Below are 56,792 nucleotides of genomic sequence, written 5' to 3' on the forward strand. Positions count from 1 at the left end.
CCCGGCGACATCTGCAACAGCTCGTAGATACCGGCACGCCCCAGAAAGCCGGTGTTGCGACATTCCAGACACCCATTCGGCACGTGCATATGCGCAGGTGTCTGCGCTTTCCAGGGCGCCATCAGCGATTGCCACTGCTGCTCGTCCATGGGCTGCTGGCTGACACAATGCGGACAGAAGGTACGGATCAGGCGCTGCGCAACCACCCCGATCAGGGTCGAGCGGATCAGATAGTAGGGAATGCCGAGTTCCAGCAGTCGCGTCACCGCCGATGCCGCATCATTGGTATGCAGTGTCGAGAGCACCAGATGACCGGTCAAGGCGGCCTGCACCGCCATCTGCGCCGTTTCCAGATCGCGGATTTCACCCACCATGATGATGTCCGGATCCTGTCTGAGCAGGGTTCGCACACCGGCGGCAAAGTCCAGCTCGATATTGTGCTGCACCTGCATCTGATTGAAGGCCGGCACGACCAGTTCGATGGGGTCTTCGATGGTGCAGACGTTGACATCGGGTGTGGCCAGCAGTTGCAGCGAGCTGTACAGAGTGGTCGTCTTGCCCGAACCGGTCGGCCCGGTCACCAGCAGAATGCCGTTGGGTTGGCGAATCATGCCATTCCAGATATCCGCCTCGCGCGAATCGAATCCCAGCTGGCTCTGATCCTTGACCAGCACTTCCGGGTCGAAGATTCGCATGACCATCTTTTCCCCGAACGCGGTCGGCATGGTGGATATCCTCAGCTCCACCTCCTTGCCTTCGCCATTGCGGGTCTTCAGACGACCATCCTGGGGTCGCCGCTTCTCCGCCACATCGAGTCTGCCCAGAATTTTCAGGCGACTGGTCACCGCCGCCATGACCGCTCCGGGCATGTCGTACACCTGCTGCATCACGCCATCGATACGAAAACGCACCGCACCGGTCTCCCGCCGCGGCTCCAGATGGATGTCACTGGCGCGCTGTTCGTAGGCGTATTGCAGCAACCAGTCGACGATGCTCACCACATGACTGTCATTGGCTTCCAGCTTGCCGCCGCGCCCCAGTTCCATGAGCTGTTCCAGGTTCTGCACGGCACTGGACTGATAGCCCTGGTCCTTCTTGGCGCCGAGCACCGAACGGGACACCGAATACAGCTCCTGCAGGTAGCGCCGGATATCCGCCGGGTTGCAGATGACCAGCCGGATTTCCTTCTGCAGGACGCGTTGCAGCTCGTGCTGCCACTCGTTGTAGAACGGTTCTGCCGTGCCGAACACCACATGATCGGGCGCAACCTCGACGCAGATCACATTGAAGCGACTGGCATAGGCATGGGACATGACGGCGGTCACGGCGGGTACATCGATCTGCAGGGGGTCGATTCGCTTCCACGGCAGATTCGTCTTGCGTGCCAGCCAGCGCGTCAGGAATTCCAGGTCGATCTTCTGCGCCGGATCATGGGCATTGCTCCAGCCACCGGCAGCAATGCGTTCCAGGGGGCCGACTTGCGGCTTGCCTGCGGCGGGCCGGGCGATGGAGCGCAGTAGCGAGCTGTTGGACTCCTCGATCAGGCCATCGATCAGCAGGCCGTCGAGCACCGCTTCCAGCTCCAGCTTGCCGGTGACGGGGTCAGCAAATCGTTTTGCATCTTCAGTTAGCACAGGGCGGTTCTGCGGGTGAGAGTTACTGCTCTTTATCGACTGAAGGGCTCGGACCGTGAAGGATCGAGGTGCAAGGTATCGTCCAGGTCACGAAGTCCGGCGCGGATGTGACACACTCGTTGAACCAGAGGCAGCAAGAATGAGTACCAGTACGCATGACGCGCGACAACAAGATCCGCATTCTGATCGTGTATGACAGCAATGGCGGCAACACTTACCGGATGGCACAGCAGATTGGCCGTGGTGTGGAATCGCAAGCGGGCTGTACTGCGGTACTTCGCGCCGCGCCCAAGGTGGGCGATCGCAGTGCGGAGCGCCTGCCGCCCGTGCCCGACAGCGGTGCTCCACATGTCGAGCTCGCCGACCTGCCCGGCTGCGATGGTCTGATCATCGGCAGTCCCACACATTTCGGCAACATGTCTGCCTCGCTCAAGCACTTTCTGGATCAGACCACCGAACACTGGTTTGCCGGCACTCTGAGCGGCAAGCCTGCCGCCGCCTTCACCTCCACCGGCAGCATGCACGGTGGTCAGGAGGCCACTCTGCTGAGCATGATGGTGCCCCTGCTGCACCATGGCATGCTGATCTGCGGTCTGCCCTATTCCAACCCCGAACTGATGCAGACCACGCGCGGCGGTACACCCTATGGTGCCAGTCATGTATCGGGAGAAGACGGCAAGGCCGCGCTGAACGAGGCGGAAACCCGACTGTGCCGGGCACTGGGCTCCCGGGTCGCCACCCTGGCCGGGCAACTGGCTGTCGAACGGCGCAGGGAGGCCTCATGAGCCACCCGAAGAAAGCTCGCAAGCCACGTTACGAATCACCACGACACGCAGCTGTCGGCAGGGTGCTGACCCTGACCGGCTACTTCGGCCTGCTCCTGCTGATCATCAACTGGTTCACCTGGCTGGCTCCGACCGAGCAGGTGCCGCGTTCGCTGGTACTCGTGGCCCTGGCCGTTCCATTGCTGTTCCCCCTGCGCGGCATCCTCCACGCGCGGCGCTACACCCATCAGTGGGTAGGTTTTCTGAGCCTGCTCTACTTTGTCATCGGTGTCGATGTCTGGTACAACCAGCAGGCTCTGGAGCGGTGGCTGGGCATGAGCATGGTGGTGTTCAGCCTGCTGCTGCTGCTCGGCAGCAGCCTGTATGCCCGTTACACGCCAACGCCGCCGGAACAGCGCAAGCCCGTCGACTAGCGGCCGCGTCGCTCGACAGGCATGGCGAGCGCCTCACTGCCGGGTATTGTGCCCACCGGGCCGCTCGGCAAGGGACGCGCTAGCGCAATCGCCCCTGCAAGGCCGCGCGTTCGGCTTCACCGAAGATGCTCTTCACGAAGGGCACGGTGATGCGCCGCTGTTCGCTCAGCGACACCTCATCAAGCGTCTTGACGATGCTCTTCAGCGCAGCCATGCGTCGCGGAAACCGGCGCATGACATAACCGAGCACTTCGTCACTGGCTTCCAGCGATCGCGCCTGGATCTCCTTGCGAAACGCTTCACGCAAACCGTCTTCGTCCATGAACTGGGTGTGGCAGACCAGTCCCCAACCGAGCCGGGTCTGCAGATCCGCCAATTTCAGGCCCAATTGGTCCGGTGCCCGATCAGCTGCCAGAATCAGGCGTGTCTCCGCCTCGCGGCAGCGGTTGATGCAATGAAAGAGGTCCACTTCGGAGGCATGATCGAGACGCTGCAGATCGTCGAAGCACAGCAGTTCGACCTGCTCCATGCCATCCAGGGCACCGGGTTCGTTGACCATCTCTCCGGGAATGTAGGCCACACGATAGCCACGTTGTGCCAGCGCCTGACAGGCAGCACTGAGCAGGTGCGTCTTGCCGGTACCCGACTCGCCCCACAGGAAAATCTGCTGCTCTTTCAGTTGACCATTGACGAAGGCGCGCAGGCTGTCCCGGACCAGTGCCGTGGAGCTGTCCACATGAAAGCTGTCGAAGGAGACAGCCGGTGCCGTATCCAGTGCCAGCGTCAATTGAGGATGAGAATGCATGGTTGGTTCTGCTACGTCCGCGACAGGTACTAGCGCCCGAATTCCAGGGCCAGGTCGGCATTCTGACTCAGCGAGTCAGGGCGATCGCTCACTGGAGGCGCTGTACGTCGCAGCCAGTTCTGTGTCACCAGAGCGGACTCGACATCGGTCAGCGCACTGCGTGGCAGCACGGCGAAGACCATCGACGTATCACTGATCTCTTTCGGATACACGGTGCTGACCGAAGGGAGTTCTTCCAGGAATCTCATCATGGTGGCGTAGTCGCTGGTGGAATTCAAGGACCCGACCCAAACCAGTGCCTCGGTATCGGAAACGGCTTGCCCGCCATAGCGGTAGCTCTCATCGATTCGCCCGGTGTCGGACAACAGGGACAGACCCCGCTTGAGCGCCTCATCCAGACTGGCCGTGTCGAAGTTCTGTTCCTGCTGATTTTCACCAAGCATCCTGACCCAGGTACTGCGCCATCCCTGCGCACCGTTGCGCGCCAGGGTACCGAACAGCACCGTGTCCTGCGCATAGCGCTCGGAGGCGGCTGCGATTCGTGTGACATCCTTGACCAGCAGGTCCTCCAGACCCAATGCCAGCTGATCCTCTTCGTCGCCCGCCGGAAAGACCAGGGAGACCCCGGCTGCGCCGGCAATCTCGCGTGCCCTTGCCTGCACATTGGCGGCTGCCGGATCGCTGATCATGATGTCCCTGCCATCATCCTGCACCAGCAGCCAGACCAGGGCACTATCGGTACGCAGCGGTGCGGCAACCGGCTCCTCGTCACGACCGGCCGCCGGCTGTCCTTCGATCAGCTGCAATACCGACTGACGGTCGAAGGTGACCAGCATCAGTTGCGTCGCCTGGCCCGATTCCCGTACAGCCTCGGTGATCGGGGTGTCCGAGCTGATGACCGTACCCGGTGGCGGCGTTCGGTACGAGAAACCTGACACATATTGCTCTGCCTGCTTGAGCCCTTCGCGCACATCGTCCCGATTCAGCAGCGTCTTGTCACCACTGTTGTTCAGCAGCACTCGACGAAAGGCGGAGACGTAGGCGTCCTGCTGCTCGGCAACCCCTCGATCAGCCACAGCCACCTCTACCGAAAAAGCGTCTGCCTGCGCGCTGGCGATGCCGCTCTGTGTCAGCAGGCAAACAGCGAGCAGCATCAGCAGCATCGCCGTGCCCGGCAGGCCGAGGCGCGAGCGCAAGGAACAGAGACCGGTGCCGGATCCGGCGATACGCATCGCCACGACAGGCGGCGTCCCCTTGATCATGTGTGTCAACCTGCCTGGATTCATGCTGCTGCCTGGGATCGCCATGTCTGCCTGACTGCCATCTGTGTATACATCGTGAAAAGGTAGTGCGCGTATACCACGAACACCGCCAGGGCATTAAGCGTATCATTGAACCTACCCCGCATTGCCCTAGATGGCCGTTTCGCTGTACCCGAACATGACTCAAAAAACTCAAGCCAAATCCGGAATGACCTACGCTGACGCTGGCGTGGACATCGCAGCAGGTAACGACCTGGTTCAGCAGATCAAGCCGCTGGTCGCACGCACGCAGCGCGCCGGCGTCCTCGGAGGTATCGGCGGATTCGGTGGTCTGTTCGAGCTGCCGGTCGACCGCTACCGACAACCCGTCATGGTTTCCGGTGCTGACGGTGTCGGTACCAAGCTGCGTCTGGCCATCGAACTGGGCATTCATGACACCATCGGTATCGACCTGGTCGCCATGTGCGTCAATGACATCATCGTCTGTGGTGCCGAACCGCTGTGGTTTCTCGATTACTACGCCACCGGCAAGCTCGATGTCTCTCAGGCCAGGGATGTCATCAGCGGCATTGCCGAGGGTTGTGTGCAATCGGGGGCTGCCCTGCTGGGGGGTGAAACCGCCGAAATGCCCGGCATCTATGCCGGCGGTGACTACGACCTGGCAGGTTTTGCCGTGGGTGTGGTCGAGAAGAGCGAGATCATCGACGGTTCCGCCGTTGCCGCGGGCGATCTGATCGTCGGCGTGGCTTCGTCGGGCCCGCACTCCAATGGTTACTCGCTGATACGCAAGCTCATCGAAGGTCATGACCTCGGCAGTCCCATGGGAGAATCCACCCTGGGCAAGACACTGCTGGCTCCCACCCGCATCTACGCCAGGTCTCTGGCACAGGTGCTTTCCAGGCACGAAGTCCATGCGGTCGCACACATCACTGGCGGTGGCCTGACGGAAAACATCCCGCGAGTTCTGCCGGAGAACACGACCGCTCTGATCGATCGTCGCAGCTGGAGCCTGCCTCCGGTTTTCGGCTGGCTGCAAACCGCCGGCAGCATCAGCGACGCAGAGATGCTGAAGACCTTCAATTGCGGCATCGGCATGGCCGTTGTGGTGGCAGCCGATGACGCCGATGCGGTGGTGAACAGCCTGCGCGATGCCGGTGAGCAGGCCTGGGTCATCGGCCGAATCGAGGATGAAGCCGGCGAACCCTGCGTCAGCTACGTTCAAGACTGATAGCGGCGCTCAGCGCGTTCCGTTTGCACAACTGTCCGACATCGCAATGACGAATTCCGACTCGCGCCCGACTCTGGCCATTCTGATTTCCGGTCGTGGATCCAATATGGTGGCCATTGCCCGGACCTGCCTGAGCGGCGCACTGAATGCCAGGGTGACCCTGGTCATCAGCAACCGGCCCGATGCGCCGGGTATCGAGGCTGCCCGCGAGATGGGCATCGACACCGCCGTCATCGATCACAAGGCGTTTGCCAGTCGTCAGGCGTTTGACGATGCCTTGCATGAGCGGCTGATGAGCGTGAAACCGGACTGGATCGTGCTGGCGGGGTTCATGCGCATCCTGACGGAAGACTTCGTCAATCGCTGGCAGGGGCGCATGCTCAACATCCACCCATCACTGCTGCCGAAGTACCCGGGTCTGGATACCCACGCACGCGCCATCGCCGCCGGTGATCGGCATGCCGGGGCCAGTGTGCATATCGTATCTCCCGAACTCGATGCAGGTCCGGTAGTGGCGCAAGTCCGGGTTCCGATCGAATCCGACGACACGGCGGACACTCTGGCACAAAGAGTGTTGCAGGAAGAGCACGGGCTGTACATCAAAGCCTTGCAACTTTGCGTTGGCAAGATGGACCAATGAATTTCAAGTAGGGTGTCACCAGCCTCGAACTCGAACGACTTACCTTGAATCGTCTGCAAGTCATGTCGATTGATCTATTCTGCTAACAACGCCCACAGGACTACTGTCATGACACGCTTGCCATTACACGGCGCCCTGAACCGGACCGTGCAACCTGCCATCGCCGCCATACTGCTTTGCTGCTTTTCCCTGCTCGGCACGGCTTCCGCCCAATCGATCAAGGCAGGCGATATCGCGCCATTCGAGGTCGTCTATGAAGTCGGCAACAATCTGATCAGTGCGGGAACGGCCCGTCTGACGCTGTCCAGAGAGGGGGATCTGTGGCACTACAGCCTCAGCACCAAGCCCAGAGGCGTCTTCAAACTGGCCGGCAAGGGACGTATCGATGAACAGAGCACCTTTGTCCTGGCTGGCAGTGGTGATGACATCCAGTTGCAACCGCAAAGCTACCGGTATCGTCAGGACAACGAGCGCCGTCGTCAGGTGGATGCGGAGTTCGACTGGGACGATCAGATGATCACCCACGTCTACCGTGGCAACGAACTGACCGAAACCTTCAACGAACCGGTTCTGGATCGCCTGACCGCCACCGTGTTCATCATGAATGCGCTGCGCAACGATTTCCAGGAAGCGGAAATGTCGATTTTCGACAGCGGCAAGATAAAACAGGTTGCATTCGCGAACATGGGCGAGGAAATGCTATCCACCCCGCTGGGTAATATCGAAACCATCCGGGTCGTGAACCAGAATGCCAGTGGCGGCAGTCGCGAGACCAGCACCTGGTTTGCCCCCTCACTCGATTATCTGCCGATCAAGATAGAACATCTCAAGCGCGGAGAACTGGTGGCACGCCTGAGCCTGCTGAGCCTCGATAACAGAGTGACCTCGCTGGAACTCGGCGGCGCCATGCCGGTGGATGAAGACAGCGAACTCGTCAGGGAAGAGGCCGAACGGCTGTTGCAGGAAGAACTGGACCTGCCCGAGGAATAGCGGCACACGATTCTACAGCGGCTGCCAGCCGGTCCGCCTCAGCAAACGGTTGATCCGGCTACCAGGCAGACAGCACGGCTCCGGCCGGTTGGCGTCCGCATGACCGGCAGTCAGCGCGAGAAGAGTTGCTCGAGAACAGCTACTTGAACTGCTTTTCGAAGACGGCGCGCAGTCTGTAATCGGGCTCACCCGAATCATCCAGCGTCTCGAATTCCACCGGCAACTGCATTTGCGCCGAAAAGGTGAAACCCGGTTGCTGCCAGAACAGGCTCGGGTTCAGGTACCAATCGGCTCTTGCATCCATCGTGTCACCGCCAGCCTCGTCGATGATGTCGAAATTGCCCTGCACCGAAAGCAACCAGAGCGGCGAATTGGTGGACAGACCGGTGAATCCGAGCCGGCGGCCGGTGGTCACGTCCAGCGACAGGATATCCGGCTGCTCGACACCGAAATAATCATCGGCGAACTGCTCGAGATTCACATCGATACCGCCGTACCACAATCGACCGAGCCGACCATAGGACAATCCCAGCATGCTCGAACTCACATAGGCAGTACCGTCGATGTCCTCGTCCTCATGCTCGATCCGGACGCCGGCGGAATACACCAGGCCGTCATTGAGCTCGGATATGGTGTCATTGTGACGATAGGGACCCAACAGACGGCTGTGGATATCCAGTCGAGGCTCCTCGAAGAGGTCGAATCCGTAAGCACCTTCTCGCGAGAAATTCGGCAATTTGGGCTTCAACTTGAACGAGAATTCGGTTTGCCGTGGCAGAAAGCTGTGCCGGCGTTCCAGGTAGTCACGCTCTTCAGCCGCTGTCGCCCTAATGCCGACAGGTTCTGATTTGGAGCGTGTGAAGCGGATGGAATCGAGCTCGGCTGGATTGAATCCGAAGGGATCGTAACCACCATCGGCATGCCGGCTCAGCTCTGATGCCTGGACGCACGAGCCCGCCACCAACAAAGGCGCTATGATCACCATTTGAACAAGTGAACATGCCATCCTGTGCCTCTGGTCCGAGAACGGACACCTCCTCGCTAGTATCGAAGGGTCATTAGACTCCGTATGTCGTAAAAAAACAACGGAATTTCTGGCACATATGTATTCAAACGTGAAATCTTCATGAAAAACATCTTGCAAAGCACAATTCGTAAGCAATGATTGACGACAAATCCGACAGCAATGATGTCGATCCTGGCCCGTCGGACGACGCCGTGGACGAAATCAGCAAGAGCCAGCGCAAGCGCGATGCAGACGCCATCCGCGAACTGGGGGCGCATCTGGCGGATCTGGGAGCCACGGAACTGGCCACGATTCCGTTACCGGATGATGTGCTGTCGGCCATCCACGAGTTGCAGCGCATCAAGGCTCACGGAGCGCGCAAGCGCCAACTGGGGTTTCTCGCCAAACGACTGCGGCAGATCGATATCGAGCCAGTCGATGCCGCCCTGGAAAAATTGCGACAGGCCGCTCGAGCCAACACCATCAATCTGCACCGCGTGGAGCAGTGGCGCGACCGCCTGCTGGGCGAGGTCGAGAACGAAAGCGAAAAGGATGCGCTGACGGCCTTTCTGGGCGAATACGTCCACGCCGACAGGCAACAATTCCGGCACTTGCAGCGCCAGGCGCTCGCCGAACGCAAGTCACAACGTCCACCGGCGGCCTCACGCCAGTTATTCAAGGCCATTCGCGATGTCGTCATCCCGACACCGGGCAATGACTAGACGCCGCTTGCTGCTCTGCTGGCTGGTTTACGGCGTACTCAGCAGTTGCGCCAGCTTTGATTCGCCGTCGACGACCGATCACGCTGTCGCTGCGGACCTCTCCTCCACGCCCCGGCAGGCACTAGCACAGGCACCGATTGTTGCTGCAACCATCTCACCGGCAGAAGCTGCTGCCGACGAACCAGGCAGCGTCACCACACCGACTGCTGCCACCACCACCCGGCCCGTTACTTCCGCTGCCGTGAAGGCACCACCGCCACTGCTCATCGAAAAGGCCGGACAGACCGGCCAGATCGAGAATCCCGCCCTCGATGAAATCAGCGGACTGGCCGTGTCCCGACAGGTGCCCGGCGTACTGTTTGCGGTGAATGACAGTGGCAATGCCGCAGAGCTGTACGCCATGAGCGAGACCGGAGCCGATCTGGCGCATTGGAAGGTCAATGCCCGCAATCGCGACTGGGAGGATATGGCCACTCTGCATCTCGATGGCAGGGACTACCTGGTCCTGGCTGATACTGGAGACAACCGACAGACGCGTCAGCAGAGTGCTCTCTACCTGATCGAGGAGCCGTCACTGGACACACCGGCTACCACGGTGCTCGAACCCGTCCGAACCTTGCGTTTTCACTACGAAGACGGACCCCGTAATGTCGAGGCCATGGCGATCAGCGACAATATCGTGTATCTGATCAGCAAGGAACCCATTGGACCCAGCGGCGCCCGGGCCAGCCGTCTGTACACACTGACCTTGCCTGGCGCGGCAACGGATGAGCTGCTGGTTGCGCAATTTGCCGGAGAATTGCCCCTGCAGCCGGCCAACCTGGAAGCGCGCCTGGCGGCGGCCGTGGCAGGTGTCGACCTGAACCACCCGACTTCACTGGACTTCGATGAGGCCGGCAACACCGCCTATCTGCTGACCTATCGACACGTGATTCGCATCAGACGGCGTACCGGTGAATCCTGGGTCGACGCGCTGACATCGAGAGCCGAACGCTTTCATTCACACACATTGTGGCAGGCCGAGGCGCTGGCTGCGTCCCCCGATCAGACCATCTGGCTGACCTCCGAAAACGCGGCAGCGCCCCTCTGGGCGCTGCCGGCAAGACCACCTTCCTGAGACCGGGACGGTCAAGTCCCTCAGGAAATCTCGGTATCGCGTCTGGCTTCAGGATACAGCTTGCCGGGAGGTGCTTCGACCACCCTGGCCATCTCTTCCTGCACACCTTCGTCGATGTGAAAGGAATCGCCGCTGTCGACCAGACCGGCCTCCGGATCGTCGAAGATCGTCTGATCCAGCTTGCCCTCGCCCTTGGCCACGATGCATGACACCGTTGCATCACCTGACACATTCACCGCCGTACGAATCATGTCCATCAGGCGATCAACACCCAGTACCAGGCCGATGCCTTCGACCGGCAGTCCGACTTGCGTGAAGACCATGGACAGCATGATCAGTCCGACGCCCGGCACACCGGCCGTACCGATGGAGGCCAGTACGGACATCAGAATGACGGTGAGATAGCCGGTCAGCCCCAGCTCGACACCGTAGACATTGGCAATGAACACCGTGGCAACCCCTTGCATGATGGCCGTACCATCCATGTTGATGGTGGCACCGAAGGGCACAGTGAACGAGGCAACCGAGTTGTTGACACCGAAGCGTTCGGTAACCGTACGCATGGTGACAGGGATCGTTGCATTGGAACTGGCCGTACTGAAGGCAAACACCTGAACGTTACGGATCTTCTTCAGGAACATTGCCGGACTCAGACCGGAGAAGACTTTCAGAACGACCATCAGGGTCACGAACAGATGGATCATCAGGGCCGCCACCAGCACACCGACGTAACCTGCCAGAGAGGCCAGCAGGTCGATGCCCAGCTCGGCTACCGCCTTGGCAATCAGGACGAATACCGCGTAGGGAGCCACGGCCATGACCAGATTGACCATCTTCATCATGATCTCGTTGGCCACTTCGGCACCTTCAACAAAGCTGCGTGCGCGCTTGCCGACCAGCAGCATGCTGATACCGAAGAGAATGGAGAAGAAGATCACCGGCAGCATGTCGCCGTTGGCCATCGAACGAATCGGATTGCTCGGAATGATATCGATCAGTACCTGCACCAGCGGTGGCGCCTCCCTGGCCGAGAACTCGGCATCCGAGACCTGATTCATGCCCTTGCCGATTCCGAAGGCACCGGCGATGACGATGGCCGTGGCAATCGCAATGGCTGTGGTCATCATGTAGAGCGCAAAGGACTTGCCCCCGACACGTCCCAGTGCGCGAATGTCACCGATTCCGCACACCCCGCAGACCAGTGAAAAGATGACCAGTGGCACTACCAGCATCTTCAGGGCATTGATGAACATCGAGCCGACAGCGAGAAAGATGCCGTTGACAATGTAGTCGTTGACGAAGGTACCCGGTGCATTCAGGCCCATCAGATTGATCGCCAGTCCAACCGCGATACCCAGCCCCATCCCGACCAGTACCTTGGTCGTCAGGCTTTTCTTTCCTGCGCTGCTCATGATATCTCTGCCTCCGATCCGTGACGTGTAGATGACATGAACATACTGCATCGCTTGCCGAATGTATACGGCAGACATGGCCATCGCAGGTGTCAGCCTATTTGCCGCACCAGCACGGAGCACCGCACCCTGTCGATGCCTGCGCAGCGTGCAACTTTCCTCCACGTGTGCCATCGGCAGCCCTCGAAACCTTTGCAGCAACGACGTTCCGCGCACCAGCAGGCGACCGGATTGATCCTGTTGAGCCGGCTGGCAAAAGCCACCACTCGCTCAATCCGCAACAGGTGGCTTATACTTCACAGCCAATACCGGACATCACCACCTCTTGTCCGCCCCCCCCACTGCCACCTGGAGAATTGTCATCGGAAACGCCAACCTGTTTTCTCGCGTCGTTGCCATGATTGGTGCCGGCGCCATTCTGGTCCGACGCTGGGGCAAGAGCGACGAGCCACCGGCCATGGGACTCACGCCGAACATTCCCGAAGCCCGACCGCAGAGCATCCCGACCTTGAAGATGCCCACCGCCAAGGGCTGGGAGCCGGGTCACCTGCCAACGACGGCACCGGGCCTGAGTGTCAACGCCTTTGCCAGCGATCTGCTGCACCCGCGCTGGATTCACGTACTGCCGAACAACGATGTCCTGGTGGCCGAAGCCCTGCAGGAAGCCGGCCCCGTGAAGACGGCCTTCGACTACGCCATGATCAGCACCATGAAACGTGCCGCTGCCGTGGGAGTCTCTGCCAATCGCATCAGCCTGTTTCGCGATAACGACAACGATGGCGTCGGCGAACAGCGTACGGTCTTTCTGGACAAGCAACGTCAACCATTCGGCATGGCACTGATCGGCAATGACTTCTACGTAGGCAATACCGACGGGATCGTCAGGTTTCCCTATGAGGAAGGGGCAACCGAGATCAGCGCCGCAGGCGAGAAGCTGGTGGACTTCAAACCCGGCGGGCACTGGACCCGCAGTCTGTTGGCCAGCCCCGATGGCAAACAGCTGTACGCTGGCGTCGGTTCACTGAGCAACATTGCCGACAACGGCATGCAGGTGGAAGAGGGCCGAGCGGCCATTCATGTACTGGATATCGAGTCCGGTGAATCTCGCGTATTCGCCTCGGGCCTGCGCAATCCGGTGGGCATGGCCTGGGAACCGACGACTCAGACACTGTGGACGGTCGTCAACGAACGGGACGGGCTGGGTGATGAAGTGCCACCTGATTACCTGACCTCCGTCAGGGACGGTGGTTTCTATGGATGGCCCTACTGTTATTGGGGAAAGACCGTGGATGATCGTGTCCCTCAGGACCCTTCCATGGTTGCACAGGCCCTGCAGCCCGACTATGCCCTCGGTGGTCATACCGCCTCGCTGGGTCTGTGCTGGATGCCGGCTGGCACGCTGCCCGGATTTGACGAGGATGGCATGGTCATCGGTCAGCACGGCTCCTGGAACCGCAGTAACCTCAGCGGCTATCGAGTCATCTTCGTGCCCTTCGAGAAGGGCCGCCCCTCGGATCGTCCGCGAGACATTCTCAGCGGCTTTCTCGCACCCGACGAGAAGTATTCCTATGGCCGACCGGTCGGTGTCACCATCGGACCGGGTGGCAACTGCCTGCTGGTGGCCGATGATGTCGGCAATGTCGTCTGGCGGGTGACCGGCGCTGATTGATCAATCGCTGGTGCAGGCCTTCCGGCCGGCCTGCACCAGCGAGCGGCGAAGGCCTGCAGTCCACACCCGCCGGTATTTACCATGCTTGCAGTAACAGGAAGACCATCGCACCGCAGGCGCCAGCTTCAGCGCTTGAGATAAGGTGCCAGCACGGTCAGCCACGCACGCCGGATGCGCTGATACTCGTACTCGCAGTTCTCTGCCCGTTCCGGCGACAGACCATAATCGTCGTTGACCAGTCGAGCCTGGCCTTCCGGGTCACTGCCGTAGACATGGCACAGCGTGGTGTAGTAGCGCTGGATGTCCAGACTGTGCTCGCTCCAGAAATCGGCCTCCGCCACCTGGCCGGAGGTCTCGCTTTCCAGCCCGAACATGCGTGCGGCGTTCAGCACGACGCGGGCTCCATCCTGCGCATATTCAAGCAACAGCACGCTGGCCAGGGCATCGGCGGCATCTTCCTCACGTGCCAGCAAGGGCAGATCATACTGGTCGTACAACACATGACCGACTTCGTGTACCAGCGTATGCAGATAGACATCTGCCACGGGCGCTTCGGCTTCGCCGAAATGCGACTCGATGACGTCGGCAAAACTCCCCGGCATCCAGATCTCCTGGGTGCCGGGATCGAACAAGGGCCCATCTTCCACCTCGCTGAGCACGGTGACGGTTTGCGCAAAGCGAAGCAGTCCATTGATGAACTCCACCTGCGACGGCAGATAGCGATCCTGGCTGTTGAAGGTCTTCAGAACCATGCCCGGCGATGATGCTTCATCCATCCGGCGAGCCTCCGGCAATGACGAGACCGGCCTGTCGGAGGCAGCAGTCAACGGCTCGGCAGGCTGTTCCGTGATCTCATCTGTCGCCTCGCCGGCAGCGACAACCGGCCGTGGCGGCACCGTTTCCGCTGGCTGGGGCCGCTTGCTGTAACCGCTGCAGGCCGCCAGAAACTGGACAAGCAGCAACAGCAGACCCACCTGTCTGCGCCGGGTAAAGCTTCGGCGGTGCTCGACGTCAACCATGGCTGTCATTGTCTGTGCCGGTAATCGGCGTCTACGGCCTCGAACAAGGGATCGTCCCATTTGCCTGTGAGGCTGTAGTCTCTCAGGCCCAGGCGGTCCAGATCAATACCGACGGCCTTCAGAAAACCGGTGGCGACCAGTGCGCCCACCCCGGCAGTCGCACCGCCGGAGATCACCCCGATCAAGGGCAAGGCAGCACTGACTCGCGGCAGGATGGTGACCCGCTGATTGAACTCCCGGTTGACGATGTCGGACTGTCCGGTGATATCGACAACCCCGATCGGACCTGTCAGCTGTACCAGTGACGCGTCCGCGATGCCATCGTGTATGTCGACATCGCCCGTGATGCTCTCGAAGGCCAGGCCATCGGCGGTGACATCCTTGAAATCGAACTCCAGTCTGCGCGGCAAGGCCTGCAGGGCAAACAGCCCTACCATGCGTCCGGCGCCCGGCTCCAGTGGAATGATGTTGCCACGCTCGATCAGCATCCTGATGCTGCCATCGATCTCGGCCAGCTCCGGACCGTACAGTGGACCCGGCCAGCTCAATTCGGCCTCGATACTGCCCTGTCCCTCGGACAGTACCTCCGTCAGGCCCACCGATTGCAGCGCCTCACCGAAATCGCTGCTCTGCATGACCAGATTCAGGTGGCTCATCTGCTGTCCTGTCAGCGCCGGATTGGTGTTCTGCGGATCGCGCAGTCGCCAGTAGCCCTGCCCCACCAGCGTTGCCGTCTGGTAGGCGAATCCCAATGTCGTGATCGTCAGACCACTGACGTCCGGCTGTGCCCGCAGCGCCAGATCCCGCAAGGTGTAGTCGCCGTGGGTCAATCGACTGATCTTCGCATCCACCGGTGGCCAGAGGCGCGGATCCAGATCGTCTTCGGCGGCATCGAGCGTGTCATTCTCACTGCGAGAGGCCAGGGCCGTGAACAGGGTACTGTCCAGTCGTTTCAGGCGCACCTCCATGGCTGTCTCCTTCGACCAGTGTTCTCGAGGGTAGCGTGCCGTACCGCTGACCGAGCGACTATCCAGTCTGGCATTGAGATAGGTTTCGTCGGAATCCAGGTGCAGGCTCGCAGGCCCGAGCAGGCGCTGACCGATCTGCATGGAGTCGATTTCCAGATCGGCCACTATCGGCAGTATGGGTGTCGGTGCTTCCCCCTCATCCGGCAAGGAATCGATGAACTGCGAGATGCTCTCTATCCAGCCGTCCACCGCCACCGTGGCGGCGCGCCCCTCGAGCTGAATGCCCGGACCGGCGCTCTCCAGCAAGGACGAGGGGATCTGGCCACTGCCGACATGAATCAGCAACGATTCCAGCGCTTCATCCCGAACACTGGCATTGACCGCGAGACGATCGGCATAATTGATCTGCCACGTCTGCACCGCCTGACCTTCCCGAAAGGCCGTCTGCAATTCGATAGCGGCCGCCTTGCCGGTACTCTTGTAGAACGGCTTGGGCAGCAGCAACTCCGTACCCACCAGATCGCTGCTCAGACGCAGGCTCACCCCTTCCGTGGCCACGCGACGGGCCGAATGCGGCGCACTGAGTTCGATGTCCCAACTGGAGGTGCCACGCAGGAACTGATCCAGCTGACTGCCGTAGTGAGCGAGCCCTTCACTGCCCTGCAAGGCCCCACTGATGCTGATCCGGGTTGTAGCCTGTTCTCCCTGACCCTCGGTATTGCCGCTGACGATCACCGGGTGATCCAGTGCCGTGGCGCGCAGATTGTTGATCCGAATGCCATTCTCATCGAAACCGATGGCACCATTGACCTGCTTCAAGGTCATGTCGGCCCGACCGAAAGCGATCGTGTTGTCCTTCAGGAAGATGGAACCATCCACGCGCAGTGGGGGGGGCATATCGGCAGTGCTCGCAGCAGACTGGGGCAGACGATGGAGTCGCGCAGACAACTGCAGATCCAGTTCGGCGTTGCCGGTACCGCTGACATCATTGAGTACCGGCTCCAGAATGCCTTTCAAGGGGCCGGTGTTGCCGAAGTCCACCACGCTCGTCAGCGTGCCTCGCCCGGTACCCTCCAGCTCCAGCACTGCGGCCGTCAGGTCATCGATGCTCACACGCAACTGCGTGATGTCGAAATCGTCCAGCCGCGAGTCCGTGGCGCGCCCTTGCAACGTCAGGCCGTTGAGCTCGATCGTGCCATTGATGTCCCGAGCCGCCGGCCAGTCGGGCAGAAAGGCAAGCTGCCCATCGGCAAGCTCCACACTGGAACGGAATACGCCTTCGCCTTCACGAAACGGGAAGTCCGCAACTTGACCGAAAAACAGCAGATTACCGTTCCTGGCCGTCCCGCCTTCGATCGCCCGATCAAACCATTTCTGCAATCCTGACCCCATTTTCCGACGCGGCAACCAGCTCTTCAAGGCGGTCAGGTCAGCCACCTCGTACTGGCTCTGCACGTCCAGATGCGGCGATTGCCCGGGCATCAGCGTGGCCTTGAGCCGGGTGGATGTATCGATGCCGGCATCCACCATGGCAATATCGGCACCGATCTTCACGCGACCGGTGTCACGAGCATCCAGAGTCACTACCGACTTCAGGGAATCCAGATGCAGGGGAGTGTCGGAATACGCGGGCCAGGGCAGGCTCATGTCATCGGCTGAGAGCGTGATTTCTCCCTGCAGATCATCGATATCGACCCGTCCGTTGATCGGTCCCACACCCGGCAGAGAACCCACCGGCTGCCATTGCAACTGATCCAGATCGGCATGGGCGATCAGCCTTGCCCCCGATGAACGTTGTCCGATGCGCAGATCCCAGTTGCGCAACCAGCCCTGCACGTCTGCCTGACGAAGCTGCCGAGCCAACTCGGGACGCAGGGATGACAGAATGGCTGATGGCAATCCGGCGAACGCGGACAGCGACAACTGTTCGCCACGTGCATCCACTTTCCAGCTACCGCGGCCCTCAACCGTTTCTCTTTCCAGCAGTACCGCCAGGTCCTCGATACGAGCCTCTTCCGATTCACCGCGCAGCAGCAACTCATCCGTTTCCAGAGCGAAGGATTCGCTCGAGACAAACAGATCGAGGATGCCACTGACCCCCTGCAACAGCGCTTCGCCACTGGAAGTATCCACGATGGCCGCACTGCTCACCGGCCCGTGCGCCGAGATCAGTTGCCCATCCTCCCAGCGACCCCACATTTCCATGGAAATATCCGAATCCAGCTGCGACAGCAACTTGCGAGAGCTTTCAGGGGCTCGCAGCATGGTCAGCAGCTCGGCAATCGTCGCCAGTTGCAGATCGTCGGTGCGCAGGTACAGATCACCATCGGACTGTGCCAGTGAGCCGGCCTCGCCAACCAGGTCGATACCGGCCTCCAGAGACCGCTCGCCCTCGCCGGGCAGATCCATTTCCACCCGCAACTTGTGTGATCTGCCCGCGTTCTCGGCACGAATGTTCAGGTGCTCGACAAGCAGTGTACGATCGCTGCGCTGATCGGTGATGCTGACGCGCGTATCCAGCAAACCTACCTTGCTGGCAGTGAGCAACCAGGCAATGACATCCACCCCCTTGCCTCTGGCCGGGGCCGGACTGATGGCCTTGCCGCCAACCGACTCCACGCCGTGCAGATGCCACTGACCCTGTTCATCGGATTCGATGGCAAGGTCCGCCCCCATCAATGTCAGCTCATTGATGACCGGCACACCGCGCAGCAGAGACTTGGGCAGGTTCAGGTCGATCAGCAATTCATCCAGAGTGACCTTGCGTTGATCCGATTCCAGTACGGTTACCTGACGAGCGCGCAGCAGTGGGCCCACCCCTTCCCACTTGACCGACAGATCGCCGATGTCCACCGGGCTCTTCAGGTATTCACTGACGCGGGACTCGACCGTGCCCTTGTAGTTGGCCAGAAACGGCAGACCCAGCCGAGCCGTGGCCGTGAACAGGGCCAACAGGATCAGCAGGATTCCTGCCGTCGTCATGCAGACGCGCAGGGTATGCCTGGCCACATGAATCATCATGGCTGAGTGAGCCCCCTCAACATCACAGCGAGTGGCCCGGCTTACTGTAGAACGACGTCGTAGTGTTCACGGGTGTAGAACTGTTCTGCCTGAAGGCGAATGGGCACCTCGACAAAATCCTGAAGTTCCGCCAGATCGTCGGATCGCTCCTCACTGAACCACTCCACGATTTCGCTGGACGCCAGCACGGTGACCGAGTCGATATCGAACTGCCTGACCTGTCGAATGATCTCTCGGCTGATCTCGAATCCCACGGTCTCGAGCGTTTTCTGCATGCCTCGTCCATCACACACGGTGCATTCCGAACACAACACCTGCTCCAGCGACTCGCGAGTACGCTTGCGGGTCATTTCCACCAGACCCAGCGGTGACACTTCATTGACCTGTGTACGTGCATGGTCTCTCTCCAGAGCCTTTTCCAGCGCTCGCAATACCTGACGACGATGCTCCAGAATCGACATGTCGATGAAGTCGATGATGATGATGCCGCCCAGATTTCGCAGACGCAGCTGTCGTGCAATGGCCTGCGCTGCTTCCAGATTAGTCTTGAAGATGGTTTCTTCAAGGTTGTGCTTACCTACGAAACCTCCCGTATTGACATCAATCGTCGTCATTGATTCCGTCTGATCGATGACCAGATGACCACCGGATTTGAGATCGACGCGCTTGTTCAGTGCCTTGTCGATCTCGTCTTCCACGCCATGCAGGTCGAATATCGGTCGTTCTCCCGGATAATGTTCCAGGCAGCGGGACAGCTCCGGCACGTATTCGTTGCAAAAAGTCACACACTGGGCATAGGTTTCGCGTGAATCGATGCGGATGCGCTCGATGTTGCCGCGGCTCAGGTCGCGCATCATGCGCTGTACCAGCGGTAGATCGCGGAAAATCACCTCTCCCGGTTTTTTCGATTTGCGGCGTTCGATCACGCCCTTCCAGGCCTTGTCCAGATACTCCATATCGGCCTGTAACGCTGGTGCTTCCACGCCTTCTGCAGCGGTGCGAACGATATAGCCACGGGAGGTTTCATCGCCGCGCAAGGTCTCGATCAGACCACGCAGCCGGTCGCGCTCGTCCTCGTTGTCGATGCGCACCGACACACCGATGTTGTCCTCGTAGGGCATCATCACCAGATAGCGACTGGGCACGGTCAACTTGCTGGTCACTCTGGCCCCCTTGGTGCCCAGCGGGTCCTTGGTGACCTGCACGGCCAGCGTCTGCCCCTCGTTGAGCAGGCGTGATATGGACGTCTCGGCCATCTCGCCTTCTCGGGGGGCTGGCGCCTGCACATCGGACACATGCAGAAAGGCCGCCTTTTCCAGGCCGATATCCACGAAGGCCGCCTCCATGCCGGGCAACACGCGCTTGACCTTGCCCTGAAAGATGGTGCCGACACGGCCGATCTTCTGCGCGCGCTCTATCCAGATTTCAGTGAGCATGCCGTTCTCGACCGTTGCGACACGTGTCTCCTGCGGGGTCACATTGATCAGTAATTCTTCAGTCATTTCGGAAGGTATCTGTATGGTTCGACCAGCATGGTCAAAGCCGTTACTGCATTGAACCTGCGCCCAGACCGGCCCGTTGCAACAGAGCCTGCGTCTCGTACAGCGGAAGCCCTACTACATTACTGTAGCTGCCGGATAGCCATGCTACAAATTGCGCACCGACACCCTGGATGGCATAGGCCCCTGCCTTGCCTGCAGGTTCCCCCGTTTCCCAGTAGGCTGCGGCCTGCTCCTGCGTCAATCGCCCGAAGCGCAGTACGGTACGAACGCCGAGCTCGTCGCGTACCTGCAGCCCGTCCAGCCCCGGTCCGGTAGCCTGCAACAGGCACACACCGCTGTGCACCGCATGCTCACGATCCGACAGGCTTGTCAGCATCTGCAGCGCCTCATCACGATCTCGCGGTTTGCCCAGCACGGCGCCATCCAGATCGATGACGGTGTCGGCCCCCAGCACCAGCAGTCTGTCGGTATCGGCAAAATCGTCGGATCGCGCATGATGTTGCAGATAACGTTCTGCCTTGCTGACGGCCAGCCGTCGCACCAGGGATTGCGGATCTTCTCCCGGCCGAGGCGTTTCATCCACGTCCACAGGCACACACACGGGGTCATGGCCGATCTGTTGAAGCAATTGCTGGCGACGTGGCGAGGCCGACGCCAGAATCAGTCTGATGCGCGATGCAGGGCTCATGAAAGGGTTTCTCGGAACAGCCATCCCGGATTGCCGGGTCGATCAACCCGCGCGGTGGTAGGGGTGATTATCCAGCAGTGATTGTGCCCGATAGAGCTGTTCGGCCAGCACTACCCGGACCAGAGGATGTGGAAAGGTCAGATCCGACAGGCTCCACATCTGATCGGCCCGCTGGCGCACACTCGGATGCAGGCCATCGGCGCCACCGATCAGCAGAATCAGGGACTTTCCCAGTTCCTGCCATCGTTCCAGCTGCTCGGCCACCTGCTCGGTAGACCAGCTGCGGCCCCGATTATCCAGGGCGATGACGTGTGCCTTGTCCGGAATGGCCGCCAGCAGCACTTCGGCCTCACGCGCCATGATGACATCCTTGCTGTCACCTTGAGCCTGGGCAAATTCGCGCACCTGAAACTGCCAGCGTCGCGGCATGCGCTTGATGTAGTCCTCGGACGCCTGACTCACCCATGCCGGCATCTTGCGACCGACTGCATAGACACTGATCTGCACGGGCTTGACGAATTCCGACGACGAGAAAACCGGAACTAGCGCGTTCTGGCAGCGGTCGCGGAACCGCCGTCATCGGCCGCCTCGCCGGATTCTGCCGGTCCGACCGACCAGAGTTTTTCCAGCGAATAGAATTCGCGTTTCTCTTCGGTCATGACATGCACGATGACATCGCCCAGATCCACCAGCACCCAGTCGCTGGAATCGCCACCTTCGACGCCCAGTGGCGGATGTCCGGCTTCCTTGGCAGCCAGTCTCACGGTTTCGGCCATGGAACGTACATGTCGTTGAGAGGTGCCGGTTACCACGATCATGGCATCGGCAATACTGGACTTTCCGACGATGTCGATCACGGTCAGATCGACACCTTTCATGTCTTCGAGGGCCTTGACGGCCATCTCGATGACGGCTTCACTATTCATGCTCAGAACGTTTACTGCTCCCGTCGATGCTGGTTCTTGCCCGTCAGGGCGCAGGCAGCGACTATTGACTTTCACGATACAGACTATTCTGCCCAATATACTCCAGTACCGGCTCCGGGAGCAAAAAACGCACAGACAGATTGCGTGCAATGCGACGTCGTATGTCGGTGGCCGAGATCGCCAGCTGCGTCACATCGCAGATTTCGATGACCCCACTGTTGCCGGTGACGATATCAGGGCCGCAATTCGCCTGCTGACGCGCCAGCAGGCCTGCTGAAAAGTCGGAGTGCTCTGCCTCCGGGCGATTGACGATCACCAGATTGGCCAGGGCCAGTACACCCTCCCAGTCATGCCAGGTATCAAACGCGGCAAAGGCGTCCATCCCCATGAAGAACAGCAGGGTAGCCTCGGGCTGCTCGGCATGGACTTCACGCAGCGTATCGACGGTATAGCTGGGCCGATCTCGCAAGGCTTCGCGCCCGTCGACCGCCAGATGCGGCGCATCGCCGAGGGCCATCTCCAGCATGTCGATACGACTGTCGGTACTGGCAGCGGCCGGACCTCGATGCGCCGGCCGGTGATTGGGCAGCATGTACAGCGTGGACAAGGCGTAACGTTCGGCCATTTCCACCGCGGGTCGCAAATGCCCGTAATGAACGGGATCGAAGGTGCCGCCAAACAGACCGATGCGCATCTCAGCCACGCGTTGTGTAATCCCCGTTGACCACATACTTCTCGGTGGTCAAGCCCAGCACGCCTACCGGACCGCGCACATGCATGCGATTGGTACTGATGCCGATTTCCGCTCCCAGACCGTATTCGGCACCGTCGGCAAAACAGGTTGCTGCATTGACCATGACGGAACTGGAATCCACCTGTCGCACAAACTGTCGCGAGCGGGCGATATCGTTGGTGACGATGGCATCGGTATGCCCGGATCCGTGACGCGCGATATGGGCCATGGCCTGCTCGATGCCATCGACCACCCGGATGGAGAGGATCGGGCCGAGATATTCGGTATCCCAGTCGGCCTCGGTGGCGGCATTCATCGATGGAATGATGGCTCGCGTACGCTCGCAGCCTCTGAGTTCCACGCCTTTTTCGTCGAAGACATCCACCAGCATGGGCAGCAGCTGCGCGGCTTCGTCGGCATGCAGTAACAGGGTTTCCATGGAACCGCAGATGCCATAGCGATAGGTCTTGGCGTTCAGAGCCACTTCCACCGCCCTTGCAGCGTCGGCTCCGGTATCGATGAAGACATGGCAGATACCGTCCAGATGCTTGATCACGGGCACTCTGGCCTCTTCGCTGATGCGCTTGACCAGCCCTTTGCCGCCGCGTGGAATGATGACATCGACATGATCGTCCATGGCCAGCAGTGCCCCGACTGCGGCCCGGTCGGTGGTATTGATCAACTGTACGGCAGCCTCCGGCAGACCGGCCTGCTGCAGGCCCTGCCGGACACAGGCAGCAATGGCCTGATTGGAATGGAAGGCCTCCGAGCCACCTCGCAGGATGACGACATTACCGGACTTGATGCACAGACCGGCGGCATCGGCTGTCACATTGGGACGCGATTCGTAAATGACACCGATCACGCCCAGGGGCACTCGCATGCGGGAAATTTCCAGCCCGGATGGGCGACGGTCGGTTGCGGACAGGGCACCGACCGGATCGGCCTGGGCTGCCACGTTACGCAGGCCGTCTGCCATGGACTCGATACGTGCCGGTGTCAATTCCAGTCGGTCCAGCAGAGCGGCGTCAATGCCCTTGGCTGTTGCCGCCTCGAGATCCTGTGCATTGGCCGCCAGCAGCGTCGGTGCAGCGGCATCGATGGCATCCGCCATCGCCAGCAGAGCCTGATTCTTCTGAGCCGTATCGGCAACCGACAGCGCAGCGGCGGCAGCTCGCGCAGCCTTGCCCATCAACTGCACCTGCTCGATCACCTGCGCGCCCTTGTCGTTATCGTCCAACGCCACCACTTGTCACTCCTACTCAATCGTGGCCATGCCACGTACAATTCCCGCAATTATCCGACAACACCACGACACGACTCTGCATGCAACTCGTCGATTCGCACTGCCATATCAATTTTCCGGATTTTCAGGACCGGATGCCCGACATTCTACAGAACGCTGCGGATAACCAGATCAATCATATGCTGTGTATCGCCACCAGCTGGGAAAACTTCCCCGATGTCCTGACGCTGGCCCGCGATCATGCCCCCATCAGTGCCTCGGTAGGTGTGCACCCGACCACCGAAGGCGGCCACGAGCCCACGGTTGACGAACTGCTGAGTGCCGCGGCGGAAAAGGAAGTTGTCGCCATTGGCGAGACCGGCCTTGACTACTTTCGCAGCACAGGTGATCTGACCTGGCAGCATGAGCGCTTTCACCGGCATATCGAGGTGGCAAAACGTTGCAACAAGCCGCTGATCATTCACACCCGGGCCGCTGCGGAGGACACCATGAACACCCTGCGCGACCATCAGGCTCGCGACGCCGGCGGCGTCATGCACTGCTTTGCCGAGGACTGGGAAGTGGCGAAGCAGGCGCTGGACATCGGTTTCTACATCTCGTTCTCCGGCATCGTGACCTTCAAGAGCGCCAAGGCCATTCAGGAAGTGGCTCGCAAGGCCCCCCTGGATCGCATCCTGGTAGAGACCGATGCCCCCTATCTGGCGCCGGTACCGCACCGCGGCAAGACCAACGAACCGGCATTCGTGCGCCACACGGCCGAATACGTTGCCGAGCTGCGCGACATCCCGCTCGAAGAGCTGGCCGAGGCGACGACCAGCAATTTCTTCACGCTGTTCTCTGATGCCGCGGAGTTGGCAAAGCGTCAGAGTGCCTGAAGGCAGACAAGCGGCACCTGACCGGCAGCGGGGTTATTCGTGAACGACAGAACCGTGGTCTCGATCGACAATGCAGAGCATTACACCTGGGGTGATCACTGTGATGGTTACCACCTGGCCAGGACGGCCAGGCTGAGCGTCATCCAGGAGCGCGTGCCGCCCGGTTGTCGCGAAGTTCGACATTCACACCGTCACGCCGAACAGTTTTTTCATGTGCTGTCAGGAACGGCCACGCTGGAAGTCGATGGCATCGAATACCACCTGGGCCCCGGACAGGGCCTGCACGTGGCAGCCGGTGTGCCTCATCAACTGGGCAATGAGGGGACGGAAGATCTGGAATTCCTCGTGACCTCCACGCCGCCCAGTCACGGCGACCGTATCGAGGTGCCGCTGCCGGCCGATACCTGATCGGTGGATGAAGCTGGACTTGACATGAATTGCCCTGAACGTCCTGAGTTGGCTTGACTGGCAGGCGTGCAAGGCTGCGCCTCGCTCTTCAACAGCGGAACTGTCGTGGGTATCAGCTGCGGTCTGACGCGGCCTGTTAGGCGAGGCAGGATCGTGCCTCGGCAATGACGGTTCGCACTCTGGCCGGTAGCGGCTGGCGAGTGTGATAGGCCAGATACAGGGTTTCGCTGACTTTTCCGGGCAGTCGGTGCAGCGCCACGCAATCGGCCTTGTCAGAGGCCTCGACCGCGTGACGTGGCAGCACGGTAAAGCCCAGGCCCAGACTCACCGGCTCGAGTATCAGCGTGATCTGATTGGAGAAACCGGCTTGTCTGAACTGCTTGCTGTGCCGAAACTCCGGATAGTTGGCTGCCAGCAGCAGACCGGCATGGTGCGCCCCATCGGGATGGTCGATGAAACCCAGTGCCAGCAACTGCTCCCAGGCCGGCTCACTGACTCCTTCTGGCGTCACCAGTAACAACTCCTCTTCCGCCATCGGCTGACAGCTGACATCATCCAGCGTCGCCGGACTGGTCATGAAACCGATATCCACCCGGCGTTCGGCGATCATGTCCTGCACTTCCCGGTTCGGTGCAAAGCGATAGTCGATCAGCAACGCCGAATGCTGCACCTGCAACTGCAGCAGATGGCGATAGAGCTTGAGCCCGACACTGCCCGGAGAGGCCAGGCGCACACTGCCTTCGTACTCGGGATCTGCCTGCAGACGATTTCCCAGCTCCGACAGTGAGCTGATGATGTCGCGCCCCTCCTGATAGACACGCTCACCGGAATCGGTCAGCGCGAAACGTTTGCCCTGTCTGAGCAACAGTGCCTGGCCGAGTTGTTCTTCCAGCTTGCGCACATGCTGACTGACACCGGACTGCGTCATGTTCAGCTGCTCGGCCGTTCGCGTGAAATGCGACACCTCGACAAGGGTACAGAAGGTCCGTAGCCAGACCGGATTTATCATCACGAAATGTACTCATCTGCATTTCAAATGATAATTTTACATCATGCATGGTGCTCCATACACTACAGAACGAATCAACACAGGAGGCACTCATGCCCACCAACTATCCCCGCAGTTTCTCTCACATCGGTATTTCGGTACCGGACCTGGACAAGGCCGTCGAATTCTATACACAGACCCTGGGCTGGTATCTGATCATGAAACCGACCGAGATCGTCGAAGACGACAGTGCGATCGGCGAGATGTGCAGCGATGTCTTCGGTAGCAACTGGGAACATTTCCGCATCGCTCACCTGTCTACCGGTGATCGCGTCGGCATCGAGCTGTTCGAGTTCAAGGGTCAGACCAACCCCGAAGACAACTTCGAATACTGGAAAACGGGTATTTTCCACTTCAGCGTGCAGGATCCCGACGTGGAAGGCCTGGCCGAGAAGATCGTCGTCGCCGGTGGCAAACGACGCATGAAGGAACCGCGATACTACTACCCTGGTGAAAAGCCCTATCGCATGATCTACATGGAAGACCCCTTCGGAAACATCCTGGAGATCTACAGTCACAGCTATGAACTGATCTATAGCGAAGGGGCTTATTGACACCGACAGACGCTCTGTCGCGGCTCCAGAGGCACCACTTATCGGCGGTGCCTCTGGCCGCCAGTCAGGCCAGTCCGGTCAGTCCGGCTTGAAGGCTTGAAGGCTTGAAGGTGTGAAGGTGTGAAGGCTTGAGGGCTTGAAGACTTCTCGACTTCTCGACTTCTCGACTTCTCGACTTCTCGACTTCTCGACTTCTCGACTTCTCGACTTCTCGACTTACCGACTTACCGACTTACCGACTTACCGACTTACCGACTTAGCCACTTACCACTGGCTGGCGCTTCTACATTGCTTTCCTGCTGTTCGCTGGCTCCTTCAGCGCTGCTGCCTGTCCACTCGTGGGCTGCTCTGCTTCTCCGAGACTCAGCCGGCGTCCTCACTCTTGACTACCTTGTGTTCTTCTTCCTGCAGCCCTTTTTTCCAGTAACTGGAAATGTACAGATGGGATTTCTCGACGCCTCTGTCCTCGCGAAAGTAGGCTCGGCTCTTTTTCATGGTCTTGAATTCGCAGGCGCACCAGACAGCGGCCTGACCTTCCAGCCAGCGCAATTCACGAATGGCATGAAACAGCGGTGACTCATCGGAACCCGGGTGTGGATTGACGACCCAGACCAGTTCCATGCCCTCGGGTACCGGCAAGGTCTGACGATCCTCGTCCGCCAGGATTTCAATGACCACATAGCCTCTGGAATTGGCGGGCAGACGTCCGAGATTGGCTGTCAGAGCCGGCAAGGCGGTCATGTCGGCCGCCAGCAGATACCAGTCTGCCTCGGTATTGATGAAGGTGGCCGGGCCGGGGCCGAAAATGGACATGCTGTCGCCAGGCTGCGCCTGCAGGGACCAGGGCGCTGCCACGCCACCGGCACTACCATCCGGGTTGGCATGCAGCATGAAGTCCACGTCGATTTCATGCTCCTCTGGCCGGTAACGGGCAACCGTATAGGTTCTCAGGACCGGTCGATCGGCATCATCACCCGGGAACGTCAGCTTGAAATACGCGCCTTCTGCGTCCTCGGGAAAGCTGGCCAGATCCTCGCCTCGCAGCGTCAGACGTCGCATGTTAGGGGTCAACTGAGTCGCAGCCGTTACTGTCAACTCTCGCGCTTTGCGTTTCTGTGCCATGGAATTCCCTCATTGAATCGGATGCGACGACAAGCCGGGCCTGTCGGAATGTGTTCGCATACTGGAGGCACAGTACCGGGATTTCAAATGCAAATGAGTATCATTTTCTTCAAATCAGTCGTAGGGATAGCCTTCGGGCCATTGCTCGCGGGTCGGTCGGTGATTCGGGGAGGCCTGACCCGGAATGTCGTCGGCATACGGAATCGCAGACTCTCCGCCGGACAAACCGGATGACATGCCATCATCGAGCATCGCATCGCTGAACAGTGAGGCTTTCTGATAGACCCGGATGTAATCGATCATGTACTTGCCGGGAAAGGTCGTGGTATCGTCCGGCGAACCGGCCCACCACCCGCCCACCGCCGTATTGGCCAGCAGATACATTTGCTGCGTCGGTACCTCCGGGTCGGTGATCCGGTGAACTTCTATGCCATCCACGAAAAAAATGATCGAGCCCGGCTTCCACTCGGCCGCAAAGGTATGGAAATCCGCGGTGTAATCGATACCCGGAGTCGGCTGCGATTGAGTGGAACGCAACTTTCCGTTCTCATCGTGATAATGAAAGGTGTGATAGACCACATCCTGGTTGTCGCCGATGAACTCCATGATATCGATTTCCGGGTCTGCGCCACCGTAGTAGGCATTGAGCAACCAGAATGCCGGCCAATAGCCGCGACCATGCGTCATCTTCACCCGCGCCTCGGCATAGCCATAGGTGAACTTGAACGCGTCATAGCTGGTGATGATGCCGGACAGATAAGGTTGCCCGAGGCTCTTGCCCGCTAGTGCAGGTGGCGTCTTGATGGTGTTGATGATCAGATTGTTGCCGTCGAAGCTAAAGGGGTTGAACCCGAAGTCCGGCTCATTGGCTATGTCGACGTAGTACTGCTCTTCATTGTTGATGATCAGATCCGTGCCCCACAGAAATGACGTATTCCATTTGCTGGTATCCAGGCTGCTGCCATTGAATTCATCGGCAAAGACGAGCTCATAGTCCTTGAGCAACTCATCATTGGCTTTTGGCCGGTTCGGATCCGTCCTGCCCAATGTACGGGCAGACACCGTCAGACCGGTGGCAATGTAGTAGTAACGGACATCCGCGCCATTCATGCCATGATCGAAGGCCTGAATCTCGTAGTAGTAGTCCTGGTCATAGACATCGGTATCGTGGAACTCTGTCGAGAACACCGTGGTGTAATACTCGGCCTGCCGGTACACGTTGTAGCCCCTGGCATCCGGATCCTTCTTCCAACTGATTCGAATGGAGTCATCGAGTACTTCACCGACAAAACCTGGTGTGGTCAGAGACTTGAAATGCTGCCCATTGTCGTTTTCCGCCACGACGCTCTTGTTGCTCGTGCCTCCACTGTCAGCCTCGACAGCCGCACCGGCTGACACCGTCAACCCCTCGGCAATCTTGTAGAATCGCGTTTCCCTGCCGCTCTTGTCGAAGGCGGTGATCTCGTAGGCATAGTCCCTGGCAGCAACATTGCTGTCCTTGAACTCGGTTTCGAACACCGTGGCGTGGTACTCGCCGTCCCGGTAGACGTTGTACCCGGTCGCACCTGAATCCTTCTTCCAGGATATGACAATATTGTCCCCCTGCCGCGTTCCCACGAACTGCTCGGTAGCCGTCGATCCGGCATTCAGGCTCTGCCCTCCCTGCGCCGAGACGGAAACGTGCAGTTCTTCCGCGATCGGGTAATAGCGCGTCGGTCGACGACTCTTGTCGAAGGCGATGATCTCATACGTGTAATTGCCATCACTGACACCGGCATCATGAAACTCGGTCTCGAACACCGTTGCATGGTATTTGCCCTGGCGGTAGACGTTATAGCCGGTAGCGCCGACATCCGCTGTCCAGCTTACAAGAACACCGGTATCGAGTACCTCGCCCACGAATCCCGATGTCACCGCTGATCGAAAGTAGCCAGAGCTGGCGGAAGACGGCTTGACCGAGACAACCAGGCCTCTGGCGATCGTGTAATAGCGTGTGTCCTGGCCATTCTTTTCAAACGCGGTGATGTGATAGGAATAATCACGAGCATGAATATCCTTGTCCAGGAAGCTGTTCGTGAATACGGTAGCGTGGTATTCACCCTGTCGGTAGACGTTGTATCCGGTCGCATCGGAGTCCTTTTTCCAGCGGATTCGGATGTTCTCGCCAATGACTTCACCCTCGAAGCCGGCGGTCGCCTGCGTACTGGATGACGATGCATCCGACAACAGATCTTGCGACGTTTCCCCGCCGGATGCAGCCTCCGAGAGTTCGGGGTTTGCCGCACTGAGCGAAGGTCTGGAATCAGTGTTTTCCGAGCAGCCTGCCAGAGTGATGACAAGCACGGCACAGCCCAGTAGCGATGATACTCCGCGATTCAACCGGTCAATGTAATTCTGCATCGAGATGTTCATGTATTTCATTCGAATGTCTTCGAATTCGCTGGTTGATGAGCATTCATCGGTCGTCTTACGGACGACCACAGCGTGCACCAACGGTGATTGCCGCCTATGAAAGCAGTAGCGGAAACAGCAGCTTGCAATTTATTGCTGAAAGGACCTTTTCAAACACAACGCGCAGATTGAATGGTGGTAATGAGCGGTACATCCGGCTTCACCCACACGACCGGACTTCCCTGTTACATCCCGACGACCTGTCCCGGCGGCCTCATGAACCGCCGTGAGTGATTACCCGGTGATGGGCACGGCCTCATCGGCAAGGCCCTGACATGGGAACGGGGCACCGAGTGCATCACCGCCAGTTCAAGCCTCACGCAGGTTCGCCATGCCGGCATGTCGATGAACGGTATCTTCCCGTACAACACCGCAGACGTCTGGTGAGAAATCTTTCGCATGCAGCACTGCAGGCGTCTGGTGAGGAATCTTCCCGTGCAACGCCGCAGTCGTCTGGCACGGAGTCTTTCGCATGCAACACTGCAGACGTCTGGTGAGGAAAACTCAGCGTGTATCCGGCTGACGCTCCAGGCGCTTGAACAGCATCGACAGGGCAAAGCAGATCATGAAATAGAACAGCGCTGTGGTCAGCCAGGCCTCGAAAATGGCGCGGGTAGAGGCGACCAGTTCCACGGTCTTGAACGTCAGCTCCTGCACCGAAATCAGGGAAATGATGGAGCTGTCCTTGATCAGGGAAATGAACTGATTGGCCATGGGAGGGACAACCCGCTTGAACGCCTGTGGCAGGATGATGAATCGCATCTGCTGCAGCCGGGACATGCCGATGGACTGTGCCGCTTCATGCTGGCCCTGACTCACCGACTGGATACCGGCTCTCACGATCTCGCCCACGAAGGCACTTTCGAACAGAGCCAGCACGATCACCCCGGAGATCAGTGACGGAAAACGACGCATGTCGCCAAACAGGAATTCCCAGACGGCCTTGTCTTCCGAGCGGGCAATGCCACGCGCCCAGGACTCGATATTGAACGCGACAACCAGTTGTTCGGACAGAAAGAAATAGAAGATGAAGATGACGACAACCGGTGGAATGTTGCGCAGGAACTCCAGATAGGTGCGCGCCAGCATGCGTACCGCCAGGTTCGAGGCACAACGGGCCATACCGAGAATGGTTCCGAGTATCAGCGCCAGCACACTCGCGTACAGACTGACGCGCACCGTGGTGATGACCCCCTGCAACAGAACATTGGCGACCCAGCTTTGCGAGTCCTCGTTCCAGCGCAGGATATAGTTGGGGATGATCTCCCAGCGCCAACGGTAGTTCAGAGCGCCTTCGATCCGGTACCAGACCACGGCAACGAGGATCACCAACACGAAGAGGATCAGTATATCCAGCCAGTGAAGGCGCTTGAACATGCGAGATATCATGATTCGTCCATCAGGCAGCGACGAAGCTGGAAGGCTTCGCCGCCTGTGCCCGGGATGGCCTAGTTGTCGCTGACCTGATCGGCCCAGTCATCGGACTTGAACCAGTAGTCGTGACGTGATTTCAGCCAGCCATTGCGAGTCTTGAAGTTGATCCAGTTGTTGAAATAGTTCAGTGCATCCGGGTCCCCCTTGCGCAGACCGAAGGCTTCACCGGTGGCGGAAAAGGTACGATCGAAAGGTACGGACAGGACATCAGGGTAACGACGCGCCTCGGTCGAGGGCGACGGTTCGGATGCCATGGTGGCGTGCGCCTTGCCGTTGAGTACCTCCTGAGTGGCTGCACCGTCTTCATCGAACAGCAGCAGCTCAGCCTCGGGAAACAGTTCGGCTATCAGGGCCGCCGGCGTCGCACCGCGACGAGCGGCAAACGTGATGTCCTCGCTGTTGTAGTCTTCCAGGGCCATGCCGTCGGTCATCTCGTTGTTGACCAGCATGGTCAGACCGGAATAGGCATAGGGATCGGTGAAGTTGATGGTCAGGTTGCGCTCCGGGGTTGTCGTCATGCCGCTGATGATGACGTCGAACTTGCCGGACACCAGCGCCGGGATGATGCCATCCCAGGAGGTGGGAACGAATTCCGCCTCCACACCCATATCCTCGGCCAGCTGTCGACCGACATCCAGCTCGAAGCCGATCAACTCACCGTTCTTGTCACGCATCGACCAGGGCGTGAAGATGGACAGACCTATCTTGATGGCACCGCGTTCCTTGATGGTCTCGATGACGCTGTCACTGGACAGGGCCTGTCGTGCCTGCTGTGCCATGGCTGCAGTACTGAACAGCGCAGCGGCCAGCAGCACGGTCATGGTTCTGGTGATTCTCGACATTGCTCTTTTCATGTTCCGGATCATTCTCCCGAGTGAAATGGTAATCCCTGCCAGCGACTCTGACAGGGGCGCAAACTACTTGAGCGCATAGTGCCGCTCGACCAACGATACGCCAAAGGACAGCGTCAGGGTCACAACCAGATACACCGCAGCGATCGTGAACCAGACTTCAAAGCTCATGTAGGTATCCGAGATGATATTGCGTCCCATGGTGGTCAGTTCCGCCACGGCGATCACGCTGACAATGGCCGAGCTTTTCACCATGTTGACCATCTCGCCGGTCATCGGCGGCAGCATGAAGCGCACCGACTGTGGCAGCACGATATAGCGATAGGCTTGCGCCCTGGACATGCCAATGGATGAGGCGCCCTCCCACTGCCCGATTGGCACCGCATTGATGGCAGCGCGAAATATCTCGGAAACCAGTGCAGCGTGATAGACCCCCAGACACAGAATGCTGGCGGTGTAACGGTCCAGATCGAAGATGGGCCCCATCACGTAGTAGAACAGGTACAACAGAACCAGCAGGGGTGTGTTGCGCACGATCTCCAGGAAGACCCGGGCAACCGCCGAGCCTACCAGCAGTCCGGACAGCCTCAGCAGCGCCACGATCAGGCCCAGCCCCAGAGCCAATGCAAACGCCAGTAGAGACAGCTGCAGGGTCTTCACCAGGCCAAGGGCGATTTCACCCCACTGGAAACCCTCGTCGGTGATGGTCCACAGATATTGTGGCATGCGGTACCACTGCCAGTTGTATCCCATGGCCCGTGAGCCATCATAGGCAGTGTAGGCAATGAAACCGATGACCAGCAGATAGATGGTGATCGACACCGGTGTCGAGGCCAGGATGCGGCCGGGCAGCGGCGGCTTCGGAATCTCATACGCTGTCGAAGGAGACTGTGGCAAGTCAGTGCTCCAGAATCTGTTCCAGAAATGCCCGGCAGCGTTCGCTTTCCGGCTGCGTGAAGAATTTCTCCGGAGGGGCGGTTTCGATGATCTGCCCGCCATCCATGAAGATCATGGTGTCGGCCACCTTTCGTGCAAAACCCATCTCGTGGGTGACGCAGACCATCGTCATGCCGGTGTCCGCAAGACCCACCATGACATCCAGTACTTCGTTGATCATTTCCGGATCCAGCGCCGAGGTGGGTTCATCGAACAGCATGATGCGTGACTCCATGCACAAGGATCGTGCAATGGCGACCCGTTGCTGCTGACCACCGGACAACTGGCTCGGGTACTTGTCGGCCTGCTCGGGAATATGCACCCGCTCCAGGTAGCGATGGGCGTTGGCTTCGGCTTCGGCTCGCGGTACCTTGCGAACTCTCATGGGACCGATGGTGAGATTCTCCAGCACCGTCAGATGCGGAAACAGATTGAACTGCTGAAACACCATGCCCACTTCCTGGCGCAGCTTGCGAATCTGTCTGGAGCCTTCGAATACTTCGATGCCATCGACCACCAGTTTGCCGGCACTGTGATGTTCCAGCGCATTGAAGCAACGAATCAGCGTGGATTTTCCAGAGCCTGAAGGGCCGCAGATCACCACTCGTTCACCGCGATGAACCGACATGTTGATGCTGTCCAGCGCCTGGAAGGATCCGTAGTACTTGTCCAGAGACTCTGCCTGGATGATGGGATTGCCGACTGTCATGAACTCGTTTCAGCACACTGGTTGATAGGCCATGTACTCCAGCAATAGCCATCTGGATTAATCCGCCGGGCCAGTCCCATACGGGTGAATGTCGGCCCACGGTCGGTACAGATATCGATCGGTCGATGGTAGCAGTTTATCCGCAAGCTGCGATCAATGGGGTCACAGGCGCTTTATCGCAGATTGTGTTGATCTTCAGTCAATAAATTGCTTATAGTGCAATGATCGGTTCCTGATTCGGAGATTGACGATGAGCGTCCAGGCAAGACAGACCCTCGCAGAGCACATACCGGTCATCGATCTGTCTCCACTGACGAGCGCCGCCATCCACGCTGCCGATACCGGTAATGACAGCGCAGCCGGCGTTGCCGCCCGAGAAGTTGCCGCGGCGCTGCATGCCGCCAGTCAGGGACTCGGCTTCATCTACATAAAGGGTCACGGCATACCACAACACTGCATCGATGATGCGAGGCGTTGTGCCTATGACTTCTTTCGCGCCGACGATGAGCACAAGGCAGCCGTATCGGTCTCTGCGCAACATCGCGGCTGGTTACGTCCGGGTGGGGCGAGGATGCAGGACGATGCACCGGTGGACTTGAAGGAAAGCTTCATCTGGGGGCATGAAGACAGGAACGGACGCACTGAATCCGATCACCCCTTGCGCGGTCCCAACCAGTGGCCAGGTAATCAACCACAGTTGCAAACCAGTGCCATGCACTATTTTCGTGAAGCTCATGAAGTGGCCTATCGTCTGATGCAAGGGTTTGCCCTTGGGCTCGACTTGCCAGCGAACTTCTTCCTGCAACGATGCGAACGCCCCATCAGTCGTGGCTCCTTCGTCTACTACCCCCCTCAGGAAACCCGTGCCGGCGAACAGTTCGGGGTCGGACCACATACGGATTTCGGCGTCCTGACCGTGCTGTGCCAGGACGATGTCGGTGGCTTGCAGGTGCAGGATGTCAAGGGTGACTGGATCGAAGCGCCTCCCATGGAAGGCACACTGGTTGTCAACGTGGGAGATCTGCTGTCGCGCTGGACCGAGGGCGCTTACAAGTCCACGCCTCATCGCGTCATCAACAGTTCCGGGCGTGAGCGCCTGTCGTTGGTACTTGCCTTCGACCCGGACCCCGAAACACTCATCGATGCCCGCGACGTCTTCGGTCCCGAGCATATTGCCTCGCAGCCAGCCATCAGCTGTGGCGACTACCTGCTGCAGCGCTTCGCTCGGGCTTTTGCCTATCGCGACAATCCGACGACAACGGCCTGAAGGAGCACACTGTTCATGGACAAGATGGCAGCGCCCGATGACGGCACCGAGAATCGGGACGTCGATACCGCAATCGGCGCAACCCTGCGCAATCTGCGAGAGAATCAGGCGCTCAATGCCAGGCAGCTTGCCGAGATCTCCGGCATTTCCGCTGCCATGATCAGCCGGATCGAAAATGCACAGGTGTCCCCCTCCATCGCCACCATGACAGCGCTGACCCGGGCACTGAATGTGCCGCTGGTGACACTGTTTCGCAATACCTCGGTGGAACTGGCCGACTACACCCTGACTCGACGAGGCGAAGGCGTGATATCGACCCGACTGCACGGCGATCACATTCATCACTTCATCAACCTGGCCTCTCACCGGCGCCGCGACCTGATGTTCGAGTCACATCTGATCACACTGCAGAAGCAGGATGCTCCGCCACCGCACTATGTCGCTCATGGCGTGATCTTCCTGCATGTGTTGAGCGGCTCGGCGCACTACCAGTACGGCCGGCAGGTCATGACACTGAACGAGGGTGACAGCCTCAGTATCGACGCTGAACTCTCTCATGGCGTCAACGAACTGCTCAGTGATGAATTCATCTTTCTTTCAGTCCAGGCGGAGTGCCGACAATGAGTGCATGGATAGACATGATCAGCGACGAGGACGCTGACGACGAGTTGCTGGAAACACTCCAATTGGCGCGCACACCGCATGGCACGGTGGACAACGTCATGCGTGTTCACTCCCTGCGACCGAGCACCATGCGCGGACATGTCACGCTCTATCGGGCGGCCTTGCACGATGAGTCCAACACCCTTCCCACCTGGTTGCAGGAAACCCTCTCTTCCTATGTCTCGATACTCAATGACTGTCCCTATTCACTGGCAAATCACTGGGCCAATGCCCGTCATCTGATTGCCGATGACGAACGCGCGAATGCGATCGAAAAGGCGCTGCAGGCCGATCAGCCCGAAGCGGCCTTCGAAGGCGCACAACTGTGTCTGATGCAGTATGCCCGCAAGCTGACCCTCAGCCCCGGGGAAATGGTGCAGGAAGATGTGCAACAGCTGCAGAACTATGGGCTTACCGACGGCGAGATTCTGGAAGCCAACCAGATCATCGGCTATTTCAACTACGTCAACCGTCTGCTCAACGGACTCGGTGTCAGCACCGATGGCGATATCGTCGGCTACTACTCATGATGTCGGGCGGCGAAGGAGCGCGATTTTCGGGTGCCATGACACTGCTGCGCGATTGTGTCAGAGGCGAGCCCGGTCAGAGACTGCTCATCGTCAGCGAGCCGGAAGGTAGCGGCTTCTATGATGATGCAGCGCCGAAGGTGACTGCCGCCGCTGGTCGATTCATCGGCATGCGGGTCTACCAGACGCAGTCGGAATGCTTTCTGGCGACCGCCGAGGACAGAGAATTGCTGCTGGATCTGCTGCGCGGCTTCGACCACATCGTGTTCTTTTCACGCGTGGGCGATCAGATACGTTTCAGTGCCGACAAGGACATGCCTTCGTCCACGATGTGCTATACCCTCGATCTGGAATCGCTCAATTCCGCATTCGGCACTGCCTGTTATCGCGGCATGTGCGCCATCAAGGAAGTCATCGAGAACGCCCTGCTCGCCGCCCAGCACATCCGCGTCAGCTGCCCTCTCGGTACTGACTACGAGGGCTATCCGCAATGGCCCTCCTGCAGCGCCGGCGACGTGCGGATCAAGCGCTTTCCCATGCTCGTGCCTCGACCGATACCGGCCGAAGGCTTTCACGGAAAGATTGTGCTGGATCGATTCCTGGTCGGTACTGGCTCGCAGTTCTACCAGCCCTACCACCTGCCATTGCACGATACGGTCTTTGCGCATATCGAAAACAACCGCATTCTCGATTTCACCGGCCCCGATAGCGAAGTGAAACGCGTGAGAGGACATTACGCCCACGTCAGTCAGCTGTATGACATCGATCCCGACTATGTGCATTCCTGGCATGCCGGTATCCACCCGGGCTGCCATTTCCCGTCGAAGGCAGAATCCGACATCCTGCGCTGGTCCGGCACCGCCTTCGGCAACCCGAGAATCCTGCATTTCCACACCTGCGGCAACTATGCGCCGGGGGAAATCTCCTGGAACATCCTCGACCCGACCATCCGGATCGACGACGTGCCCATCTGGGACAAGGGCTGGCTGCAACCCGAAAGACTGCCGGGTATCGAACCGGTACTCGAGGACCACCCGCAACTGCTGGAGCTGTACCGCAATCCACACAGGAATGTCGGCATGGAAAGGCTGGAAGAGGCCTGAACGGTTGCGGATCTGGAACGGGCTCATGGGAGCAGGAAAGGCTCATGCGCGCGTGTCCAGCGCAGGTATCCAGTGCGCATCGCACTCGAAGCGCACTCGAAGCGCACTCGAAGCGCACTCGAAGCGCACTCGAATCACTCGCGAATCACTCGCGAATCACTCACACATCACTCGCGCATCACTCACACATCACTCACACATCACTCGCGCATCACATCCGCATCACATCCGCATCACATCCGCATCACATCCGCATCACATCCGCATCACAACTACATCACACACCCTGTCATGCGGATGATCGTCGGTCGAGATGATAATACAAGGTCATGCGCACGCACTGGGCAATCGCCTCTGTCGGCAACGGCCTGACGATAGCGAAGAGCACGGCCCGGTTCTTCGAATACTGAAGATCATCCGCGAACACGGTACGAAAGGTCTCAACCAGCGTCGTATTGCAATTGACATACAAGCCCAGCTGCTGTTCGTCATGCACAGCCACTCTGACCGTCGTGCCCACGCCGGCCTTCAATGGCAGGTAGCTCGGCTGGCCCCACTTCAGTGTTTCTCCCACACCCCCTGTTGCGTGCAGCTGCCGGGCAGTCAGCAGAATCAGTTCACGCAGCGCGAGTGCCGGCTCCTGAAACGGCGCAGGCATTGCCAGATAGGCACGTTCAACCGCGGCATCGTCGAATTTCATCTGCATTGCAGCCCGTCACCTTCTGGTCAATGGCACTCAGGAACAATCTGCACCAGATTCCACGAGTGCGCAAGGCGAATACAGTGGCTCGCAAGACACGCCACCCAGCGACACAGGTTCATCGCGACAGCCTGACAAGTGGCCGTGATATCGAGCGCACATTCCCCGGCGGTTTGATTACCCCATCTCGTCATTGAGGTAATCTGGCAGCATCAGCTGCTTGCAATACTGCAGAACAACCAGTCATGTGTCCGCAGAGCTGCGGAACAGGAAACCACGCCTTACACCCGGCCATCCGAATACCATGCAATTTCCCTATCCCACAGCCTACTCTTCCCACCGTTCAGCGGTTCTGGCCGACAACATGGTGGTCGCCTCCCAACCGCTGGCCGGGCAGGCCGGCGTCGCCATGCTTCATAAGGGGGGCAACGCGGTGGACGCCGTGCTGGCGGCTGCCATCACACTGACGCAGGTAGAGCCCACCGGCTGCGGTCTGGGCTCGGATGGTTTTGCCATTCTCTGGGATGGCAAGGCTCTGCATGGCCTGAATGCCTCGGGGCGTTCGCCGGCTGCCTGGACACCGGAACGCTTTGCCCGATCCGGCGGCATTCCCGAGCGTGGCTGGGATACGGTCACGGTACCGGGAGCGGTTGGCGCCTGGGTAGAGTTGCATCGACGGTTCGGCAAACTGCCTTTCGAGACTCTCTTCGAACCGGCGATTCACTATGCCGAGCAGGGCTTCGTGGTGTCCCCCATCATCGGCAAGGCCTGGGGCGTGGGCAGCGACATTCTCAGGAACCAGCCGGGTTTTGCCGATCTGTTCATGCCTGGTGGTCATGCACCACTGGCCGGGGAGCGCTTTATCAACCCGTATGCGGCGCAAACACTCAGGGACATCGCTGAAACCCGCGGTGAGTCCTTCTACCGGGGCCGCCTGGCCGAACAGATTGCCGCTGCGGCCCGGGCCAATGGTTCGACCCTGTACGAGACGGATCTGGCAGAGAATCAACCGGACTGGTGCGGTACTGTTTCTCAGGCATTCGATGACGTCGAGTTGCACGAGATTCCTCCCAACGGCCAGGGTATCGCAGCCTGCATGGCACTGGGCATGCTGGCCCATACCGACATTCGCGACCATGGTCCCAATGATGTGCAATCGCTGCACCTGATGTGGGAAGCCATGAAACTGGCCTTTCGCGATTCAGCTGCCTATGTGGCCGATCCGGCATACATGCAGGATGTCTCGGCGAAGCACCTGCTTGACCCGGCTTATCTGGCCGAGCGTGCCCGGCTGATCGATCCGCTAAGGGCGCAGGACTTTCAGAGCGGCTCCCCTCGCCAGGGCGGCACGGTCTGCCTGTCCGCTGCCGACAGCAATGGCATGATGGTGTCCTTCATCCAGTCCAACTTCGACGGTTTCGGATCCGGTGTCGCCGTCCCCGATACCGGCATCCACCTGCAGAACCGCGGCTGCGGCTTCACCCTCGACAAAGGACACCCCAATGAGGTCGGACCACGAAAACGACCATTTCATACGATAATTCCAGGCTTTCTGACTGCCCAAGGTCAACCACTGATGTCATTTGGCGTGATGGGAGGCATGATGCAGGCACAAGGGCATGTACAGATGGTCTTGAGGACGCAATTATGGGGGCAAGATGTGCAAACAGCGGCCGATGCGCCGCGATGGCGAGTCACGGAAGGGCTCGGCGTTGCTTGTGAACCTGGTTTTGCACCCGCCTTGCTCGAAGCATTGCGCGGCATGGGACACGAGGTTGATGCGATGGAAGGCGACCTGGCTTTCGGCTTTGGCGGGGCTCAGCTGATTCATCGCCTGCCCGGTGGTGGCTATGCCGGCGGATCGGATCCTCGCAAGGATGGCGGGGCTTACGGATTCTGACGCTACCCACCCGATGTATAACGGTCGAGGAACATGTACCGGGTCAGGGCAGCCAGCCCGCCCGCAGCATCCAGTAGATCGTCTCGGCAGCCGTGCCCCACAGCAGCAGGTCATCAAATGGAGCCTCGGCGCGGACCGAGTGCTCCTCCACAACGAACACCTGATCGGCATCCAGATTCTCGGCCTGTTCGCCAGCGGAAGAATCATCGGCCCCCAGCGAGAAGACGACAAAGCTCAAGGCATCGGCTCTGACACTCTTGCTCGGACAGTGACCGGAGACGGACTGCTTGCAGACCACGATATCCGCGGTCAGTTGGCGTATACCGACGCGTGATGCCTCACCTTCGACGGTCCAGTCAAACGGCTCTCCGGAGTCCTGCCGATCAACGCCCGGTCTGCTGATTGCAAGCCGATAGGGCCTGTTCCATGGATCCAGCAATGCGCCTTCTCCATCAACAGGCCCCGGCAGACCCAATGCAGCCGCCGGGACACCCCCCGCGTAGTGATTGCAGGCTGTACGACTGCCTGTTGTCATCATCCCATCCATGATGATCGGGCAAGGCAACACGCCACGGCTGACGACATGCGCCCACATCGCATTGCGAATGGTCTCCAGCTGCGACACGGCATCACGGTGTTGCCGATGAGCCTGCACGGCAGACAAGGGAGCCACTACCGCTCTAGCCAATACCCCCAGAATCAGCAGCACGATGGCCATCTCCACCAGCGTGACACCGCGCATCCTGGCGGGCATGCCCATCATCTGAAGATCACCTGCGGATCGGACAGCGAGAAGTCCTGACCAGAGAACGCCACTCGTTCATGCCAGCGATTGCGAATGAACCAGTGTGACAGCGCCGGCACACCTTCTATCTGCAGATTCTGCAACAGGGACTCGGTAGCGATGGCACCGGTACAGTCAGCCTGTTCATCAAGGGGATGCAACGGCTCATCGGCAATCATGACAAGCCAGTGCGACGTGGCCTGCGATGACGACGGTGCAAGCGCCGACGGTTCGAGGCACTCGGCGTCATGCTTGCGTTTCAGGCGCGCCACAAGCCATGCCCTCACCACAGCCCTCAGTCCCGGGATCATGGCTCGACTGGATAACGGAACCCGCACCGACCGCTCATGCGCAGCTCCCGAATCCACCCAGACCGGATAAGGGTTGGACAGGGTGAGTTCTTCCAGTATTTCATCGTTGACTGTTCTGTTCACCGGATTGTTGATCAGCTCCGATGCAACGCGATAGCGATAGTCGGCCGAGACATCCGCAGTGAAGGGGTAGCGCTGACCTGGCAAGCTGACATGCCGAGGCAGCGCTCCCGATGCGACCGTCGAATTCCCACACGGCGGATCCGGCCCCTCCGTTCCACCGTTATCAGGGCAAGGCAGATGCGCGGGACCTGCGCCTCGTGGTCCATACAGATAGGGGTACAGTGTGGAATAGACCAACAGAGACTGACGCGCTGACTGCAAGGACTGACTGCCCATCACGGATTCCGCAGTCTGCCCACCCCTTTGCACTGGCAGGACAGAGCCGAGCAGAGCAAGACCGCCTGAAGCCAATACAAGGAACATCAACAGCATAGCGAAGCCGGACTGTCTGCCCCGCCAGGTCACAGAACCGGGGTTCCCGGCTGCCCGGTCCCGGCGAGGCAACTTCACCGCATCACCGGTCGGCCTGCTCCGACCACTCACAAACCCTGACCCGGATCGATCACCCCCAGTAGAGATCGGTTCTCCAAGACCCTCAAGCGATCCGCCAGCAGCACCAGGCTCAGCGATGGTCGGGACCCGCTCAGGAATGGACAATCCAATCGAATCCCGGTCTCTTCCGCGCTGCCTGACGAAGATGACAGAGGCTCACAGGGAAGACCATTGACCAGGAGTCGAGTACCTCTGGGGCCGGACACCAGTGCATCGAAGACCAGGCCGACAGTGTCATCCGGCGCTGACGAATGATCTGCGAAGCGCCTGGACTCGGCGGCCTGCATCGGCAGAGCGGTGTCCCCTTGCCTCATGCCCTGCGTAGCCGACTCGGTAGTGCTGGCAGTGCTGGCATCGTTCGCATCGTTCGCATCGTTCGCATCGTTCGCATCGTTCGCATCGTTCGCAGCGTTCGCAGAAGTCTGCGGGTTCAGCTCAGGTGCCCCTCTTGCAGCAAGTCGTTGCTCGGCGGTGAAGAACAAGCGGCGACCATCCAGGGCAGAGCGCACCGACGCTTCACCGGGCCCCGCTTCCGTCAGGCGAGGCAGCGCCTCACTGGCATCAGCCATGGTGCACAGAGGTGTGAACAAAGAGCACAGTAATGTCGCAAGCACGGCTTCCCGCCCCGGGTACGCCCACCGGATCGTCATGGCGCTCTCTCCACCATGGCCTCAAGCTCGCTACTGATCGGCATCGATGCCTGCCGCTCACTGGCCTGCCAATGATAGAAATCGAGCACGCAGGCAAGCTGCAGCCCTTCCGGTGTCTTCCGATGAATCATGCAGGCCTGTACTTCGTGTGGCCAGACAGGCACTGCTTCATCGACTCGTGCCAACATCTCCAGAAAGGCGACGGCGTGCTGCACCACCATCTCCAGCTCCAGCCGCAATACCCTGACCGTCTCCGCACCCGCGTCCTGCAGCGCGCGTGGCAGGATGCTCTGTTCAAACTCGACGGCAAGCACGCCCTCAGGCCTGGGGTGCTGTGTCAGTAATTCCACCAGCCGAATTCTGAGCGCATCCAGATCCTCTTCAAGATGGGCCAGCGTCAGCCCCATGTCTGGCGTCTGCAACAGATTCATCTGCAGCTGCAGCGTCTGTAGTTCGGAGCGCGCCAGACGAAGTGTCTCTGTCCGATGAGCCGTCATTCGATCGAACCAGGCAATGGCAAGCAGGGAGATCAGGCCAAGGCACAGAGCGAGTAGCAGTTTTCCCGATCGCATTGTCATCAGGAAACTCCCATCAGCAGCGACAGTCGATAAGCGGATTCGCCGCCGGACAGATGCTTGCTGGAACGGGCCACACTCAGGGGCGATTCGATCAGTGTCACCGCGGACACGCCCGGCATGGCTTGCAGGTAATCGGCGAAGCCCTGCAGGGTTCGCTGCTGTTCTCTCAACCCTTGCTCACTGACGACCAGACCACCCAGTTCGACCTGCACCCCTGCCTGCGATGTCCCCTCCTGCCACAGCCGGTCGCGGGAAGGTGCCTGACTCATCGTGGCAAGCACGGTGTCTCCCGCCTCATCGTGAACGACCGACCAGGCGATGTCATCGAGCAGCAGCGCCGGGAACTGCTCAAGCGCCTCTGCGACTGTTGCCAGCACCTCTGCGGCGTTCACCGTCCCCATGCTCTGGTAAGCGGCGATTCTCTCCATGGCACTGACCACGAAAGCCGGATGGCGATGCAATGCACTTGCTTGCGACGACAGATGTTCGATCTGACCCGTCACCTGTTGCTGCTGCCGACCAAGACGCGCTCTGTCCCGCGCACTGGCAACCCCATGCACCGAGGCAACAACGACCGTCGCCGCTGCCACCCAGACACAGATCAAGGTCGCTTTCTGCAGTTGTCGGATACGTGCCTGCATTGCATTTCGGGTCACGGATACCTGCAACAGATCGTCGGCAAATCGATGCGCGGCCGTCAATCGCCATCGCTGCCCGTGCCTTCGGCGACCTCGTCCGGCAAGACGTCTGAGCCACGCCACAATGCTGCCTTTACGGTCGCTGACGTTGGTCGAGTCGCCGGGACGAGTGTCTGTCGATGTATCGGCCAGCGCGTCTGCCTCAGGGGAGACTCGTCGCCAGTGCGCCTCTCCGGTCAGGCACAGAGTTGCCAGAGCCATGCAGGCCGCCGCCACAGGCTTGTCATCGGCGGTCTCCATGAATGCGATCACAGGAATTTCAGCGGATCTGATGATCTGCCTGCGAACGTGTTCCAGAGTTTCGTCGATGGCGGCATTCCCCGCGAGAGTCTGCGCAGTCCCCTCGGTGGGCACCAGACGCATGAAGACCGGCACGCCATCATCAAGCAGCAGATGTCGTGTGTACTCACCGACACGACTTGCGAACAACACCGGCCCGCCCTTGAGGTCACTGTGCCCGCCGGACAACCGGCAAAGCAGTTCGAGGCTGGTAACGACATGCGACACGGTAACGTGCTCTTTCTGCAACAGGGCAAGCCAACTCTGCCAGTGCTCGGGAATCAGGTTGTGCACGATACTCAAGGCATCCGGGGCGGCATTGGCAGCCAGCGTGTGCATACCGGCTGTCGGGTAGTCGGCACGTAGCTGTCGCCGCATGCGCCAGCATTGCAGGTGACGGAGCCAGCCACCGGACAGACCCGGCACTCTGACTCGGTCCACTTCGTCCAGGTGACTATCCAGCACCAGATGAACACAAGGCATGGCACTACCGGACGCAGGCCTGATCCAGGGGCAGCAGGAATGCAGTTCAGGCCCGCCATTCTCGATGGTTTCGGTAAAGCTCTCGATTCCGTTCGGACCTCCTTCGCGGAACCAGAACGCCTGGTCTCCGTGCAGTACCAGCACGATCCGTCGATCGGTCCCGGTGCCACCCATCAGCTTCCAGCGGCTCATGACAGTAGCACCGCTTCAATGGCTGATTCGTAGACAGGGCCCATGACCGAGATGATGACCCACAACAGATTGCCTCCCACCACTGTCAGGGTCAGAGGACCCACCAGACGCTCGAGGCGATCAAGCTGCAGCCTTGCAAGCCGATAGTGCTGATCTCCTGCCTGTGACAAGGCCTGATCCAACGCCCCGGCGGACTCACCGGCTGCCAGGATCCGACGGAATGAGGCGGGCAGATGCGGGCTGCCATCCATCGATTCCGACAAGGTCGAACCTGCGATCAGCGCGGTACGAATGCGGGAAAACGACTGCTTCAGTGCGCTATTGCGCAAGACCCCTTCACTGAGTTGCAGCGCGTGACTCAGCTCTACCCCACTACGGTAGAGGCGGCCACAGATGCTGGCATAGCGGCTCAGGGACAACTGGACGAGCAGAGTCCCGATGACAGGCAACCGCAGCACACAGCGATCACTGAGCAATCTGAATGCCGACAGTGATTGCCGCAGAGCAACGATGAGCAAGACCAGCAGGACCAGGCCCGCCGACGTGGGTAGCCAGGCCTTTGTCAACCAGTCGGACACGTGCAGAAGCGCACGCGAATGCCAGGCCAGCGTACCTTGAGAGGCGCTCAAAAACGCCTCCAGTGACGGCACTACCGACACGAACAGAAAGATCAGAACCGCCGTCAGCACCAGCAGGGCGAAGGCTGGATAAAGCAAGGCGGTGAACAGTCTGCTGCGCGTAGACACCCTCCACTCCAGCACTTCGCAACAGGACGCACAGGCCTGTTCCAGTTCCCCGTTCGCCTCGCCGGCCTTGATCAGCGCAATGATCGATTCATCGAAGGCACCCGGCCAGACAGCCATGACCTGTGACAGCGAGTCGCCGCAACGCACCCCCTCCGCAATGCCGCCCCACAGCGATCGCATGCGCCGGCCTTGCTCCAGCAGCTGGACCTCGTGCAGTGCCTCGTTCAGGCCAACCCCGGCGCGCAGCAGATGAGACAGGTGAAACAGCGACAGCGCCACTGCCTCCGGCGAAACGGGCAGTCTCAGCCTGGCGGACCATTCTCCAACTAAACCGACATGCTCATGAATGTTCGATTGCATTACTCAACTCTCCTTGTCCTGTGCTCCGAGAACCCGGCCGATCCTCTCGGCCCAGTACGCGTTCGATCTCCTTGCGACTGGTCAATCCCTGTCTGACCAATCCTTCACCCTGCTCTCTGAGGGTTCTGAACCCCTGTGTTCTGGCGCATTCGAGCAATACCTGTGCAGGCTCATCCTTCGCGATCAGGGCTGCCAGAGGTGGAGTGATCAGCAGTAACTCCATGATCAACTGCCGTCCCTGATACCCGCTCCCCTGACAGGCCTGGCATCGGTCCCGGCGACCTTCACATTCCTGACAGAACCTGCGTACCAAGCGTTGAGATGCGATCGCCATCAGGTTCTCGGCCAATTGCCCGGCCAGCGCCCCCAGCTCCTTCAACCGGGCAAGACCTGCCATTGCCGAGCTGGCATGCACCGTCGTCAACAGCTGATGACCGGACATCACCGCTCGCAAGGCCATGGCACAACTGGGGATATCGCGCACTTCCCCGATAAGCAGCACATCCGGATCCTGTCTGAGCAGGCCACGTACCCCTTGCGCGAAGTCCATGGCGTGTTCGGCATCGATGCTCGACTGCCGGATACCTGCCATGGCGATCTCCACCGGATCTTCCAGAGTCATGATGTTCAGGGATTCGGCGTCACGTTCGTTGATCAGGGCATGTAGCGTATTGCTCTTGCCGGAACCGGTTGGACCGCAGATCACCAGCAGGCCTTCCGGTCGGTGCGCAAGCCCTGCCAGTGCCTGATACAGGTCCTGAGGCAGATTCAGGCGCTGCAGAGAGTCATACCTGCAGTGTGAATCCAGCAGTCGAATGACGGTATTCTGTCCATTGACCGTCGGAAAACACGACACCCGAAAGTCGATGACGCTACCATCCATGAACTGACTGAACTGCCCATCCTGTGGTCGACGCGTTTCGGCAATATCCACGGATGACAGGATCTTGATTCTGACCAGCAGGCCGTTGTGCACCGATTTGCTCAGTGTCGAGAAATGTCGCAGCACGCCATCGACGCGAAACCTGACGTGCAAGTGTCGCCCTTCCGGAGACAGGTGCATGTCGGACGCACGTTGTCGCCGTGCGGCCAGGAGCAGATATTCCAGCAGCCTGACAATGGCATCGGGCTGATTCTGCAACAGTTGCATTGCTGTTGCCGGCTGTCTGCAGAGCTCCAACAGCTCGTCCAGAGTTGCAGTGCTGGAATAGCATTTGTCGATGGCACCGGGAATCTCCGCAGCGTCCGCCGCTATCAGGACAGGATTGATGCCCACAGGTACCTGGCGTTCGAGCCTTTCCAGTACGGCCTGATCCGACGGATCGGCACAGGCAACCAGCAGAGAATCCCGTTGCTCGACCCGGTTTCTGGCCAAGGGCACCAGTTGCAATCTCCTCGCAGCGGCCTCGGTCAGACAGGCCGTGGCCTCCGGGCTGGGTATCAGCTGTTGCAGCGACTGCACGAATATCTGGCTATCCGGCTTCATCGCCTTGCCAGCACTCGAGAGTCGGTTGCTATGACGGTGGGGCGCAGGACAATGAGCAACTCTGTCTGACGTCGGTTGCGCGAGCGCTGCGAAAACAACTGCCTGACCAGCGGCACGCGCCCCAGGGCAGGCAGGCCAGAGTTGCTGTTCTCACTGGTCTCCTGCATCAGACCGCCGATGATCGCCATATTGCCGCTTTGCACCTTCAGCATGGATTCCATCTCTCGGACCTGTATTTCCGGCACGCCATTGCGGACATTGGCCTCTGCCAGCTCCGGATTGGGGTCATTGACGAATCCTAGAATGCGCGACAGGGTGGGGCGTACATTGAGCATCACCGCCCCGTTGCTGCTGATCTGCGGCGTGACATTCATCACCAGCCCTACCGGCACCGTGTGAATCTCCGTTTCAGTGACGATTTCGTCGCGTGTCTCGCTTTGCCGTCTTTCGATGTTGACCGTGAAGTACACCCGGTTATCCACCACCTTCAATACCGAGGACTGGTTGTTCAGGGCAATGATGCGCGGTCTGGACAGAATCCTGACATCGCCGAACTGCTCCAGCAGTGACAGGGTTGCACCGACATCAGCGTGCCTGCCCTGCTGGACCAGACTGATCATGCCGGCCGGTGGTACCACTCTGCCCAGAGACTCGGCATTCACCAGCGGTGCACCAGTCAGGGCCTGGACGGCGCTGACGCCATTGACGCTGTTTGCCAGCAGCTGCCAGTCCACCCCCGCGTCGAAACTGTCCGACAGAGTGACCTCTACCACCGTGGCCTCGATCAGTACCTGTCGTCCGGCACTGTCGTGCAATTGTTCGAGATAGCGCTGAATGATGCGATGCACGGGCGGGACGGCGTGCAGATTGAGCAAGCCGGCTTCTCGATTGATCGTGTATCGAGCCGGAGCCGCATCGCCCGTCTGCTGCGAGACCAGTCGTTCGATATCACTGTGCAGTGAATCCCAGAATCGATGTTCACTGCTGTTCTCCAGGCGGGTCTGCGAGCTGTTGGCGATGGAATGGGCGCTGGAGTCCGAGGCATTGATGGTTCCCACCTGCGTCGCCAGCCCGACGCTGCTCTCGGTACGCCGGTCCATGTTCAGGTAATCCACCGGATAGGTAAAGGCATAGGCCCTGCCGTTATGCACCTGCAGACGCTTGTCCTGCAGGGTCCAGGCAAATTCAGTCTGCTGCGCGAGAGCATCGATCAATACCGGCAGACTGCGTTGCTCCAGCCTCAGGGTGACGCGTTCATCCAGCTTGCCCTGCAACTGCAGCTCGATCCCTGCTTCGGTGGCCAGCGCATGCAGCAGAGCCCCCAGTGGGGCATTGACCGCATTGACATCGAACAGATCGCGTGCCGCCGTACTCGCCGCAACCGGGCTTGTATCGGCAGCGTCTGCCGGCTCATCCGTCGTCGACAGGGGCGGCTGCACAAACTGGCCCAGTGACAGTGGGTCGTCCGGCAACAGAAAAGGGGTGTGTGATTCAAAGCGCTCGCCGGGAAGGCGCGCCAGTGATGCTTCGCAGCCGGACAACACCAGTGCGGCTGCAATCACGATGAGATGTGCACGATACACAGACAACTCCATTTGTCTTGCCGGATACCTGATGGCATCTGGCAGCGTCGCCTTCCTGGCAACTCGGGTCCGGGCTGACTACCTGTGCCCGGTTTGAACCTTCATGACTACGGTGTTTGGCTCGATTGCTACTTGAGCAGAATGACCGCCAACGTGGCCCATCCTACAACGCAGGTCCCCAGCAGTGCAACCAGCTGACCACGATGTCGTGACAGAAAACCGGCTCTGGTCGAGGGTTCCGGACGCGGCGGCAACCCGGCCATCAGCAAATGTGACATGGATAGCTTGTCGGCGTCTTCCAGATTGGCGATGGTAAAGGCGTTTCTGGCCAGGGTATTGATGGAGCGAAACACGCCCTCCGAACGATCGGCAATGAAATAGGCCATCTCCCGAGTAAACAGATCGCGTCGATTGAAATCGAACAGCATCATGTGATGCTTCAGGTATTCATTGATCTCGGCCAGCGTCAGTCGACGCAACCAGTGATGATTGTCCTGCTGAGCGGAAGCCGCATGTGCATTGACCGATCGTGCTGCCTGTTCACTGACGCGATGAAACATCACGCAATGCAGCACCGCTCGATCATTGACCCGCACACGGCACAGAGCCTCCAGAATGCGGACGGTTTCCGGATCGGCCTCTGCCTGCGAATCGATGATCAGGACAAACGGCTTGAAGGTGGCTGGCTGTGGTTGTTCCAGTTGCTGCAGGATGCCATCCAGTGCGGTATCGATGGCGCCCTGCTCGGCACCCTCCTGAGCCTGTTGAGCCGATATGAGGTCTGCCTTCTGCGGTAGCAGTTCGATCAGCAGATGGCGCAGCAACAGTGAGGCCGAGATTTCCGGGATGTCGTAACGGATGGTGTTGAAGCGGTGCTTGAGGCGATCGCTGATGACCAGAGACAGCATGGTCTTGCCGCTGCCACGTTCACCGTGCACGTGCTGGATGCCCTCGCCCCGACGCAGGGCGCGGATGACGTTTTCCACCGTCTGACCACGCTCACCACCGCCATAGAACATGAAGATGTTGTTCGCGTTGTAGAACGGTCCCTGGGAAGACGAGTAGTAATGCCGTCTCCCGGTTTCGACACTCAGATCATAATGGTTCATTGCAGACACTTGTCATTCAGCGATAGCCACCCACCCGTTGGTAAAATACCCAGCAATGAAGGTGCCAGTTACCGGCTTTGCCAGACTCAACCATAGTGCGGAAGCCGATAGCGGGCAAGCAATTGTTTACCTGTGTCATCAGTTATCGCCCATCAGCGATCCGTAAGTAACATGAAGACACATTATCGCCACCGATAATGCCTTTTTCCAACGCGAAGCCCTGCATGACAGTCCATTCACAACCACTGCATATCGTGCTCTACGAGCCCGAGATTCCGCCCAATACCGGCAATCTGATCCGCCTGTGTGCCAATACCGGCGCCGGATTGCATCTGGTGGAACCTCTGGGATTCTCACTCGAGGAGAAGGCCTTGCGACGGGCAGGACTGGATTACCACGAGACTGCCCGCGTGCAGGTTCACGCCACGCTGAGCGATTGTCTGGCTGTCCTGGGCAAAGGCAGGGAGTCGTTGCGGGTGTTTGCGGTCAGCACCAGAGGCTCGGTTGCCTATCATCAGCCGGATTATCAGCCGGGTGATGTGCTGTTGTTCGGCCCGGAGAGTCGCGGGCTACCGGAGGCGGTGCTGGAGGGGCCGGAGGTCACGGCCAGGGTGAGAATTCCGATGCAGGCCGACAGTCGCAGCCTGAATCTGTCCAACGCGGTTGCCATCATCACCTATGAGGTTCTACGGCAGCTGGACTTCCCGGCTCTGCTCTGAACCGGGCGGCGTCTTGCCACCCGGTGCAGCGCAGGCCGGCAATGGGTCTACTGCTCCGTTTCAGGTGCAGGGGCGTTCTGCTTGGCAGCCGCTGCCTGAACATGCTGTGCGTAGAGCGCATCGAAATTGACGGGGTCGAGCAGCAGTTGCGGAAAACCACCCTTCTGCACCAGCGATGCAATCTCTTCACGAGCGAAGGGAAACAGCAGGTTGGGGCAGAAACTGCCCAGCATGGGCCCCAGTCGCTGCTGGTCGAACCCACGGACCAGAAACAGTCCGGCCTGCTTGATTTCGCACAGATAGGCGACGTCTTCACCCAGCTTGACGGTCGCGGTGACCGTCAGCACGCACTCGTACATGTCGTTTTCGAGCTTGGTGCTCTCGGTATTCAGGTGCAATGACACATTCGGTTGCCAGGAAGTGTTGCCGACGAATACCGCAGGTGTCTGCGGAGATTCGTAGGAGACATCCTTCAGATATACCCGCTGAATCTTGAAAAGCTGCTGAGGAGCCTCGCTGGCTGCTGCCGCTTCGCTGTCTTTCTGGTTCTCGTCTGCCATTACTGTGCCTGTCTACCTGAAATTTATCGAATGGACGCGTAAGCGTCGTCAAGTTCGCCGTCACTTTCCAGTGCGGCCATGTCGTCGAATCCGCCAATGTGCCGATCGCCGAAGAAGATCTGCGGCACCGAGGTTCTGCCACTGAGCTTCTGCATCTCGGCACGCAACTCTGCATTGCCATCGACATTGCGGCTCTCGTAGCTCCAGCCCTTGGCATCGAGCAGCCTGCGGGCGGCCCGACAGAATCCGCACCAGTCCGACTCGTACATGACGATGGATGGGCCTGATTTGCTGTCTACAGTTTCCGAATCACTCATGATCAACGCGTTACAGTGGGCAGGTTGGCTTTTTCCCAGGCGGCCAGGCCACCATTCAGGGAAAACAGACTGGTGAAGCCGTTTTTCTTGAGCTTGGCCAGGGCCCGGGTGGCCCGCATGCCGCTATCGCAGTACACCAGCACTTCCTTGTCCTTGAATTTCTCGAGCTCGTGCATTCGCTCATCGAATTTGCCGACGGGGAAGTTGCGGGCATTGAGCAGATGGCCTGATTTGTACTCCGCATCGTCCCGGACATCGATGATGATGGCCTCACCGGCATTCATCTTCTGGGTGGCCTCGAACGGCGAGAGCGCCGTGTTGGCGGAGGAGATCCGCATGTATTCGGTATATACCAGCATGCCCAGTGTCGCAACGAATGCAACAAACAGCAGTGTGTGGTTACCAATGAATTCGATTATCTGTGACATGACTGGAGTGTGGCGAGCAGGCAGAGGCAATTCAACCCACAAGAATAACCCGCAGCGATACAAATATAAACGTCATGGCAGCAAATAAATTGCACCACCTGCCGATTCAGCGCTACATCGGGATGCCACTGCAGTGTTAACGTGAGCTCATCCTCACATTATCAGGAACACGGACCTTGCACGACACCTCCATCATCTTCTCCCTGTTCCTGGTCTTCAGTGGTGCTGCGGTCATTGCGACACTGGCCCTGTTCGCGCGTCAGGCCCTGCTGATTGCCTACATCATGCTGGGGGCCCTGCTCGGCCCCTGGGCGCTGGATGTCGTGTCCAACCCGGCATTGATAGCCGACATCGCCAATGTCGGCATACTCTTCCTGCTGTTCCTGCTGGGACTGAACCTGGAACCGGGTGATCTGAGAAAACTGTTTCGCGAGGCCATCGTGGTCACCGCCGTCAGTTCCTTCGCCTTTGCCCTCATGGGCTTTCTGATCGGCATGGCGTTCGGCTTCAATCTGCTGGACAGCCTGCTGATCGCCGCCGGCATGATGTTCTCGAGCACCATCATCGCCTTGAAACTGTTACCGACCAGTGCGCTGCACCATCAGCGCATGGGTGAGCTGATAGTCAGTATCCTGCTGCTGCAGGACATGCTGGCCATCGTCGTTCTGCTGGCGCTGGAGGGCCTGGGCAACCAGGAAAGCCTGCTGTCGGAAACCCTGATTCTGGTGCTGGGTCTGCCCGCGCTGGCACTGATGTCCTGGTGGATTGCCTCGCGGGTACTCACCCGCCTGTTCATGCGCTTTGACCAGATTCACGAATATCTGTTTCTGCTGGCCATTGGCTGGTGCATGGGGATTGCCGAACTGGCAACACTCATCGGCCTGTCGCATGAGGTTGGCGCCTTTGTGGCGGGCGTCACGCTGGCCACCAGTCCGGTGGCACGATTCATCGCCGAAAGCCTGAAGCCATTGCGGGATTTCTTTCTGGTGCTGTTCTTCTTTGCGCTGGGAGCCGGCTTCAATATCGGTGCCCTGCCCGACGTGCTGTTGCCGGCACTGGTGCTGGCTGCCATTTCGGTTGCACTGAAACCGGTGGTGTTCCGTGCATTGCTGCAACGCGAGCAGGAAAAATCCCGCATGGCCGCGGAAACCGGCGCGCGACTGGGGCAGATCAGTGAATTCTCGCTGCTGATCGTCGTGGTGGCCAGCAACCTGGCCGTCATGTCGGAAAAGGCCTCACTGCTGATGCAGAGCGCCACGATTCTGAGCTTCGTCGCCAGTTCGTTCTGGATCGTACGGCGTTATCCGACGCCCATTTCGATGGACCAGTCCCTGCGACGGGATTGAAGCAAGGCGGCCAGCCCCGAAATCGGGCCGGCGGCCTGGTGACGGCTGGCCGGATGTCGATAGAGCGAGCTGACCAGCGTCGATGGGCAATGCAACCGGAGGACGCTGGACACCCGGTGTCCGGACATCCTCCGTCGGGGTTGGTAACTACTTGCTCATCAGGTACTGGATGGCAGCAGGGATTTCCTCGTCGGTCAAGGTAGTGGCACCGCGTGGAGGCATGACGCCCATGCCATTGATGACCGAGGCCGTCAGAACATCCATGCCCTTGTCCGCCCGTTCCTGCCAGGCAGCATGGTCACCCGTCTTCGGAGCGCCGCCTACACCGGCCAGATGGCAGGTTGAACACAGAGTATCGACAGTGGTCTTGACGTTGTCTGTCAGGCCTTCAGGCGCCTGACCGACAACCGCTTCCCCGGTGGCAACACTCGACTCTTCCTCGACCGCAGCTTCTTCGGCGCTGGCTTCGTCCTGAGACGCAGCGTCTTCGCTCTCCTCGGGCGCCTCTTCCGCAGGTGCTTCCTCTTCTGCCTCTTCACCGGCTTCGGCAGCCGGAGCATCGCCAGCGGCTTCTTCGGCGGGCGCTTCGACCGCTTCATCGGCAGCCGGTGCGTCACCGGCGGATTCGATCTCGTCCACCTCGAGACCCGCCATGAACTGGACGGCGCGCCTCATCTCCTCATCGCTGTAACTGCTGCCGCCACGAGCAGGCATGGTACCGATGCCATTGATCGCGTGCGAGACCATGGTGTCGAGACCGGCCTCGACACGAGGGGCCCAGGCAGCTGCGTCACCGACCATCGGTGCGCCGGCCAGCCCGGTGGCATGACAGGCGGCACAGACACCGTTCACCAGTTCTTCGGTCGAACGAGGGGCGGACGCCACCACCACCGCCGCAGCGCCGGCAGCCGGCAGGTCATCAGCCGAGGTGCGAACGGTCGCCACAGGCCCGATTCGATTGATCAGGGCTTCGCGCAGGACAGGATCATCAGCATCTTCGGAGCCGGCGCTCAGCATACGGGCTGCGAAAGTGATGATGATCCCCAGCACGACCAGCGCACCGGCAACCACCCCCATTGTTTTGACCATGCCGCTATCTGTGGCACCACTCATGACACTCTTCTCCGTTGATGCATCTGCACCTGTTCTGACAAGTATTCGCCGGCCGGCCGATTATCTCATACGACCGAAATTCAGCATTGTATCAGCGCAAGCCGTCGCGCCCCATCATGCGATGTAAAACCTTGAGCCCCTGACGTCCATGCGACAGAGCACCTGCCACATGAATCGCGATCAATCCCGCCAACAGCCATTTTCCCCATTCATGCCATCGACCAGCTGGCTGAAAACCGAAGTAATAATGCACCACGCCCGTCACTACCATCAGTAGCAGAACGGCATACAGGGCGACATGATGCCACCGTACGAACCTTTCCTGTCGTCCTGACAGTGTTCCACCGGCCAGCGGCACCACACGCCTGCGCAACTGCCAGCGCCAGATCATGATGGCGCCAATGGCGATCCCGCCCCAGGTATGCAGTGTCGTGACCAGAAAAGACAGAAAACCCAGCGCTTCCTCGCGTTCGATGGCCTGCATGGCTCTTTCCATCGGAATCTGCAGGGAATACTGGACAATCAGCAGCAGCAACACCAGCCAGTGCAGACGTCTCTGCAACGGAGTGTAGAAGATCACGTTGTCGGAGTTGCCACTCATGCGTAGAAAAAACGTCGGTTCCTGCCCGTGCGGAGGCGATGTCAGCGGCGCGATGATAGTTCCGCGTCCGGAGTTCGTATACTACTCACAACTGCGACAGGCCGTGAAACATGAACACTTCGATACCCGACCCGATACGTCAGGCCGCCATACTGGTCAGCCCCGAGACACCGGAGGCGCTGGAAAAGCGCATCAAACACGACATATTCGCCAGCATTTCCCGGATCAAGCCGGAGATTGCCGCCAATGCCGACTTCGATGTCGATGTCATGTCCGGCGCGTTCTTCGAACAATTGTCTCCGCCACTTCAGGGTATCGCGATTGCCCGCACCGAAGGTGTGCTGGCCTTCTACAACCGTGTCGGCTGGTCGACGGCCTTTCTGGAGGCTCCCCTGGAGACCTGCGTACCAGACACCGGTCTTGCCCCGCTGCGGGAACGATTCCACGCACAAACCCTGCATGATCTCGCCTATGTTCATCCCAAGCATTTCGAGAAAATGCTCGGCAAGGCGGAAGCCGCCTCTCTGTGGGAAAGTCTGAAGCGATTCGCCAGCCAGGCTTCATGACGGCAGTGGGCCATCCTGCCATTGCCGTCAGAGGTCTGTCACACAGTGTTCGTACCGGAACCCGGGAAACCCGCATCCTGCATGAGCTGGAGCTCGAAGTCGGGCACGGCCAGAGCGTTGCGTTGATCGGTCGCAGTGGGTCGGGCAAATCGACGCTGCTGAACCTGATCAGCGGGCTGGAGCCGATTCGCAGCGGAGAGGTCTGGCTCGATGGCGAAGCGATCAGCCATCTTGGCGACAGTCAGCGAACCCGCAGACGGGGTCGCGACATCGGTTTCATCCATCAGGCCTTCAATCTCATCCCCACCCTGTCAGTTGGCGACAACATCTGCCTGCCCCTGGCTCTGGCAGGAACAGACACCCATGAACGACAGGATCGCCTGCACCAGCTGCTGGACGTCATCGGACTCGGTGGCCGGGACAATGACTACCCTGATCAACTCTCCGGTGGTGAACAGCAACGTGTCGCCATTGCCCGGGCATTGATTCATCGGCCGGCCCTGATTCTGGCCGACGAGCCAACCGGCAATCTGGATGCTCAGAGCGGACGGAAGGTGTTGGCATTGCTGACCGATCTGGTTGAACAGGAAGGCTCGGCGCTGCTGTTGGTCACCCACAGCCTGGAAGTGGCAGCCGTTGCCGATCGTGTGGTCGTACTCGAACAGGCCGGGATTCGTCCCATCCGTCGGGACGAACTGAATCACAGCAGCGCCTGGTGATGCCTGCCCGGTTGCTGGCACGATCCAGCTGGCATTTTTATCGACGCCACCCGGCACAGCTGTTGCTGTCCCTGCTCGGCATCATGCTGGGCGTTGCCATCGTGACGGCGGTACTGATCACCAACGACAGCTCGCAGCGGGCCTTCGCCCTGTCCAGCGAAGCCCTGTACGGTCGCACTACACACCAGTTGACCGGTGCCCTGGGCATGGATCAG

General features: G+C 59.5%; 56 protein-coding genes (2 of these 56 running past the window's edge). 21 read left to right on the forward strand and 35 right to left on the reverse strand.

All coding sequences use genetic code 11. The features are described from left to right. A protein-coding gene (locus tag ACUNV4_RS12680; RefSeq protein ID WP_430878927.1) for a GspE/PulE family protein crosses the window boundary here: on the reverse strand, positions 1-1,634 show its 5' portion. 166 nt of this gene lie to the left of the window's left edge; only the first 1,634 of its 1,800 coding nucleotides appear in the window; its start codon is at positions 1,632-1,634; its stop codon lies beyond the left edge, outside the window. A gap of 155 nt (positions 1,635-1,789) precedes the next feature. Here ACUNV4_RS12680 and wrbA point away from each other — a divergent pair, with 155 nt between their 5' ends. Both wrbA and ACUNV4_RS12690 read left to right on the forward strand, forming a co-directional pair. Continuing rightward, positions 1,790-2,419: an NAD(P)H:quinone oxidoreductase gene (gene wrbA / locus ACUNV4_RS12685; protein ID WP_430878928.1), complete on the forward strand. Its 630-nt coding sequence runs from the start codon at positions 1,790-1,792 to the stop codon at positions 2,417-2,419. Then, positions 2,416-2,832 carry a DUF2069 domain-containing protein gene (locus ACUNV4_RS12690; RefSeq protein WP_430878929.1) on the forward strand — a complete coding sequence of 139 codons (417 nt, stop codon included), beginning with the start codon at positions 2,416-2,418 and terminating at the stop codon, positions 2,830-2,832. The genes wrbA and ACUNV4_RS12690 overlap by 4 nt, the downstream gene beginning before the upstream one ends. Before the next feature lie 79 nt (positions 2,833-2,911). On the opposite strand, the gene hda is transcribed toward ACUNV4_RS12690, so the two are convergent. Both hda and ACUNV4_RS12700 read right to left on the reverse strand, forming a co-directional pair. After that, positions 2,912-3,637, reverse strand: coding sequence for a DnaA regulatory inactivator Hda (hda, locus tag ACUNV4_RS12695; RefSeq protein WP_430878930.1), 726 nt, complete (start codon positions 3,635-3,637; stop codon positions 2,912-2,914). Positions 3,638-3,666: 29 nt separating this feature from the next. After that, positions 3,667-4,899, reverse strand: coding sequence for a DUF2066 domain-containing protein (locus tag ACUNV4_RS12700; RefSeq protein ID WP_430878931.1), 1,233 nt, complete (start codon positions 4,897-4,899; stop codon positions 3,667-3,669). A 178-nt stretch (positions 4,900-5,077) separates the two neighbouring features. Here ACUNV4_RS12700 and purM point away from each other — a divergent pair, with 178 nt between their 5' ends. The 3 genes from purM to ACUNV4_RS12715 all read left to right on the forward strand — a co-directional run bounded on the left by purM (position 5,078) and on the right by ACUNV4_RS12715 (position 7,757). Further along, a complete protein-coding gene (gene purM / locus ACUNV4_RS12705) occupies positions 5,078-6,127 on the forward strand; it encodes a phosphoribosylformylglycinamidine cyclo-ligase (protein ID WP_430878932.1) in 1,050 nt (349 codons plus the stop codon). A 46-nt stretch (positions 6,128-6,173) separates the two neighbouring features. Continuing rightward, positions 6,174-6,767: a phosphoribosylglycinamide formyltransferase gene (purN, locus tag ACUNV4_RS12710; RefSeq protein WP_430878933.1), complete on the forward strand. Its 594-nt coding sequence runs from the start codon at positions 6,174-6,176 to the stop codon at positions 6,765-6,767. Between the two features lie 108 nt (positions 6,768-6,875). Continuing rightward, entirely contained in the window at positions 6,876-7,757 is an 882-nt protein-coding gene (locus ACUNV4_RS12715) for a DUF3108 domain-containing protein (protein WP_430878934.1), read from the forward strand. A gap of 139 nt (positions 7,758-7,896) precedes the next feature. Here ACUNV4_RS12715 and ACUNV4_RS12720 read toward each other — a convergent pair whose 3' ends face one another. Continuing rightward, complete coding sequence (locus tag ACUNV4_RS12720) at positions 7,897-8,718, reverse strand: hypothetical protein (protein WP_430878935.1); 822 nt, start codon at positions 8,716-8,718, stop codon at positions 7,897-7,899. A gap of 200 nt (positions 8,719-8,918) precedes the next feature. On the opposite strand from ACUNV4_RS12720, the gene yjgA reads away from it, so the two are divergent. Together yjgA and ACUNV4_RS12730 are read left to right on the forward strand one after the other, a co-directional pair. Next, complete coding sequence (yjgA, locus tag ACUNV4_RS12725) at positions 8,919-9,485, forward strand: ribosome biogenesis factor YjgA (RefSeq protein WP_430878936.1); 567 nt, start codon at positions 8,919-8,921, stop codon at positions 9,483-9,485. Then, the gene (locus tag ACUNV4_RS12730; protein WP_430878937.1) at positions 9,478-10,602 is read left to right on the forward strand and encodes a hypothetical protein; all 1,125 of its coding nucleotides are present in this window, start codon (positions 9,478-9,480) and stop codon (positions 10,600-10,602) included. Before yjgA ends, ACUNV4_RS12730 begins: the two co-directional genes overlap by 8 nt. 20 nt (positions 10,603-10,622) lie before the next feature. Here ACUNV4_RS12730 and ACUNV4_RS12735 read toward each other — a convergent pair whose 3' ends face one another. Beyond that, complete coding sequence (locus ACUNV4_RS12735) at positions 10,623-12,014, reverse strand: dicarboxylate/amino acid:cation symporter (RefSeq protein ID WP_430878938.1); 1,392 nt, start codon at positions 12,012-12,014, stop codon at positions 10,623-10,625. Positions 12,015-12,339: 325 nt separating this feature from the next. Here ACUNV4_RS12735 and ACUNV4_RS12740 point away from each other — a divergent pair, with 325 nt between their 5' ends. Next, positions 12,340-13,683 carry a PQQ-dependent sugar dehydrogenase gene (locus ACUNV4_RS12740; RefSeq protein WP_430878939.1) on the forward strand — a complete coding sequence of 448 codons (1,344 nt, stop codon included), beginning with the start codon at positions 12,340-12,342 and terminating at the stop codon, positions 13,681-13,683. A 125-nt stretch (positions 13,684-13,808) separates the two neighbouring features. On the opposite strand, the gene ACUNV4_RS12745 is transcribed toward ACUNV4_RS12740, so the two are convergent. From ACUNV4_RS12745 to ACUNV4_RS12780, 8 genes are all read right to left on the reverse strand, one after another. Further along, positions 13,809-14,711 carry a DUF4344 domain-containing metallopeptidase gene (locus ACUNV4_RS12745; RefSeq protein ID WP_430878940.1) on the reverse strand — a complete coding sequence of 301 codons (903 nt, stop codon included), beginning with the start codon at positions 14,709-14,711 and terminating at the stop codon, positions 13,809-13,811. Then, the gene (locus tag ACUNV4_RS12750; protein WP_430878941.1) at positions 14,708-18,691 is read right to left on the reverse strand and encodes a YhdP family protein; all 3,984 of its coding nucleotides are present in this window, start codon (positions 18,689-18,691) and stop codon (positions 14,708-14,710) included. The genes ACUNV4_RS12745 and ACUNV4_RS12750 overlap by 4 nt, the downstream gene beginning before the upstream one ends. A 41-nt stretch (positions 18,692-18,732) precedes the next feature. Continuing rightward, positions 18,733-20,193 carry a ribonuclease G gene (gene rng, locus ACUNV4_RS12755; protein ID WP_430878942.1) on the reverse strand — a complete coding sequence of 487 codons (1,461 nt, stop codon included), beginning with the start codon at positions 20,191-20,193 and terminating at the stop codon, positions 18,733-18,735. 43 nt (positions 20,194-20,236) lie between these two features. After that, entirely contained in the window at positions 20,237-20,881 is a 645-nt protein-coding gene (locus ACUNV4_RS12760; RefSeq protein WP_430878943.1) for a Maf family protein, read from the reverse strand. A 42-nt stretch (positions 20,882-20,923) separates the two neighbouring features. Next, positions 20,924-21,388, reverse strand: coding sequence for a 23S rRNA (pseudouridine(1915)-N(3))-methyltransferase RlmH (gene rlmH, locus ACUNV4_RS12765; protein WP_430878944.1), 465 nt, complete (start codon positions 21,386-21,388; stop codon positions 20,924-20,926). A 35-nt stretch (positions 21,389-21,423) separates the two neighbouring features. Continuing rightward, positions 21,424-21,807 (reverse strand): ribosome silencing factor, encoded by a 384-nt coding sequence (gene rsfS, locus ACUNV4_RS12770; protein WP_430878945.1) that lies wholly within the window; start codon positions 21,805-21,807, stop codon positions 21,424-21,426. 61 nt (positions 21,808-21,868) lie between these two features. After that, entirely contained in the window at positions 21,869-22,501 is a 633-nt protein-coding gene (gene nadD, locus ACUNV4_RS12775; protein WP_430879221.1) for a nicotinate-nucleotide adenylyltransferase, read from the reverse strand. A gap of 1 nt (position 22,502) precedes the next feature. Continuing rightward, positions 22,503-23,789 (reverse strand): glutamate-5-semialdehyde dehydrogenase, encoded by a 1,287-nt coding sequence (locus ACUNV4_RS12780; protein WP_430878946.1) that lies wholly within the window; start codon positions 23,787-23,789, stop codon positions 22,503-22,505. A gap of 77 nt (positions 23,790-23,866) precedes the next feature. On the opposite strand from ACUNV4_RS12780, the gene ACUNV4_RS12785 reads away from it, so the two are divergent. Continuing rightward, positions 23,867-24,661 carry a TatD family hydrolase gene (locus ACUNV4_RS12785; RefSeq protein WP_430878947.1) on the forward strand — a complete coding sequence of 265 codons (795 nt, stop codon included), beginning with the start codon at positions 23,867-23,869 and terminating at the stop codon, positions 24,659-24,661. A gap of 39 nt (positions 24,662-24,700) precedes the next feature. After that, on the forward strand, positions 24,701-25,069 hold the full coding sequence (locus tag ACUNV4_RS12790) for a cupin domain-containing protein (RefSeq protein ID WP_430878948.1): 369 nt from the start codon (positions 24,701-24,703) through the stop codon (positions 25,067-25,069). 136 nt (positions 25,070-25,205) lie between these two features. Here the strand turns inward: ACUNV4_RS12790 and ACUNV4_RS12795 are convergent, their stop codons facing one another. After that, on the reverse strand, positions 25,206-26,078 hold the full coding sequence (locus ACUNV4_RS12795; protein WP_430879222.1) for a LysR family transcriptional regulator: 873 nt from the start codon (positions 26,076-26,078) through the stop codon (positions 25,206-25,208). 92 nt (positions 26,079-26,170) lie between these two features. Here ACUNV4_RS12795 and ACUNV4_RS12800 point away from each other — a divergent pair, with 92 nt between their 5' ends. Next, positions 26,171-26,671: a lactoylglutathione lyase family protein gene (locus ACUNV4_RS12800; protein WP_430878949.1), complete on the forward strand. Its 501-nt coding sequence runs from the start codon at positions 26,171-26,173 to the stop codon at positions 26,669-26,671. A 363-nt stretch (positions 26,672-27,034) separates the two neighbouring features. Here the strand turns inward: ACUNV4_RS12800 and ACUNV4_RS12805 are convergent, their stop codons facing one another. The 6 genes from ACUNV4_RS12805 to ACUNV4_RS12830 form a co-directional block, all read right to left on the reverse strand. Continuing rightward, entirely contained in the window at positions 27,035-27,793 is a 759-nt protein-coding gene (locus tag ACUNV4_RS12805) for a siderophore-interacting protein (RefSeq protein WP_430878950.1), read from the reverse strand. A 114-nt stretch (positions 27,794-27,907) separates the two neighbouring features. Then, positions 27,908-30,214, reverse strand: a complete 2,307-nt coding sequence (locus ACUNV4_RS12810) for a family 16 glycosylhydrolase (RefSeq protein WP_430878951.1) — start codon at positions 30,212-30,214, stop codon at positions 27,908-27,910. A 534-nt stretch (positions 30,215-30,748) separates the two neighbouring features. Then, complete coding sequence (locus ACUNV4_RS12815) at positions 30,749-31,621, reverse strand: amino acid ABC transporter permease (RefSeq protein WP_430878952.1); 873 nt, start codon at positions 31,619-31,621, stop codon at positions 30,749-30,751. Positions 31,622-31,692: 71 nt separating this feature from the next. Beyond that, the gene (locus ACUNV4_RS12820; RefSeq protein ID WP_430878953.1) at positions 31,693-32,532 is read right to left on the reverse strand and encodes a transporter substrate-binding domain-containing protein; all 840 of its coding nucleotides are present in this window, start codon (positions 32,530-32,532) and stop codon (positions 31,693-31,695) included. 63 nt (positions 32,533-32,595) lie between these two features. Continuing rightward, complete coding sequence (locus tag ACUNV4_RS12825; protein WP_430878954.1) at positions 32,596-33,426, reverse strand: amino acid ABC transporter permease; 831 nt, start codon at positions 33,424-33,426, stop codon at positions 32,596-32,598. A 1-nt stretch (position 33,427) separates the two neighbouring features. After that, positions 33,428-34,174, reverse strand: a complete 747-nt coding sequence (locus ACUNV4_RS12830; protein ID WP_430878955.1) for an amino acid ABC transporter ATP-binding protein — start codon at positions 34,172-34,174, stop codon at positions 33,428-33,430. 250 nt (positions 34,175-34,424) lie between these two features. Between ACUNV4_RS12830 and ACUNV4_RS12835 the strand changes: the two genes are divergently transcribed. The 4 genes from ACUNV4_RS12835 to ACUNV4_RS12850 are packed head-to-tail and all read left to right on the forward strand — an operon-like array spanning position 34,425 to position 37,734. Continuing rightward, the gene (locus ACUNV4_RS12835) at positions 34,425-35,441 is read left to right on the forward strand and encodes an isopenicillin N synthase family dioxygenase (RefSeq protein WP_430878956.1); all 1,017 of its coding nucleotides are present in this window, start codon (positions 34,425-34,427) and stop codon (positions 35,439-35,441) included. 15 nt (positions 35,442-35,456) lie between these two features. Next, positions 35,457-36,065, forward strand: coding sequence for a helix-turn-helix domain-containing protein (locus ACUNV4_RS12840; RefSeq protein WP_430878957.1), 609 nt, complete (start codon positions 35,457-35,459; stop codon positions 36,063-36,065). Beyond that, the gene (locus ACUNV4_RS12845; protein WP_430878958.1) at positions 36,062-36,634 is read left to right on the forward strand and encodes a carboxymuconolactone decarboxylase family protein; all 573 of its coding nucleotides are present in this window, start codon (positions 36,062-36,064) and stop codon (positions 36,632-36,634) included. Before ACUNV4_RS12840 ends, ACUNV4_RS12845 begins: the two co-directional genes overlap by 4 nt. Positions 36,635-36,669: 35 nt before the next feature. Beyond that, a complete protein-coding gene (locus ACUNV4_RS12850; protein WP_430878959.1) occupies positions 36,670-37,734 on the forward strand; it encodes a hypothetical protein in 1,065 nt (354 codons plus the stop codon). A 289-nt stretch (positions 37,735-38,023) separates the two neighbouring features. Here the strand turns inward: ACUNV4_RS12850 and ACUNV4_RS12855 are convergent, their stop codons facing one another. Further along, positions 38,024-38,440, reverse strand: coding sequence for a DUF1801 domain-containing protein (locus tag ACUNV4_RS12855; protein WP_430878960.1), 417 nt, complete (start codon positions 38,438-38,440; stop codon positions 38,024-38,026). A 298-nt stretch (positions 38,441-38,738) separates the two neighbouring features. Between ACUNV4_RS12855 and ACUNV4_RS12860 the strand changes: the two genes are divergently transcribed. Further along, a complete protein-coding gene (locus tag ACUNV4_RS12860; RefSeq protein ID WP_430878961.1) occupies positions 38,739-40,334 on the forward strand; it encodes a gamma-glutamyltransferase family protein in 1,596 nt (531 codons plus the stop codon). A gap of 43 nt (positions 40,335-40,377) precedes the next feature. On the opposite strand, the gene ACUNV4_RS12865 is transcribed toward ACUNV4_RS12860, so the two are convergent. The 9 genes from ACUNV4_RS12865 to ACUNV4_RS12905 all read right to left on the reverse strand — a co-directional run bounded on the left by ACUNV4_RS12865 (position 40,378) and on the right by ACUNV4_RS12905 (position 50,208). Then, on the reverse strand, positions 40,378-41,097 hold the full coding sequence (locus ACUNV4_RS12865; RefSeq protein ID WP_430878962.1) for a type II secretion system protein: 720 nt from the start codon (positions 41,095-41,097) through the stop codon (positions 40,378-40,380). Further along, entirely contained in the window at positions 41,094-41,828 is a 735-nt protein-coding gene (locus tag ACUNV4_RS12870) for a hypothetical protein (protein ID WP_430878963.1), read from the reverse strand. Before ACUNV4_RS12870 ends, ACUNV4_RS12865 begins: the two co-directional genes overlap by 4 nt. Before the next feature lie 203 nt (positions 41,829-42,031). After that, entirely contained in the window at positions 42,032-42,694 is a 663-nt protein-coding gene (locus ACUNV4_RS12875; RefSeq protein ID WP_430878964.1) for a hypothetical protein, read from the reverse strand. Further along, positions 42,691-43,272, reverse strand: coding sequence for a hypothetical protein (locus ACUNV4_RS12880; RefSeq protein WP_430878965.1), 582 nt, complete (start codon positions 43,270-43,272; stop codon positions 42,691-42,693). Before ACUNV4_RS12880 ends, ACUNV4_RS12875 begins: the two co-directional genes overlap by 4 nt. Continuing rightward, positions 43,272-44,924: a hypothetical protein gene (locus ACUNV4_RS12885; protein ID WP_430878966.1), complete on the reverse strand. Its 1,653-nt coding sequence runs from the start codon at positions 44,922-44,924 to the stop codon at positions 43,272-43,274. Before ACUNV4_RS12885 ends, ACUNV4_RS12880 begins: the two co-directional genes overlap by 1 nt. Further along, a complete protein-coding gene (locus ACUNV4_RS12890; RefSeq protein WP_430878967.1) occupies positions 44,921-46,030 on the reverse strand; it encodes a type II secretion system F family protein in 1,110 nt (369 codons plus the stop codon). Before ACUNV4_RS12890 ends, ACUNV4_RS12885 begins: the two co-directional genes overlap by 4 nt. Further along, a complete protein-coding gene (locus ACUNV4_RS12895; protein WP_430878968.1) occupies positions 46,011-47,516 on the reverse strand; it encodes a GspE/PulE family protein in 1,506 nt (501 codons plus the stop codon). The genes ACUNV4_RS12890 and ACUNV4_RS12895 overlap by 20 nt, the downstream gene beginning before the upstream one ends. Further along, the gene (mshL, locus tag ACUNV4_RS12900; RefSeq protein WP_430878969.1) at positions 47,513-49,099 is read right to left on the reverse strand and encodes a pilus (MSHA type) biogenesis protein MshL; all 1,587 of its coding nucleotides are present in this window, start codon (positions 49,097-49,099) and stop codon (positions 47,513-47,515) included. Before mshL ends, ACUNV4_RS12895 begins: the two co-directional genes overlap by 4 nt. A gap of 128 nt (positions 49,100-49,227) precedes the next feature. After that, on the reverse strand, positions 49,228-50,208 hold the full coding sequence (locus ACUNV4_RS12905) for an AAA family ATPase (protein ID WP_430878970.1): 981 nt from the start codon (positions 50,206-50,208) through the stop codon (positions 49,228-49,230). A gap of 224 nt (positions 50,209-50,432) precedes the next feature. Between ACUNV4_RS12905 and ACUNV4_RS12910 the strand changes: the two genes are divergently transcribed. Further along, the gene (locus ACUNV4_RS12910) at positions 50,433-50,927 is read left to right on the forward strand and encodes a tRNA (cytidine(34)-2'-O)-methyltransferase (protein WP_430878971.1); all 495 of its coding nucleotides are present in this window, start codon (positions 50,433-50,435) and stop codon (positions 50,925-50,927) included. A gap of 47 nt (positions 50,928-50,974) precedes the next feature. On the opposite strand, the gene secB is transcribed toward ACUNV4_RS12910, so the two are convergent. The 3 genes from secB to ACUNV4_RS12925 are packed head-to-tail and all read right to left on the reverse strand — an operon-like array spanning position 50,975 to position 52,232. Next, positions 50,975-51,487, reverse strand: coding sequence for a protein-export chaperone SecB (gene secB / locus ACUNV4_RS12915; RefSeq protein ID WP_430878972.1), 513 nt, complete (start codon positions 51,485-51,487; stop codon positions 50,975-50,977). A 23-nt stretch (positions 51,488-51,510) separates the two neighbouring features. Beyond that, a complete protein-coding gene (locus ACUNV4_RS12920; RefSeq protein WP_430878973.1) occupies positions 51,511-51,804 on the reverse strand; it encodes a glutaredoxin domain-containing protein in 294 nt (97 codons plus the stop codon). Positions 51,805-51,806: 2 nt separating this feature from the next. Then, complete coding sequence (locus ACUNV4_RS12925; protein WP_430878974.1) at positions 51,807-52,232, reverse strand: rhodanese-like domain-containing protein; 426 nt, start codon at positions 52,230-52,232, stop codon at positions 51,807-51,809. A 176-nt stretch (positions 52,233-52,408) separates the two neighbouring features. Here ACUNV4_RS12925 and ACUNV4_RS12930 point away from each other — a divergent pair, with 176 nt between their 5' ends. Then, the gene (locus ACUNV4_RS12930) at positions 52,409-53,578 is read left to right on the forward strand and encodes a cation:proton antiporter domain-containing protein (RefSeq protein ID WP_430878975.1); all 1,170 of its coding nucleotides are present in this window, start codon (positions 52,409-52,411) and stop codon (positions 53,576-53,578) included. 147 nt (positions 53,579-53,725) lie between these two features. On the opposite strand, the gene ACUNV4_RS12935 is transcribed toward ACUNV4_RS12930, so the two are convergent. Both ACUNV4_RS12935 and ACUNV4_RS12940 read right to left on the reverse strand, forming a co-directional pair. Further along, positions 53,726-54,691: a c-type cytochrome gene (locus ACUNV4_RS12935; protein ID WP_430878976.1), complete on the reverse strand. Its 966-nt coding sequence runs from the start codon at positions 54,689-54,691 to the stop codon at positions 53,726-53,728. 91 nt (positions 54,692-54,782) lie between these two features. Further along, complete coding sequence (locus ACUNV4_RS12940) at positions 54,783-55,292, reverse strand: cytochrome b (protein WP_430878977.1); 510 nt, start codon at positions 55,290-55,292, stop codon at positions 54,783-54,785. Positions 55,293-55,402: 110 nt separating this feature from the next. Between ACUNV4_RS12940 and ACUNV4_RS12945 the strand changes: the two genes are divergently transcribed. The 3 genes in view from ACUNV4_RS12945 to ACUNV4_RS12955 are tightly spaced (each overlapping or abutting the next) and all read left to right on the forward strand, a layout consistent with a single transcriptional unit that may run on beyond the window. Continuing rightward, positions 55,403-55,858 (forward strand): hypothetical protein, encoded by a 456-nt coding sequence (locus ACUNV4_RS12945; RefSeq protein WP_430878978.1) that lies wholly within the window; start codon positions 55,403-55,405, stop codon positions 55,856-55,858. Further along, positions 55,819-56,577 (forward strand): ABC transporter ATP-binding protein, encoded by a 759-nt coding sequence (locus ACUNV4_RS12950; protein ID WP_430878979.1) that lies wholly within the window; start codon positions 55,819-55,821, stop codon positions 56,575-56,577. The genes ACUNV4_RS12945 and ACUNV4_RS12950 overlap by 40 nt, the downstream gene beginning before the upstream one ends. Then, on the forward strand, positions 56,577-56,792 hold the 5' portion of the coding sequence (locus tag ACUNV4_RS12955; RefSeq protein ID WP_430878980.1) for an FtsX-like permease family protein. 2,343 nt of this gene lie beyond the right edge of the window; only the first 216 of its 2,559 coding nucleotides appear in the window; the start codon lies at positions 56,577-56,579; the stop codon falls past the right edge of the window. The genes ACUNV4_RS12950 and ACUNV4_RS12955 overlap by 1 nt, the downstream gene beginning before the upstream one ends.

This window comes from Granulosicoccus sp. 3-233, from assembly GCF_052681095.1.

Bases quoted from the DNA above. Each gene is read 5' to 3' on its own strand.
- ACUNV4_RS12840 (WP_430878957.1), top strand. From the start codon at position 35,457: ATGGACAAGATGGCAGCGCCCGATGACGGCACCGAGAATCGGGACGTC.
- ACUNV4_RS12690 (WP_430878929.1), top strand. From the start codon at position 2,416: ATGAGCCACCCGAAGAAAGCTCGCAAGCCACGTTACGAATCACCACGA.
- ACUNV4_RS12760 (WP_430878943.1), bottom strand. From the start codon at position 20,881: ATGAGCCCTGCATCGCGCATCAGACTGATTCTGGCGTCGGCCTCGCCA.
- ACUNV4_RS12920 (WP_430878973.1), bottom strand. From the start codon at position 51,804: ATGAGTGATTCGGAAACTGTAGACAGCAAATCAGGCCCATCCATCGTC.
- ACUNV4_RS12945 (WP_430878978.1), top strand. From the start codon at position 55,403: ATGAACACTTCGATACCCGACCCGATACGTCAGGCCGCCATACTGGTC.
- ACUNV4_RS12735 (WP_430878938.1), bottom strand. From the start codon at position 12,014: ATGAGCAGCGCAGGAAAGAAAAGCCTGACGACCAAGGTACTGGTCGGG.
- ACUNV4_RS12925 (WP_430878974.1), bottom strand. From the start codon at position 52,232: ATGTCACAGATAATCGAATTCATTGGTAACCACACACTGCTGTTTGTT.
- ACUNV4_RS12895 (WP_430878968.1), bottom strand. From the start codon at position 47,516: ATGAAGCCGGATAGCCAGATATTCGTGCAGTCGCTGCAACAGCTGATA.
- ACUNV4_RS12855 (WP_430878960.1), bottom strand. From the start codon at position 38,440: ATGCAGATGAAATTCGACGATGCCGCGGTTGAACGTGCCTATCTGGCA.
- ACUNV4_RS12850 (WP_430878959.1), top strand. From the start codon at position 36,670: ATGACACTGCTGCGCGATTGTGTCAGAGGCGAGCCCGGTCAGAGACTG.
- purM (WP_430878932.1), top strand. From the start codon at position 5,078: ATGACTCAAAAAACTCAAGCCAAATCCGGAATGACCTACGCTGACGCT.
- ACUNV4_RS12835 (WP_430878956.1), top strand. From the start codon at position 34,425: ATGAGCGTCCAGGCAAGACAGACCCTCGCAGAGCACATACCGGTCATC.
- ACUNV4_RS12870 (WP_430878963.1), bottom strand. From the start codon at position 41,828: ATGGGCAGTCAGTCCTTGCAGTCAGCGCGTCAGTCTCTGTTGGTCTAT.
- ACUNV4_RS12700 (WP_430878931.1), bottom strand. From the start codon at position 4,899: ATGATCAAGGGGACGCCGCCTGTCGTGGCGATGCGTATCGCCGGATCC.
- ACUNV4_RS12885 (WP_430878966.1), bottom strand. From the start codon at position 44,924: ATGAGCCGCTGGAAGCTGATGGGTGGCACCGGGACCGATCGACGGATC.
- rng (WP_430878942.1), bottom strand. From the start codon at position 20,193: ATGACTGAAGAATTACTGATCAATGTGACCCCGCAGGAGACACGTGTC.
- purN (WP_430878933.1), top strand. From the start codon at position 6,174: ATGACGAATTCCGACTCGCGCCCGACTCTGGCCATTCTGATTTCCGGT.
- nadD (WP_430879221.1), bottom strand. From the start codon at position 22,501: ATGCGCATCGGTCTGTTTGGCGGCACCTTCGATCCCGTTCATTACGGG.
- ACUNV4_RS12875 (WP_430878964.1), bottom strand. From the start codon at position 42,694: ATGACGATCCGGTGGGCGTACCCGGGGCGGGAAGCCGTGCTTGCGACA.
- ACUNV4_RS12715 (WP_430878934.1), top strand. From the start codon at position 6,876: ATGACACGCTTGCCATTACACGGCGCCCTGAACCGGACCGTGCAACCT.
- ACUNV4_RS12750 (WP_430878941.1), bottom strand. From the start codon at position 18,691: ATGATGATTCATGTGGCCAGGCATACCCTGCGCGTCTGCATGACGACG.
- ACUNV4_RS12800 (WP_430878949.1), top strand. From the start codon at position 26,171: ATGCCCACCAACTATCCCCGCAGTTTCTCTCACATCGGTATTTCGGTA.
- ACUNV4_RS12795 (WP_430879222.1), bottom strand. From the start codon at position 26,078: ATGATAAATCCGGTCTGGCTACGGACCTTCTGTACCCTTGTCGAGGTG.
- ACUNV4_RS12940 (WP_430878977.1), bottom strand. From the start codon at position 55,292: ATGAGTGGCAACTCCGACAACGTGATCTTCTACACTCCGTTGCAGAGA.
- ACUNV4_RS12810 (WP_430878951.1), bottom strand. From the start codon at position 30,214: ATGAAATACATGAACATCTCGATGCAGAATTACATTGACCGGTTGAAT.
- ACUNV4_RS12905 (WP_430878970.1), bottom strand. From the start codon at position 50,208: ATGAACCATTATGATCTGAGTGTCGAAACCGGGAGACGGCATTACTAC.
- ACUNV4_RS12935 (WP_430878976.1), bottom strand. From the start codon at position 54,691: ATGAGTGGTGCCACAGATAGCGGCATGGTCAAAACAATGGGGGTGGTT.
- ACUNV4_RS12805 (WP_430878950.1), bottom strand. From the start codon at position 27,793: ATGGCACAGAAACGCAAAGCGCGAGAGTTGACAGTAACGGCTGCGACT.
- ACUNV4_RS12860 (WP_430878961.1), top strand. From the start codon at position 38,739: ATGCAATTTCCCTATCCCACAGCCTACTCTTCCCACCGTTCAGCGGTT.
- ACUNV4_RS12890 (WP_430878967.1), bottom strand. From the start codon at position 46,030: ATGCAATCGAACATTCATGAGCATGTCGGTTTAGTTGGAGAATGGTCC.
- ACUNV4_RS12815 (WP_430878952.1), bottom strand. From the start codon at position 31,621: ATGTTCAAGCGCCTTCACTGGCTGGATATACTGATCCTCTTCGTGTTG.
- secB (WP_430878972.1), bottom strand. From the start codon at position 51,487: ATGGCAGACGAGAACCAGAAAGACAGCGAAGCGGCAGCAGCCAGCGAG.
- ACUNV4_RS12845 (WP_430878958.1), top strand. From the start codon at position 36,062: ATGAGTGCATGGATAGACATGATCAGCGACGAGGACGCTGACGACGAG.
- ACUNV4_RS12785 (WP_430878947.1), top strand. From the start codon at position 23,867: ATGCAACTCGTCGATTCGCACTGCCATATCAATTTTCCGGATTTTCAG.
- yjgA (WP_430878936.1), top strand. From the start codon at position 8,919: ATGATTGACGACAAATCCGACAGCAATGATGTCGATCCTGGCCCGTCG.
- ACUNV4_RS12865 (WP_430878962.1), bottom strand. From the start codon at position 41,097: ATGATGGGCATGCCCGCCAGGATGCGCGGTGTCACGCTGGTGGAGATG.
- ACUNV4_RS12880 (WP_430878965.1), bottom strand. From the start codon at position 43,272: ATGACAATGCGATCGGGAAAACTGCTACTCGCTCTGTGCCTTGGCCTG.
- ACUNV4_RS12830 (WP_430878955.1), bottom strand. From the start codon at position 34,174: ATGACAGTCGGCAATCCCATCATCCAGGCAGAGTCTCTGGACAAGTAC.
- wrbA (WP_430878928.1), top strand. From the start codon at position 1,790: ATGACGCGCGACAACAAGATCCGCATTCTGATCGTGTATGACAGCAAT.
- ACUNV4_RS12745 (WP_430878940.1), bottom strand. From the start codon at position 14,711: ATGACAGCCATGGTTGACGTCGAGCACCGCCGAAGCTTTACCCGGCGC.
- rsfS (WP_430878945.1), bottom strand. From the start codon at position 21,807: ATGAATAGTGAAGCCGTCATCGAGATGGCCGTCAAGGCCCTCGAAGAC.
- ACUNV4_RS12910 (WP_430878971.1), top strand. From the start codon at position 50,433: ATGACAGTCCATTCACAACCACTGCATATCGTGCTCTACGAGCCCGAG.
- hda (WP_430878930.1), bottom strand. From the start codon at position 3,637: ATGCATTCTCATCCTCAATTGACGCTGGCACTGGATACGGCACCGGCT.
- ACUNV4_RS12730 (WP_430878937.1), top strand. From the start codon at position 9,478: ATGACTAGACGCCGCTTGCTGCTCTGCTGGCTGGTTTACGGCGTACTC.
- ACUNV4_RS12820 (WP_430878953.1), bottom strand. From the start codon at position 32,532: ATGAAAAGAGCAATGTCGAGAATCACCAGAACCATGACCGTGCTGCTG.